We start from the raw sequence: 46,559 nt of genomic DNA on the forward strand, positions 1-46,559 counted from the left end.
GTCACTGGTGGTGAGGTCGGCGGTAGCGAGTAGGTCCAACCCTTGTGTGATCAGGGCGACTGCTTGTGACACGCGGGATTGGGGATCGGTTGTACCGATGTCGTTGGTCATCGACGCTCACCCCCTGTCGCGTGAAGATCCTTTTATGATACAGGTGTTCGATGGTGTGTGCAATGGGTTTGGGGTGGTGGGTTTTCGGAGCTTGTTGCGGGAGTTTTGCGGGTTGGTTCTGCTCGGTCGGTTACGCCCAGTGGGTGGTTGTGTTCGGATGTGGTCGCCACTCGAGGCGGCTGGCGGAATTTCGACTCAGGTCCTCGCTTCGCTCGGTCCCGGCTCAATCAGCAAAAGAGTCCGGCTCAATCGGCCAATCAGCAAGCAGAGGTGGATGGTTGAGCCGATGAGGAGCGGAGCGACGAGGCGTGTCGAAACCTCAGACGGCCGGGCTCGTCGACGTCACCACCTCGGCAGTGGGCACCACCCAGCGTGCGCTGCGGAGATTTCGACACGGGTCCTCGCTCCGCTCGGTCCCGGCTCAATCACCAACCGGGGACAAGACGTGTCGAAACCTCAGGCAGCCGACGTCGGAAACGCGACCACTACGAAGTGGTCGGCTCCGACACCTACGATGTCGTCCACGTGAGGCCGGTCCAGAGCCCGACGAGTGCGTCGATGACGCTGCGACGGAGGTATCCCATGTCGAGTTCCGCGGTTACGCCGCCCTCACGTAATGCGTACTTCGCGTCGGCGTACAGGACCACCTCCGACGAGGTCTGACGAAGGATGAAGTAATACCGTGTGTCGGGGTCGCTGTCGATCCACCGTCCGATCACCCGACCGGGCGTTCCCAACACGGACTTCGAGCTGGGGTTGCCCCGTTTGGTGGTCGTGTGGATCGGAACGATATGGACGCCCTCGGAATACAGCGGCTCCAGCCCGGAATCGACGTTCTGCCGGAAGACCTCGACAGTGAGCCCGGATCCTTCCTGGACGCCCAGTTCCAGCGCGAGAGCCTCGGCATGATCGATGGCGTCGTCAGGTATGTCCGTGTTCGCGCGGACCGCAGCCAGGTACACACGCTGCGGTCGCTGGTAGGCGATCCTGTCGGCGTCCGACGGATCGTCCACGGTCGATGAGGCCCGGACCGGGTCCACGTCGATCGCGTCATCTCCGGTCGACGCGACATCGGCCGATCCGGTGTCCGCGGAGTCGACCTCGGACGAGGCGGGGCGAGTCATGTCCGTGTCCACGGTCTCCGCGACGTCGTCGGCTTCGGAGGTCCCGTCGACCTCGGTGACGGCGGTCGACACATCGCCGTTCGTGGTGTCGGTGTTCGCAGAGTCGGCCTCCACCGGCACCGTGGTGCCGTCGTACCGAGCACAGAGCCGGGTCAGCGCCGCCGAGCCCAACTTGGTGGCTGACGTCTTCCAGCCGGCGAAGGTCGCCCGCGCCTGCTCGACGAGCTCGGTGGAATCGGTGACGAGGGCGGCCTCGTGCAGGATGCTCGCCGAGTGTTGCGTGGCATCTGCCGAACCGACGACCAGGAATGGCTCCGGCCCCGAATCGCTTTCGGCCAGAATCATCTTGGCGTGGAGGTGGGGGAGGGAGTAGATACTGACGCCTGCGCGATACCACCGCAGCAGGGTGTGCGGGTTCGTCATGTGCGCGTCGACCGCATGCTCGGACGCATCGACGATCAGCGTCGAGCCGGAAGTCAGCGGCAACTGCACATCGCCGGTGTATCCGACGTAGGCGACGGCCGCGGTCACATGACCCGGCCACTTCTGTAGGACCGGAGTCAACGACTCCCATACCGAATCGGTTACCAGACTTACCGTGCGTTCTGACGTCAGGCCGAGGGTGTCGAGCATTCTCACCGGCGAAATACTATCGGTTTCAACTATCGCCGCCCACAGGTACCACCTGTCTGTTCGGCAACCGGCGTACGAACAGTCGTGTCACACCGTCGCCCGGGCGGCATGTGCGACTGCGGTCACATCGAACGGTCCCGGTCCCAGGGCCTCCCGGCAGGCGGCACGCAGTTGTTCTCGTTCGGCCGGCGCGAGTGCTGCCACGGCCTCGCCGATCGGACCGACAGCGTGCAGGTAGGGCTCCCACCATTCATCGAAGGTGTTGTGCCGCAACCGGACCACGAGTTCGGTGTCGGTGACGTCGGTCAACCCGATGTCGTCGAGCATCGATGCGATCTCTCCAGGGGCACCGCCGGGCATGTGCGTCTCGTCCACCAGAGGCAGTCCCAGCACGTCGAACGCCGTCCACACCGGAGCCATCGGCGCTCGACCACCGGCAAGATCCCAGACCGTCGCCGCGATCCGCCCACCGGGCCGCGTCACGCGAGCCATCTCGGACAGGCCCGCCCGCGGATTGGGCATGAAGCTGACGACGAGATTGGCACCGACGACGTCGAAGGTGTCATCGGCATAGGGCAGTGCATCGGCCTTCGCCTGCCGGACGTCGACGTCGGGGAGGGTGGCACGACATGCGGCGACAAACAATGACGACGGGTCGACGGCGCTGACGTTGCGTGGGCCCAGCCGCCTGGCGAGTACTGCGGCCCACGCGCCGGGTCCACAACCGACGTCGAGGGCTCGCTGCCCAGGGCTGATCGGCAACCAGTCGGTGAAGGTCTGCGCCAACGGCTGCGAATAACGACCCATGAAGTTGTCGTAGGCGTCGCCCGCGACATCGAAGCTCACGGTTCTGACGCTACGCCGACCGGGCGCAGGTGACCACAGATCTGGCGGAGTGGATCGTCCGTCGGTGGACGAGTTCACGAGCGTGGCGAACTGCGACGTCTGATCTCGTCTGCCCGGCACCGTATCTGCTCGGGTCGATAGCCGCCGCACAGTGTCTCGCGAGGCGACCGACTCCTATGTCGTGACCCAGTGCAGGTCCGTCCACAAGCCCAAGACGGCATCTATGACCGAGTTCCGCAGGTAACCGGTGTCTAGGTCCACCGACTCTCCGAACTCACTGAACGCATCCTTCAGGTCCGAGAACAGGACGTCGTCTTCAGATCTCTGCCGAAGAAGGAAGTAGTAGCGCGTAGTAAATCCGGGGCTGGCCCATCGGCTGAGGACCAATGCCGGCGTCGACAACACGGACTTGAGGCTAGGTTTTCCCGACTTTGTCGTCGTGTAGATGGGGATCACATGGACACCTTCGGCATACAGCAGCGCATCCTCCGACTCCACGTCTTGCCGGAACACATCGATCGACAGCCCTGACGATTGCTCGCTTCGATTGGCTCCGAACTGTGCGGCGAGTTCGTCGGCGTAGTTGGCTGCGGACTCAGAGATCTCGGCATCGGTCTGGACCGGCGTGAAGTCGATACGTTTCGGACGCTGATAGGCGACATTGTCCGCATCGACATCATCCTCATCCCGCGTCGGCTCGCGAGATTCGGAACCATCTGCGTCGTCGTCCGTCGACTCCGGATCGGGCTCGCCCTCCTCGCTACCGTGAGTCTCATCCTCCGATGCTCCAGCGTCGGTCCTTCACGCGCCTGACCGATGAGCTCGATGGAGTCGGTCACCAGTGCGGCCTCCTCGAGTACGTTCGCGGAATGCTGAGACGCGTTCGCGGAACCAACAACAAGGAAAGGGGCTGCGCCGCCGAGTGATTCGGCCAAGATCATCATGGCGTGCAGGTGCGGACGCGAGTAGAGGCTGACCCCTGCTCGATGCCACCGCAACAGCGTGTGTGGATTGGTCATATGCCCGGCAACGGCGTGCTCGGAGGCGTCCACGATGAGCGAGCATCCCTGGGACAACGGCAATTGCACATCACCTGTACTGCCGACATATGCGATGGCGGCGGTGATCGAACCCTTCCACTTCTCGATCACGGGAGTCAGTGACTCCCACACCGAGTCGGTCAACAGGCTGACGGTGCGGTCCGATGTCAGCCCAAGCTCATCGAGGATCTCCACCCACAGGTCCCTTCGTCATCGAGGCGGTAGCGACTCATTCCACCACGACTTCATCCGGCAATTGATACTCGAACTGCAACGGCGCCAATGCGTTTCGTTCAGGAACCCACAGGTCCCACCGCCGCACTTTACCGCCGGTGCAGTTGTAGCCGTCCTCTGTGATGGCGACCTCGATCTGATCAACCACGACAAGGGAGGTCGTGTGGTCGTCGGCGTGAATGACCTCGTTGCGCGTGAGGACTACCGTATCGATGGCCTGCGAGGAACCCTTGACTTCGACGTGTAGCTCGTCGTGGCCGCCGCCGGTTGCGCGGAGGTCGTAGGGCTTCCCGATCCGCTCGATCTCGGTGAAACCTTCCGAATCGAGCAGAGCTATCGCCATGTCCTCTGCATGCAGTTCGATCGCGCGTCGCAGTCTGGGATCGGCAGGTCCTCGTCCTTGCGGTCCCCGAACGGCCTCACGTAACTCGGGTAGATCTTCCTGCTCTGAGGCCAGAACCGCCGACACATACTGCGCAGACAGGAGGGGCACCGCTGGGATCAGCGCCGGCGGAACCGCAGACAGGTAGGTGACCGCCGCGCCGTGCAGTGTGGGCTCGGAGGACGACGGATGATCGATCTGGAACGGGAACTGCTGGTATCGCCGGACCGATCGGGTCTGGTGGTAGACGTCGACGATGCTCGTAGTGTGATCCCGCAACAGGTCGAGAGTGACCGGCTCGGGAAACAACACGAAGTCGCGCAATTGCACCCTGACGTCGTCGCCGTCCACCTGCGGCGCACACTCGACCACCGACATCCCATGGATCGCGTGTCGCCAGTAGTGGAGTACGTGGTCGTCCGGTTGTAGTTGCTCCACCCGGGCGAAAGCCGGCCTGGCGCTGCCGTCCTCGCGGTAACGGTAGGAGTACAGCCATTCGCCGAAGTCGTCGGTGTTGTTGTCTCGTCGGACCTCCATCCACACGCGTGACACTTTCGCCGAGGAGTCGAGGTCTACGGGGGCGACCGAGGTCTCGTCGACCGGCGGCACGTCACCGCGGTTGCCCCGTGGGCCGCCGGCACGCGCCGCGTCGTACTTGGCCGCCTGACCCGGGCGGGCGACACGGATGTCGTCAAGCTGGGACTTTCTCGCGACGAATGCGATTCGCCACCCGGCGCCGTCGTCCGACCCGATCACAGGGGACCTCCCATACCCGGCAGTGTTGTCGCGCAGATGCGCCTCGACACGGTCGAGGTCGCTGCTGACTGCCACCGGCGCCGACTCGGGCACACAGAAATGCTCGAACGTCCGCCACCATCCGTACTGCGTCGCCATCGTGGCCTCTCCCTGGTTTCGCGACGAATTTAGCCGACAAGTCCGACAAACCCGGTTGCCAAGCGCACAGGAAGCCTAAATACCGTCGACCGGACTACCCGCGACCACTTCGGCGCGGCGCATTGATAGCCTCGGAAGTCGCAGATCGTGACGAGTTCAGCAGGCGGGTGACATGGTGGCAGACGACCGGTGGATCGAGGTCTCCAAGTCGGCATATGCCCATGAAGCCGACGGCTTGAAGCAGCTTCGTGACATCGTCCCGCCCGCACCGCCGTACCGAGCGTGGACCAACTTCGAGTTCATGGACAACCACGGCGGCTGGAACGAGATCGATGCGTTGATCCTGGGTCGCCGTCGACTCCACATGGTGGAACTCAAGAGTTGGAACGGCGTCCTTTCTGGCAATGAGAAGAACTGGGTTCTCACCGGCCGTAGCCGCAAGTCCCGTACACAGCGATCTGCTCTGCTCACCACCCGCCACAAGGCACAGAAGCTGGCCTCCCGCCTCAAAGACGAGGTTCGTAAGGTCGCACTCGAGAACCAACTCGACGTCGACAAGGTGATGCGGCACTTCCCCTTCATCCAGGAGGAAGTGTTCTTCCACGGTGACGAGTTCACTGTGAACCTGTCCGACCTCGCGAAGTCCAACCTGTTCGGCATCGACGGCCGCGAAGCCGAGACCGGATTGCCCGGGATCACCGGACGCCTACTGGAGCCGCCGGTCGACGGTCGCGACAACTACGGCGAAGACATGAGCGTGATCCTCGCACTTGCCTTGCGGGAACTGGGCGCATCGCGCCGCCTGGAACGTGATGCCGGCTCGTGGACGATCACCGGCAACACCCTCGACAGCGGCGACGACTGGCAGGATTTCGACGTCGTTCACAAGGTGACCGGCGTTCACGGTCGCGGCCGGATCGTCACCAGCCGCCGCGGTGCCCCGGCGCAGGCGCGGGCGGCCGCACGACGCCGGATCCAGCGCGAATACGAGCTCATCCGCTCGTTCCGGCAGGAGTCGATCGTCCCGCCGCTCGACCTGGCCCAGGACGACGACGGTAACGCCGTCCTCGTCTACGAGAAGCTGGACGACTTCCAGCCACTCGATCTGGCATTGCTCACACGCGAGGTCAGCGTGGAACAGCAGATCGAGATCCTCACCCAGGTCGCCGATGCGCTCGCCTACGCGCACCGCAACCAGGTGTCCAACCGGGGACTGTCCCCGAGCACGGTGCTGATCAACACCGCTCGCCTCGACGACGGTGGTGACGTGCAGATCCGACTGGCGGATTGGTCGTGGGCCGGTCGCATCCATCGATCCACCTCGGCGTCAGCGACCGTCGCCGGCTCCGCGATCGCCGGCTCCACTGGAGATGAGGATGTCTACCAGGCCCCGGAGGATCGGTGGTCGCCGACGGCAGACCGGATCGCCGTCGACGTCTTTTCGCTGGGTGCGTTGGCGTACTTCGTGTTCACCGGGGAAGCACCGGCACGCGATCGCACCGATCTGCGGGCACGGCTGCGCATCCAGAACGGTCTTGACCTCGCCGCATCCGGCGGCCGGTTCGTCGACGAGTCGCTACGCGCTGTGGTTCTGCAAGCAACCCGACCGTCGGTGTCCGATCGGGTGAAGCTCGACGTCAAGTTCCAGCAACCACACTTCGGCGCAGCCGAGTTCCGGACCGAGTTGCAGCAATACACCGTCGCTCGCGGTGTCCGAGTGGAGCCCGAACCAGATCCGCTCAACCCGTTGCCCGACGACGAGCTCGCCGACGGCCGGTTCACCGTGGTCAAGTTGCTCGGGGCAGGCTCGACGGCACGGGGCGTGCTGGTCCTCGACAACTCCGCCGCCGGTGAGCGTCGAGTTCTCAAGGTGGGCCTCGACGACTCCAAGACCGCACGCCTGTATGACGAGGCCGAGGTGTTGACCAAACTCGGTCAGCAGCAACCCACGATCCCCGGAGTGGTGGAACTTCTCGAGCCACCGCTGCATCTCGGCGGACGAACCGCGTTGTTGCTCAGCGACTGTGGTGAGCAGACGCTCTCCGACATCGTCCGACACATGGCTGTCAGTGAAGCGCAGTTGAAGCTGTGGGGCACGCAATTGCTCGACACCGTTGTCGCCCTCGATGCCGCCGGGATCGTCCATCGCGATATCAAGCCATCCAACCTCGGGATGGCGAAGACCCCGGGGACCGGAAAGACCAAGCGCCCCAAGACCAGCCTTGCCCTGTTCGATTTCTCGTTGTCGCGCGCAGGGGTCACCGAGACCGAAGCCGGTACCCCGACCTACCGTGACCCGTTTCTGGGCATGGGTAAGCGGACGGCGTTCGATTCCGCGGCCGAACGGTATTCGGCGGCCGTGGTGCTCTACGAGATGGCAACGGGGTCCACTCCGGTGTACGGCGACGGTCGCTCGGATCCGACGGCACTCACCGATGACGTCACCATCGATGTGGAGGCGTTCACCGACGCGGGCCTGAGTCAGGTGCGCGCGGATGCGCTCGCCGGCTTCTTCCGGACCGCGTTGGCCCGCGACGCACGCAAGCGCCATGACACTGCCACGGCGATGCTCACCGCATGGAAGTCCGTCTTCACCGCCCGTGCCGACGAAGCGGCCTCGACCGAGGCATCACGCCGAGGCGGGAACGGACCGAGTTTCCATCCAACGCCGGTGATCGTCATGGACCAGCGGCCGGACGTGTCCACGACGCTTCCGCCGTATACGTCCTTGCCCGAGTTCGTCCGCACCCTCACCGATCTCGCCGGTCGCCGGCCGACGGTGATGCGCCGCCAGGTCCTCGAGCTGCTGCTCGGTACACACGCGGAGTCCCCGGCAGACCCGTTCGTGACCTACAACGATCTCGCCGTCCGTGTGCACGTCACGCCGGGCCGGGTGGCGCAGATCTTCGGTGAGTTCTCCTCGCTGCTGCACACCGATGACCCGGTGAAGTCGTTCCCCACGCAGCGCACCAAGGCGACGATCGACGACCTCTATCAGCGTGCGCTCTCGTTGATCACCGCCTCCGGTGGTGTGTCCACACCCGAGCTGCTGGCTCGGGAGTTGGTGGGGGACATGCAGATCGGTGACCTCCCCGACGTCCAACGGGTCGCACTGGGCGTGCTGCGTGTGGTTCTGGCGTGCGCGCCGAAGCCGGCCGCCAAAGACACCACACACACCGATCATGTCGGAATCGAGATGGTGCGTCGCCACGGCGCAGGGACGGTGGCCATGCTGGCCACCTCGACCACCCATCGACGGCTTCCCACCGTGCTGGCCGACGCGGCCAACGATCTCATATCCGGGGCCATCGGTCAGGGCACCGCTCTGGTCACCTCCGACGACGCAGCGCTCACGATTCGCACCAAGACCGCGTCGGCACTGGGCCTGGCCTCGCCGACGGAGGTGGAGGTTCCGCTGCACGTGCTGCTGGCGATCGCGGTCACCTCCTCGACCGAGGTCGGCCTCACCTCCCTGAACGAACTCCACGCGTCGAACCTCCCGGTGGACACCGCTCTTCGTGTTGTGCTGCAAGGACTTTCCACCACGGATACGTTCGGGCGCGCCGAGCTCGAAACCCGACTACTGGCGCGCTTCCCGATGCTGAAGGGCACTCTGCCGCGCCGCCCTGCACTCGACGATCTGGTGGCGCGCGTAGCACCCGGCATGGCGTGGGATGACGCCCGCGCCCGCTACCGATTCCCGGTCGAGGAGGAGCCGAAGGGGTCGACCGTCCCCACCTACCGCACCCTGGTTCCCTCACGTGTGGTGTCCGGCGATACCCGGTCACAAGTGCTGCATGCGCTCGGCGCGGGGGACCGGCGGTTCCGTGCGCTCGGAATTCCGCTGGGCCACAGCGACGCGGTCGCCGACACCCTCTGCGAACATTTCGGAGCGACCCGCATCAATGCGACCGATGTGATCCTGGCGACGATGCGTGAGCGTGCCGCGGAGGTCGGTCTCGACTGGTCGATGATCCTCGCCGCGGACGCCGGCGCCGCCGCCGATCAGGAAGGGCTGAGAGGTTTCGTCGCCCAAGCTGTGCCGTCGATCGTCGACGCGGTGGCCGCAGTCGACGGACCGGTGGTGCTCACCGACCTGTCCACGCTGGCCGCCTACGGTCAGCTCGGGATCGTGCGCACGTGGACCGACCTGACCGACCCACCGCCACATTCGGTCTGGGCGACTATTCCACAGCCGCACACCAGCGGGCAGGCTGGTCCACTGGTCGACGGGGTGGCACTGCCGCTCAACAGCCCCGAGCAGTTCATCCCGCTGACCGACGACGACGTGACAGCGCTGGTCGCCGCCGCCGCCATCGTCGCACCGTAACGACCCCCAACCACCCCTCGACAGAGATCCATCCCAGGAGCCCCGCACACCATGCCTCTCGCCACAATCGCCGGATCACAGTTGACGGCGGACCTCAAACCGCAGCTCGCGCTGTTGGTGGAGGATATGCGCGCGCAGCTCGACGCCGATGCCGACCGCACCGCCCGGTGGAAGGCCGAGCATGCCCACGCGCGTGAGCAGAAGCGCACCGCCGCCGCGTGGACCGACTTTGTGGAGGACCGACTCGTCCAGGCCGCCGTCGGCTGGTTGCTCACCTCGGTCTTCGTCCGCTTCTGTGAAGACAACCTGCTGTTGGGGCCCAGCGCGGTGTGGATCAGTGGGCCCACCCCGACGCTGCGTCAGCGTGCCCTCGATGCCGAGGATCAGTTCTACCGCGATGAGCGCGGCGACGAGCAGGGCAGCCGCTCCTATCGCGAATGGCTCGAACAGTCCTTTGCCGCATTGCGCGCCAACCCGGGTACCGCATCGTTGGTCGACGACCACGCCGCCATCGAGCTCATCGCCCCCAGCTCGTTTGCCGTGGAGCAGCTGCTCGCGTACTGGCGCCGCACCGATGAGCACGGCCAACTGGTTTGGCATTTCACCGATCCCGAGCTCTCCACACGTTTCCTCGGTGACCTGTACCAAGACCTCTCCGACTACGCCAAGAAGAAGTACGCTCTTCTCCAGACACCGGAGTTCGTGGAGGAGTTCATCCTCGACCGCACCATGGAACCGGCCCTCAAGGATCGACCACTCGAGGGCTTCACGCTCATCGATCCGACCTGCGGTTCCGGGCACTTCCTCTTGGGTGCCTACGCCCGACTCGTCCGACGCTGGGAAGAAGCCGCTCCCGGTATGGAACGCAGGGCTCGCGCCAACAAGGCGCTGGCCTCGATTCACGGAGTGGACCTCAATCCCTTCGCCGTGGCCATCGCCAAGTTCCGACTCATCGTGGCGGCGATGAAGGCGTCCGGGGATACCGATCTCGTGCACGTGCCCAACTACACCCTCAATCTCGCCACCGGCGACTCGCTCCTTCACGGCCCTGAGCGCGACGGTGCGGTTGCGCTCGACCTGGGTGACCAGAAGTTCGACAAAGACGCTGTGGCCAGTGGTTTCGCCTACTCCACCGAGGACGGCGAAAAGCTGCGCGATCTGTTGACCCTCGGGCAGTACGACGTGGTGGTGGGTAATCCTCCGTACATCACGGTCAGCGACAAGGCGCTCAATGCGCGATATCGGGAGCGATTCACCTACTGCAAGGGCACCTACGCATTGACCGTGCCCTTCATGGAACGATTCTTCACCCTCGCCAAACGCGGTGACCGTCCCGGCTGGGTCGGGCAGATAACGTCCAACTCGTTCATGAAGCGCGAGTTCGGGGTTCCGCTGATCGAGAAGTTCTTGGCGACCAAGGATCTGAGACTCGTTGCCGATACGTCCGGCGCCTACATCCCGGGACACGGCACCCCGACCATTATTCTCGTCGGCCGTAACCGTGAATCCGACGACGATGTGCGCGCCGTGCTGGGTATACAGGGTGAACCGGGCGCTCCCGAGGACCCGGCCAAGGGCAAAGTGTGGACTTCGATTGTGGAACACGTCGACGAACCAGGCTTCGAGGATCAGTGGGTTTCGGTCGTCGACCTCAAGCGTCAGGTCCTCGAGGGTCATCCTTGGAGCCTTTCTGGCGGCGGAGCGGTGGAAGCGCTTTCGGCAATCAACTCAGCGGCTGTAAATGCTCTCGATGACCAGATCGATGGAAAGATCGGGTTCGCGAGTTTTCCGGGTGCCGATGACGCATTCTTTGCGCCTCGCCATGCCCTGCGCCGCGCAGGAGTTCAGGACAAGCATGTAAAGACGCTGATCCTGGGGGAAGTTGTCCGCGACTGGAGCATCCGCCCTGAGTACGCATCATTTGCGCCCTATGACGACGCACACGATCCTATCGCTATCGACCCTCAAGCTCGTTGGTATCGGCGACAGTGGCCACTCCGGAGAACACTCCGCGCAACTACCGGTTTCGGTGGTGAAACCCAACTCGACGGGGGTGACAAGTGGTGGACTTGGTACCGCTGGGTCCCTGCACGTTATCGAAGCCCATTGTCGATCACCTTTGCCGAAGTCGCCACCCACAACCACTTCGTGCTCGACCGCGGAGGCAAGGTGTTCAAGCAGACAGCGCCCGTCATCAAGTTGCCGGAGTACGCGACCGAGGACGACCACCTGCGACTACTCGGTGTGTTGAACAGTTCAACTGCATGCTTCTGGTTGCGGCAGAACTGTTATCCGAAGGGCGGTGATCCGGTCGGAACAGAAGGCGCGCGAGTAAGCCCTGAGAAGTGGTCGGATCGCTACCAGTTCAACGGCACCACTGTGCAAGATTTTCCACTCCCTTCACGGTGGCCACTTGTGCGTGCAAAGGAAGTTGACGATCTTGCACGCGAGGCAGCCGAACTAGAACCGTGTGCGGAATCGGTGGGATCCCATATCGGAGTTTCCACCTTGACCGACTTGCGCGCAATGAACTCCAAGATACATGGATCCATGCTCTCAACCCAGGAAGACCTCGACTGGGAGGTCTACCACCTCTACGGTCTGACCGACTCGAATCTGAATCTGCCAGATGGCGCATCGAGTCCCGGGATCAGCCTGGGTGAGCGCGCCTTTGAGATTGCTTTGGCGCGCAGGATCGCTTCTGGCGATGCCGAATCCGAGTGGTTCACCCGGCACGGCTCCACGCCGATCACCGAGATTCCAGCACACTGGCCGCAGGAGTACCGCGATCTGGTGCAGCGCCGGCTCGACGAGATCGAGAGCAATCCATATGTTCGCCTTCTCGAGCGTCCGGAGTACAAACGGCGCTGGGCGGGGGAGTCGTGGGATACCAAACTTCAACGCGCTCTGCGGGATTGGCTACTCGACAGAATCGAGAATCCACAGCTGTGGGTCAACCCACAGGGGTTGCCGCAGCCGCAATCGGTGGGTGAGCTCGCCGGCGTGTTGGGCCGGGACCAGGAATTCATCGATGCACTCGATCTGTGGGCCGGACACAAGGACGCCCCAGTCACCGAGACGCTCGTCAAGCTGCTTTCCGATCAAGCCGTGCCCTACCTTGCTGCCCACCGCTACAAGGATTCGGGCCTGCGGAAGCGAGCCGAGTGGGAGCGGGTGTGGGATATGCAGCGCGATGAGGACGCGGGACTGATCGCCGCAACCGACATCCCGGTGCCGCCCAAATACACCACCGCCGACTTCCGCAAGACCTCCTACTGGTCGCATCGCGGAAAGCTCGACGTGCCCAAGGAACGGTTCATCCTGTACCCCGATGCCGGTCGGGAGACCGACCCCACACCGCTGTTGGGTTGGGCCGGATGGGATCACGCACAGCAGGGGCTGGCGCTCGCAACCATCTATGCGATGCGTGAATCCGAAGGTGTGGAGAGCGCGACGCTCGTGCCGGTCGTCGCCGGCATCGCCGAGGTGCTGCCCTGGGTCAAACAGTGGCACAGCGGAGCAGACCCGAATCTCGGTGTCGACCTGTACGAATACCTCAACGGTCAGTTGCAGGAGAAGTCGCAGCAGGTGGGCGTGCCGGTGAGTGAACTCGCACAGTGGCGGCCTGCAGCACCCACGCGCGGACGGAAGAAGAAGGCGGGTAACTGATGTTTCCGGGAATGGCCTCTGGCCCCGCGCACACACTGCGCGAGGTCTTCGACATCACCGAGTCGGCGGGACGCAATGACTATGTCCTCAAACTGTCCGACTCGGTCGGTGACGCGCAGCTGACCCAGACCATCGACTCCTACGTCGTGACACCTGCATTGGCCGAGGCATTCGACGTCGCTCTCGGCGTCGTCGACGAGGGGTTGCGCACCGGTGAGAACAAGGCCGCCTTTCTCGACGGCTCCTTCGGTTCCGGTAAATCGCACTTCATGGCGGTGCTGTACGCGATCCTCGGCCACGCACCGCAGGCACTCGCGGTTCCCGAGTTGCAGCCCATCATCGCCAAGCACACGGCCATCGAACAGAAGAAACTGCTGCGGCTGACCTTCCACTTCCTGGGCGCAGATTCCGTCGAGGCCTCACTGTTCGACCAGTACCTGCACCAGATCAGGGAGTTGCATCCCGACTCGGCACCACCGGTGCTCCATTCGGCCGGCAACCTGTTCACCGACGCCGCCAACCGTCGGGCCGCCGACGGAGACGAAAAGTTCTTCGCCACCCTCAACGGATCGGCCGGCTCCTCCGGGACCACCGTCGACTGGGGCAAGGCCGATGTGGCGGTGGGCGATTGGAACGCCACCAGCTATGCCGAGGCCACCGCCGCAGACGCCGACCCCGCCCTGCGTTCACGCCTGCAGCAGGCCCTGATCGCCACCTACTTCACCAGCTACTCCCGCAACACCGATTGGCTGCCACTCGAAGACGGCCTCGCGGTGATCGCATCACACGCCAAGTCGTTGGGCTATGCGGGTGTGGTGCTGCTCCTCGACGAGCTGATGCTCTGGTTGTCGTTCATCATCTCCGAGCGCGAACGCTTCAACGCCGAGGTGCAGAAGCTCACCAAGCTCGTCGAGACCAGTCGTGGACGACTCGCGCTCCCCGTGATCTCCTTTGTGGCACGGCAGTTCGATCTGACCAGGTGGGTGGCGACGGGCTCCGACTCGGGAGCCACCCAGCAGGCGGCCGAACAAGCCATCCGACATCAGGCCGGGCGGTTCGCGAATGTGGTTCTGGGCGACGAGAATCTGCCGTACATCGCACACAAGCGCCTGCTCCGGGTGCGCGATCCCGAGGCCCAGCAGTGGCTCGAGAGTGCCTTCGCCGCGATCGACCGCAACCCCAAGGTGTGGGACGTTCTGCTCGACGGCATCAACACCGACGATCAGCATCGCGGATCCGACTCGGATGCCTTCACACTCACCTACCCGTTCTCGCCGGCGCTCATCGCGACGCTGCGCAGTCTGTCGGGGGTGATGCAGCGTGAACGCACCGCGCTCAAGGTGATGAAGCAGATGCTCGAGGACAACGCCGACCGTCTCACCGTGGAGAACGTGATCCCGGTGGGGGAGGCGTTCGACTACATCATCGACAGCGCAGGTAACACCCCCATCAACGATGCCGTGGCCCAGACCTTCAAGACCGCACGCACCCTGTGGTTCGACAAGCTCCGCCCGCTGCTCTTCCACCAGGTCAACGTCGATCCGGACACCTCCGATGCCGACGTGCCGGCCGGGTTGCGCGCCGACATCCGGATCGCCAAGACCCTGCTGATGTCGGCGTTGGCACCGAATGTGCCCGCGCTCAAGCAGATCGACGCGTCACGTCTGGCATCGCTCAACCATGGCAGCGTGGTCAGCCTGATCCCGGGTGACCAGGTCGGCCAGATCGTCGCCAAGGTGCGCCGCTGGGCCGCCGACGTCCCCGAGATCACCGTCTCCGGTGACGCCAACCCGATCTTCTCGGTGACCCTGGAATCGGTGGACTACGAGCGGATCATCGAACGCGGCCGTGAGAACGACACCGATGGCGAACGCCGAAAACTCATGCGCGAGTTGCTCAGCGAGTTCTTCGGTGTCGGCAACGCGCAGCAGGCCGTCGACGGGGCATACTTGCGGACCGCCATCTGGCGCGCCACCGAACGTGACGTCGAAGTGGTCTTCGGCAACATCCGTGATCATGGCTACCTGTCCGATGATGCGTTCCGACCCTCTCGTGATGGTGTCTTCCGCATGATCGTCGACCTGCCGTTCGACGAGGCAGGACACACCACCGCCGAGGATCATGATCGCCTGGATGCGCTGATGCGCACCGCCACCGACCGGTTCACCGTCTGTTGGACCCCGGCGTTCTTCCCGGAGAAGATCACCAGGCAGCTCGGTCGCCTGGTGATCCTCAACTATGTCCTCGCCGGCGACCGGTGGGCCGGCTTCGCCAACGAACTCGCCGAGTCCGATCGGGCCGCGGCGAGATCGATTCTGCAGCAGCAGCAATCACAGCTGCGCGGTCAGATCGGGTCGGCGATCCAGGTGTACTACGGGGTGGCATCCACCGCCGGCGCCGACGCCGCACTGTTCGCCGATCAACCGCCGCTCCGGTCCCTGCATGCCGGTTTCACCGCGCAGCCGCCGATCGGGACCACACTCGGCGAGGCCGTGGAACGATTGATCGCCGACGCATTCACCGCGCTCTACCCCGACCATCCGGACTTCACCCCCTCCGACAAGGTCATCACGCGCCGTGAACTGGCGATGACCCTTGAACGGTTGCGCGAGGCCCAATCCGACCCCGAGGGCCGGCTCGCCTTGGATCGCGGTGACATTCAGACGGTACGTCGGATCGTCACTCCCCTCGGACTGGCCAAGACCAGTGAGACACATCTGATCTTCTCCGCCGATCAGTTCGCCGGCTGGCGGTCACGGATCACCCAGGAGCTGGGGCGGTCCGGGGTATCCACCGACGATTCCGGTGACACATCGCACTCCGAGGTCCCGGTCGAGGCAGTACGGACCGCGATCATCGAGTCCGGGCCTCGCCGCGGACTCACCGACGACGTGGTCGACCTGATCACCGCGGCATGGGCTGCGCAGACCAGACGGTCGTGGTTCCTGCACGGATCGGCGGTCGCCGAGCCGGGGCTGGGTGAGTTCCGGCGCCGCGGGCTCACACTCAGGGTCGAACCGTTGCCCGAACGGCAGGCATGGGTCGATGCCAACGCCCGGTGGACCAAGCTGACCGGACAGCGACCCAACGACTTCCTGACGCCCAGCAATGTGGCTGCATTCGCCGACGCCGTCCGCACCTTTGCCGCCGATCGACAGGTACACCGCAACCGGTTGGCCTCGGCACTGGACAAGGCCTACTCGCAGCGAGGGATCGACGGCGGGGCACGCCTGACGACCGCCCTCGCGCTCGACAAGGTGTTCGCCCCGGACCTCTCGACTCTGGACAACCTCGCCGTGGTCACACGGATCGCCGACGCCGACCTCGGGGGCGCCACCGATACCGAGGCCAGTCGATCACTCGCCACCGCCCCCGCAGTGGCCGATGCCGTGGAGGGATTCGCTTTCCAACGCCTCGAACCGCTGTTGCACCGTGCCGCGGCCGATGGGTCGTCGGAAGCGGGATTGGATGCGGCAAGCATCGTCGCCGAACTCGATGCCGCCCTGGTCGCCCAGGAATTCGCGACGCCGCTCGTCGCCGCACTCGCCCGGGTCAAGGAACGCCGCGAATCGTGGACCGACGCGCAGCTCGCCACACCGCCCCCCACACCACAACCGCGGACCGAACCTCAACCGGCAGATTCCCGACCGGGACCGCACGCGCCGGTGGTGGAGGTGCAGGTGTCGGCGAGGACCGGATTCAGTGCCGTGGAGCAGAAGCTCGCCGACCTCCTCGACAAGCACCCCAAGCGCACCTACACGGTCACGATCACCGACACGACGATCACCGACACCGACCGATGACCGACACAGCGGTACTGCCGGACGCCGACCTGCAGTCGATCAAGGGTGTGATCACCGAACTCCGCGACAAGAAGTATCGTCCGGGAGTGGTTGCGGTGTCGGCGGTCCCGATATGGTCGGGACCGGACGAGGTCACCCACGCCGGTGATCGGATCCTGATCACCACGGCACCCAGCGTGCTCGGGATCCGCGACGCTCTCCGCCGCCGTGCCGAGACCGACTGGCTGGTGATCCTCACCGACCGGCCCGCGGTGGAGATCCCCAGTGGCGTAGCCGAACACCTGGTGACCGGGCGGCTGCGCAATCTCGATCCGTTCCCGTTGCTGCGCAACGCCTTCGCCGCGTCCAAGCAGGAGTTCGGCCTGCTGGGCGACCGGACCGACATCGCCCGGGCCATGCTGCGTGAGGTGGGGGACAAGCCGTCACCGGCACCGGGTGGTGTCCTGACCAACGATCATGTCTTCACCGAGGTCGGCAACAAGCGTTTCGGGCTCGTGCGCGGTGACATCACCCCACACCATGTCGCGGTGTGGTCGATGGATCCGGTGAAGGCCCGGAGCTATGAGGCGTGGGCAACCCATGCCCCGCCTGTGCTCGTCGAGCAGTATCTCGAGTGGCTCACCCGACGACTCGGAGAACTGGGACCGGTCGTCGTATCCGCGTGGCGGCATCAGGGACCGTCGTCGATCGTTCCGCTCGGACTGGTCGCCGGACTCCTGACGGGTACACCGCAGCCGGGCGAGGATGTCGGAGACTCCATCCCACGCGTCCGCACCCGCCTCGAGATGAAGGTCGACGACGTCGTGGTGACGGAGGCACAACTCGCGACCTGGGGGGCGTTGGCCACGCTCGCCGTCGCAGCTGCCCCTGATCCGGGACCGACGCTGACCGCTGCCGAGGCTTTGGCGTCCGAGCTCCATGCCGAGTCGCTCGTCGCGCGCTCCGACACGTTGCCCTCCGCACTGATCCTGCGCCTGAACACCTTTGCCGCTCGGCTGGCACAGGCGGCCCAACAAGTGGTGAGGCGTGGTGGCGCGGAGACGGCCGATCTCGGGGCCGTCGAGAACGCGTGGGCCGCGGTGTGCGCGCACCGTGATCACGATTCGTCCGCCGCACCGCGTGACGTCGGAGTCGGTGCCGCGGGTCTCCGGCTGCTGCGGCGACTGGTGACGTCCTGGCCGCAGCCCACCACCCTGGCGGAGTGGTTGGCCACCTACCGCACCGATCTGTCCTGGGTGGACAGCGCGGTCAACCGCGCCCACGTCGGCGCCGACAACCCCACTCTGGCCACGGCCAATCACGCCCTCCTGCAAACGATCCGGGTGCACCGCGCCCGACTGGATCGCGAGTTCGCCGCGCGACTCGCGGCGGCGGGGGTGCATCGCGAAACCGGAGCGGGTGCACCGCTGTACGTCGAGGATGTCCTGACCTCGATCGTTCTTCCGCTCACCGCCCTCCACCACGGTGGAACCGGCGCAGGCCTCGGGACCGCCGCACCCCAACGGTCACCGGTCTTGGTGATCGTTGCCGACGGGATGGACGTGGCCTCGGCCAACGACATCGTGGCCGATGCTCTCCGCCATCGTCGACCGCAGTGGCAGAACTGCATCGGAACCGATCACGACGGTCCGCTGACGGCGTTGTCGGCGTTGCCGAGCGTCACCCACTTCTCTCGGTGTTCGCTGCTCACCGGGGCGTTGGCGGCCGGTGGGCAAGACCGTGAGCGGTCCGGATTCGCCGACTGGTTGCAGCAGCAAGGGTTACGCGGGCAGGGACAGGTGCTGTTCCACAAGGCCGATCTCGATGCCGTGTCGAAGGGACACTCGCTGGCGCTCGATGTGCGTCACGCCGTGCAGGACACCGAAGGCCGGACGGTCGTGGCCTGCGTACTCAACGACATCGACGACGCCCTCGACCGATCCGATCCGATCGGTACCTCGTGGACGATCGCGTCGTTCAAACATCTGGATGCGTTGCTCACCGAGGCCGCCGCGGTCGGCCGGACCGTGGTCCTCGTCAGCGATCACGGGCATGTGGTGGAACGGCGTGAACAGCCGAGTGTGCAGCGCGGCGAACAGGTTTCTGCCCGGTATCGGCACGCAACCGGCATACCCGCGGCCGACGACGAGGTGCTCGTGGCCGGTGACCGTGTCCTCACCGACGATCATCGGGCGGTCCTGGCCGTCGACGAACAGCTCCGCTACACCGGCCTCAAGGCCGGATATCACGGCGGCGGGGCACTCGCCGAGGTGTGTATCTCGGTGTCGATTCTGGTCAACGGTGCGATCGGCTCGCACTTGCCCTTGGCGCCGGCAGACTTCGGACCGCCCTCGTGGTGGGACCTCGACGATCCCAGCTCCACGGCGGGCACCCCGGTGGTGACCTCGATCGAGGTTCGGGCGCCGAAGAAGCGTCCGGCCAAGCCGACGAAGGCGGCCACACGGGCGGCATCGAATGGTCAGGAGTCCCTGTTCGATCTCGGGGCTGCGCCGGCCTCCGACTCGTCGTCGGCCGATCGTGGTGACACGGCAGTCTTCGATCTGGTGGGGCAGGTGCTCACCACCGATCTGTTCTCCAGTCAGTTCGCGCGGTTCGGGCGCAACCTCACCAAGGTGTCGATCGGGGCACTACTGCGCGAGGCCGAGGCGGCCAACGGCGTGATCCCGATGGTCAAGGTCGCCGAGATCCTGGATCTGCGACCGGCCAAGGCCCGTGGGGCGGTCGCCCATCTCAGCCAGATCTTCAACATCGATGGCGTGTCGGTGATCGGCCAGCGAGGAGACGACGTGATCATCGCGACCCCGTTGTTGTTCGAGCAGTTCGGATTGTCGCAGTGAGCGACCTCTCACCGGTCCGCCGACGCGAGATCCTGACCGCCCTTCGGCAGGGAAGTGTGCCCTCGGGCAACCTCGACGTACTCGCAGTGGGGATCGACAAGTTCGCTGCCACCGTCGACGACGAGCTCGCCGCTGTCGCCGCCGGTGGGTCGGTCTTCAAGGCCGTGCGCGGTGAATACGGTTCGGGTAAGACGTTCTTCGCGCGTTGGGCGCAGCAACGGGCGATGCGTCAGGGGTTCGCCGTCGCCGAGGTCCAGATCAGCGAGCTCGAGACCCCGTTGCACAAACTCGAGACGGTGTACCGCAGGACCACCGAATCACTACGTACGTCGGCCTTTCCGCCGTCGGCGTTCCGCTCGGTGATCGACGCCTGGCTGTTCGAGATCGAGGAGGACGCCTCGGCCACCGCTGCGGGTGCGGAACCGACCGGGGCCGAGGTCGGTGCGCTGCTCGAGCAGCGACTCGCCGCGGTCGCGACCGCGACACCGGTGTATCCCATGGTGTTACGCGCCTATCGGACGGCGGTGGAGGACGGTGACGCGGTCACCGCCGATGCGCTCATCGCATGGCTGGGTGGGCAGCCGCATGTGGCGGCATCGGCCAAGCGTGCGGCCGGTGTGCGTCACGACGTCGACCACTTCCTCGCCATGGGTTTCTTGCAGGGATTGCTTGCGGTCTTGAAGGGTGCGCGACACCCAGGGCTGCTGTTGGTGATCGACGAGGTGGAGACCTTGCAGCGGATGCGTTCGGACAGCCGCGCCAAGGCGTTGAATGCGTTGCGGCAATGGATCGATGAACTCGACTCGGGACGGTATCCGGGCTTGTACCTGCTGATCACCGGGACACCGGCGTTCTTCGACGGCCGGATGGGTGTGCAGTCGCTGCCGCCGCTGGCCCAACGACTCGCCACCGACTTCACCACCGATGCACGTTTCGACAATCCGCGTGCCCCGCAGATCCGACTCCAGAACTTCGACGCCGACCGCCTCGTGGAGGTCGGCATTCGGGTACGCGACGTGTACGCCGATGGTGCCGACGATCCGGCGCGCATCCGTACCGTGGTCGACGATGCCTACATCGCCGATCTCGCCACCGCGGTGGCCGGCAAACTCGGCGGACAGGTCGGCGTTGCACCTCGGCTGTTCCTGAAGAAGCTTGTGGTCGACGTACTCGACCGTGTGGACCTGCACGCCGGCTTCGATCCTCGGCGCGACTACGCGTTGACGGTGTCGGGCAACGAACTCACCGACACCGAACGGGCCGCGGTCTCGCCCGACGACATCGAGCTGTAGCTCATGAGCGGATTCGAACTCCTCGACCCGGCAATTCAGCACCACATCGTCAACTCGCTCGGCTGGCCGGGACTACGCCCGCTGCAGGAGGATTCGATCCCCACGATCGTCGACGGTGACGATGCGCTGTTGCTCGCTCCGACCGCGGGCGGCAAGACCGAGGCGGCGATGTTCCCGGTGCTCACCCGGATGCAGGCGCAGCGGTGGACCGGGACCTCAGTGCTGTATGTGTGCCCGCTGAAAGCCCTGCTGAACAATCTGGGGCCCCGACTCGGTGACTACGCGGCGTGGGTCGGCCGCAGCGTCGCCGTCTGGCATGGCGACGTGGGACAGTCGGCGCGCAGACGGATCACACGCGAGCGGCCCGACATCCTGCTGACCACACCGGAATCAGTCGAGTCGATACTGGTGTCGGAAAGTGTTGATGCACTGCAGTTTCTGGGCAGTGTTCAGGCCGTCGTCGTCGACGAGGTGCATGCATTCGCCGGTGACGACCGCGGCTGGCATCTCCTCGCGGTGATCGCCCGGCTCGAGTCGTTGATCGGTCGACGACTACAGCGGATCGGGATGTCGGCGACGGTCGGCAATCCCGACGAGCTGCTCGAATGGTTACGTGGGGGAGCCCCCACGAAGGGACGTGTGGTGGCACCGCCGGTCCCCACAGCGTCGAATCCGGAGATCGTCGTCGATGCCGTCGGCAGTGCCGAGAACGCAGCCAAGGTGATCGCCGGGCTGCACCACGGCGAGAAGCGCCTGGTGTTTGTCGACTCACGGCGCCTGGCCGAGGAGCTCGGGACGTCGTTGCGTGATCGAGGGGTCACCACCTTCCTCTCGCACTCGTCGTTGTCGGCGGAGCAACGCCGCGAATCCGAGGCTGCGTTCGCCGACGCCCGCGACTGTGTGATCGTCGCGACCAGCACACTGGAACTCGGCATCGATGTCGGCGATCTCGATCGTGTCATCCAGATCAACTCACCGCGTACCGTTTCATCGTTCTTGCAGCGGCTCGGTCGGACCGGCCGACGCCCCGGCACAACTCGTCACTGCCTGTTTCTCGCCCTCGACGACGCCTCGCTCGCCCAGACATTGGGGATGCTGCACTGCTGGGCTTCTGGATGGGTCGAGCCGGTGGTCGCCACACCCGAACCGCGGCACATCGCCGCCCAGCAGTTGCTCGCCGCAGCGCTGCAGACCCGACGAGTCCCACTCAACGGCTGGCAACAGCAGTGGGGAACGCTGCCGCTCTTCGGCGACGAGGGCCAAGAGATTCTCGACCACCTGCTCGACACCGGCTTCCTCGATCACGATGCCGGTAGCGCATTCATCGGGGTCGAGGCCGAGAAGCACTTCGGGCGACGACATTTCATGGAGCTACTCGCGGTGTTCACGGCGGCACCAGAGTTCCGGGTATTCCAGGGCCGCAACGAGATCGGGATGGTCGACATCGGTTTACTGACCGAGGACGTCGAGGATGTGCGTGTGTTGCTGCTCGGTGGCCGTTCGTGGCTGGTCACCCATATCGACTGGAAGCGACGGCAGGTGTATGTCGAGGCCACCGATATTCACGGAATGGCTCGCTGGCAGTCGATTCCCGATGGCCTGTCCTACGAGATCACCCGCGGCGTACGCAGCGTGCTGCTCGGCGACACACCTGCCGGTGTCACGCTGTCACGTCGTGCCGTCGCAGCGCTCGACGGTTACCGTGCACAGCGCGCCGACGACGTGCGCGCAGACTCGCTGGTGATCGAGCGCGACAGCCGCGGTGACTGGCGGTGGTGGACGTGGGCAGGTGTCAAGGCCAACCGCACACTGGCTGCCTGGGCACGTGATCTCGTGCCCGGCCGGCAGCGAATCGGGGCCGAATCGATTCGGCTGCACTCAGATCTGACCGTTGACGCCATCAAGCAGGGGTTGGGCGACGTCCAGCACAGCTCGGAGCGACCCGCCCCCGCCGTCGACCGCAGAGCGATCAAGGGGCTCAAGTTCTCGGTCGCGCTGCCTGAGGACCTCGCCCGCCGGACGCTCGCAGTTCGGATGATGGAGGCGAAGCGGGCAGAAGGATTGCTGAACGAACGTATTTCGTTCCGGTTCGGAAGCGAGTGACGTCGAATTGCCTCGCCGGACGGGCATGGTCAACGCGATCGTGTCCAACTTGTCGGTCTCGATCGTTACTATCGCGATGTGATGGATGAGCTCCCCGAATCCCGCTCTTACTGATTCGGAATGGCGGTCGATCGCGATGGCGCGGAGACAGTCGGCGTCATATATACCCGAGAAACGGGCAAGTGCGACAAGGCTTTTACATCACCGAAAACCCGTTGCTCGCGTCGACGGATGATCCGTACAGTCCGGATTCATGAATAGTTGTGCGCTGGTTCTCGGTGGCGGCGGATCGGGCGGGAACGCCTGGGAGATCGGTGTCCTCGCGGGACTCGAGAATGCCGGAGTAGATGTGACCGACGCCGACCTGATCATCGGGACGTCGGCGGGGTCCACCACCGCCGCCCAGATCACCGGCGCGAGACCGGCGCAGCTGCTCGCCGACATCCGCGACACCCCGCAGCCCACGGTCAGTCGTGGCGGTTCCGGGGCCGGCCGAACCCACGTCGCCGACCAGATGGCGCGAACCGCCGCCATCATCGCCGACGCCCACGACCCCGCCGACATGCGCCGACGGATAGGTGCGGCCGCACTGGCCCTCACCCCGGATGCCCCGCCGGCCGGTCGTCCGTCCTGGCGAGACATCGTCGCGTCCAGGCTGCCGAGCCTCGAGTGGCCCGATCGCGACGTCCAGATCGTGGCCGTCGACGCCGAGACGGGCGAGCCGGTCGTCTTCGACCGACGCAGTGGTGTCGACCTCGCCGATGCCGTGGCCGCGAGCTGCGCCAGCGGGGTGCCGCACCGCATAGGGCAACGGCATTTCATCGACGGCGGCTACCGCTCGAACGAGAATGCCGATCTGGCAACCGGATTCGAGCATGTCCTGGTGCTCTCACCGTTCGGTGGCCGGTTCCGGACTCCAGCGGAGTGGAGGATGAACCTCGCAGCGCAGGTGGACACGCTCCGCTCCGCCGGTGGCGAGGTCGAGACGATCTTCCCGGATGCCGACTCGGTGACCGCCTTCGGCGCCAACATGATGGATCTGCGAATCAGGCCACGAGCGGCACAGGCGGGCTACCATCAGGGCGCCGCACTGGCCGTGCAGACCAAGGACTTCTGGCACTGACACCGGATGGCCCGGGTCGCACCGCCGATGGCAGCGTCCTTCACGATCTCCCATCCCTGGCCGAACCTGTTTAACGCCTGTAAGGTACGCATGTCGGTTTTGCGTACTGAAAGGGATTCACGGTGCACACAGGCCCTGCCCCCGCACGGCGCACGCCGTCCTCCATCGCCCGCCGCGCCGGCGGCGGAGAATCCGTCGAGGCCCTGGTCATCATCGCGATCGTCACCATCCTGGTGACCCGTGCCTATCTCCAGGCCACCGGATATCCGCAGATCGGTGGCGGCACCCTGCACATCGCCCACGCCCTGTGGGGCGGAGCCGGCATGGTGATCGCACTGGTGGTCTCACTGTCGTTGCTGGGCACCGGACCACGCACCTTCTCGGTGGTCCTCGGCGGAATCGGATTCGGCCTGTTCCTCGACGAGGTCGGCAAGTTCGTCACCAAGACCAACGACTACTTCTACAGCCCGGCGGTGTCGATCATGTACGTCGTCGTGGTGGTGATCCTGGTGCTCAACCGCCTCCTGCTCGACGTCGCCGGGCAATCGGGTTCGGCCGCGCTTGCGGGCGCAGCGGGGATCGCCGCCGACGGCATGCTGAGCGGTCTCACCCCCACCCAACGCACCCGTGCCCAGAAGCTCCTGACCGCATCCCGGGACGGTGCACCGGCCGCCGATGTCGCCGGCATCGAGGCCATCATCGCCTCGTGCCCGGTCCGGCCACCGAGCCGTCGGGACCGGATCGCGCTGTGGCTGAAGGCCCATCCCTGGGTCGATCTCGGTGGGTCGCGCGCAACAGTGATCGCCACAGTCGTCCTGACACTGTTCTCGTTCGCCGGGGTGGTCAGCGCGCTCGTCACCATCTCCGACGATCTCGACGCCGGATCGCAGACCGGCATCACTCCCGTCGGGCAGCTACTCGGGTCCGCGGTCGCCGCAATCCTGTGCCTCGTCGCCTTGCTGCGCCTGCGGGACGGCACCGTCGCGCCCGTGCGACTGCTGCGAGCCGCGGCGTTGGTGACCATGCTCCTGACAGAGGTGTTCGACTTCGTCGAGGAAGAGTTCGGGGCGCTGATCAATGTGGGGATCGGCCTGCTGGCCCTCGCAGTGTTCACGTATCGGATTCGGCGCCTGCAGAATCCCGTCGTCACCGAGGATTCCGCGGCTTCGGAAGACCGGCCGGACACCCTTGCACCGCCGGTCGGCGAGGTGCGTGCATGACCGTCCTCGCGATAGCGTTGTCGCTGGTCGCCGCTTTCCTCTTCGCGATCGCATCGGTCCTCCAGGCCAAGGGCACACAGGGGATCTCCGACGACGAGTCCCTCGGCGCCGGGTTCTTCGTCACCCTGGCCAGACGCAAGACGTGGGTGGCCGGGCTCGTCGCCGACATCCTCGCCTTCATCGTGCAGGCCGCCGCGCTCGCCGTCGGCAGCCTCATGCTGGTCCAACCGCTGCTGGTGACCACCCTCTTGTTCGCCCTGCCCCTCGCCGCGATGACCGCCCGCCGCAGGCTGACCGGGCGTGAATGGTTCTGGGCCGGGGCCCTGTCGATCTCGCTCGTCGTGTTCATCGCGCTCGGCCAGCCGTCCGAGGGGATCGAGCATCCGCCGTTCAGTGCCTGGGGCGTCCCGCTGGCTGTCGTCATCCCGGTCGTCGCGGTATGCGTGATCGTCGGTTCCCGGCTGCCGCACGGCACCTGGCGCTCACTGACCCTCGCTGTTGCCGCCGGTGTGCTCCTCGGCATCTCGGCACCGCTCACCAAGACCGGGATCGCCGCATTCGACGACGGACTCCTCGCCGGTGCCCGCAGCTGGGAGTTCTGGGCGATGGCGGTCACCGCCACCCTCGGCACCCTGTGGCAGCAGTCGAGCTATCAGGCCGGTGACGTGCAGACCAGCCTGCCCACGGTCACCGTCCTCAAGCCGATCATCGCCATGGCCCTGGGATTGACGATCTATCAGGAGACGCTCGGTATCGACAGCACCGGCGAGATCCTCGTGATCATCGCGCTGTCGGTGATGATCCTCGCCACGATCATGCTCGGTCGGCTGTCGGCGCCCGAACCCGAAGCCACCGCACCGCAGCTCTCAACCGCTGTGGAGGCCACGCGATGACCACATCCATACCGAAGGAACCGGTGCCCGACACCTCGAAGAAGCCCGCTCCGGCACCGGCTCATGATGGTGGACCGGCCCTGTTCATCCTGACCCTGGTGGTCATGGTGGTCTCCCTCGGAGTGGGCTACTCCGTCGGCCTCGGCAAGGCTTCGGTACTCGGTGCCATGGTCGGATTGTTCTGTGTGATGGCGACATTCGGCGGCTCCCTGGGGTCGGACCTGCGCCGCCTGGCATGGCTCGCGCCGCTGACCGTCTTCGCGGCATGCGTTCCCCGCGCCCTGGGGAACTGGAACAGCTTCGCCGGCGTCCTCGTCCTGATCCTCGTCATCTTCGGGCTGTCGCTGTTCCCCGCGGTCATCCCCAAGTTCCGGCTCCTCGGACTCGGGGTCGGCTATGCGGCCGTCGCCGGCTATGGAATCGCGCTGCCCGCAGGAACATCCGAGCTCCACATCGTCATGGCCGTCCTGCTCGGACTCGCCATCGCAGTGGCCGTGCGCGTGCTCGCCGGCATCTCCGATCCCACCAAGCCGACCCGCGTGGCCGTGGCGACACCGTTGCGCACCAGCGATTTCACGACCGCCGACATCATCCGGAGCTGGATGGTCGACCGCCCGTCCACCTGGACGACGACGGTGCTCACCGAGTCGCTTCGGTTCCGCCGCGCGGTGGATCTGCTTCGCGCACAGGCCGCCCGGCCGACCACACAGACCCCCGAGAAGCTGGGGATCGCGGCGGCTCTGACCGCAGTGAACGCCGACGCCGCCGCTGTCGCCGATCTCGTCGAGACGCGCCACCCCGACGGTCATCCCCACACGAAACAGGATTCCGCCGACGATTCGTCCTCCCGGCCGGTTCTGACCGACAACCCGACGATTCCCGACGGCCCCCGGCTGACCGCTGCATCGCGAGCACTCGTCGCCACGGCCGAGGGGCATCTGGACACGATCCGGCAGGCGGCCACCAACCGGGATTCGACGCCGCTACCCCAGGTGAAGGAGCTCCGCTCGGCGTTCCTGCGTGCACGGGTCACCGCCGCCATCCGACCGGATTCACCTGAGCTGCACCAGGGTCTGGCCAAGGCGGTCGGCATTCTCGCGGCCTGGGGGACCGGCCTGCAGGTGGCACAGCCGTTCTTCGCCAACACCTTCTTCAACGCCGTGGTGTCCATGCTGCAGCCGACGTGGACCGAGACGTTGCGGCGCATCGGGTACCGGCTTCTCGGATGTGCGATCGCCATCGTGCTGGTGGTACTCGCCGCGGTGTGGCTACCCGAAGCGATGATGGCGCTGATCGCCGTCGTCGGGCTGTTCGCCCTGACCTGGTTCATGTTCTCGCACCCCATCGTGTCCAATGCGGGCGGTGTGGCGATGACCGTCGCCCTGACCGCAACCACGCGCCATCTGGATCCGCTCTCGACCCTGGCGCACGTCATCCTGATGCTGCTCGTCGCCGGGGTGATCGTGTTCCTCGTCAGCCTCCCGTCGGTCCTGCGATCACGACGCACCACCGTCCAGGACGCGCTCTCGAGCGCCAACGACAGGTTGCTGGAGCTGCTGTCGGAGATCGAGACCGACGACGAACCCGATGACTCGACGCGGTTCGGCATCTTCGTCCGGGCGACGGAGATCAGCGATCAGCTGCGGGGCAGCGGTGCGGCGATGGTGCCGGAGCAGCGGGCTCGCGTGGAATCGGCCGCCGACATCATTGACATGCTGACCCTGGTGACCGTGATCTACCGCGACCGCACGCCCACGGGCACCGCATTCCGCGACACCATCACCCGCACCCGCGAGATCCTCGGCGGGCCCACATCGCAGTCACGCGCGCTCGCCTACGACGATTCGACCGCCGACGGCGTGGACATCCGAATCGTCCGGTGTGCACGCGAATTGGTGCGGCTCCGGGCGACCGCCTACGAGTGATGCGGTGAGGCGGGGGAGTCGGATCGCACCGCCGAGAGGGAACCGCAAGGCAGAGCGGTTACCGCCGGAACAACACACGCGCAGGAGGAGAGCTCCCCGGGAGACCGCGGAGTGAGCCGGTCCGCCAGTCACCGGTGGTGGTGCTGTGCGACATGGTCGGTGGCCGGATCGGAATCCCCGGTTCCCGACTTGTCGAAGGTCACGTCGATCTCCTCGAATCCCTTGCTGCGCTGGGCTCGTGCCTGCGCGGTGTAGGCGGCCTCGTCGCCCGGGGTGAGTACCACGTTGTCGGTGAACGGGGTGAGCAGTGATCGTGGGTAGAGCTTGTCGACCCGCACCACATTGCACTCGAGACACACCACGACGAGCACCGCAGCGAGGTAGAGGAAGGCGAGGAGTCCGAGCACCATCGCGAACACCCCGTACGCGTCACTCGCCCTGGCGATGACGCGTAGCACGTAGACACTGCCGAAGGTCTGTAGCGCCTGCCACCCGAGTGCAGCCCCGAAGGCGCCGGGAAGGACATCCCGTGTGCTCACCGGACGGCTCGTGCCGATCCGGAAGGCGACGATGAAGATCCCGGTGTTGAGAACGACCGATCCCACGATGGTCAGTGCCGTGCTGGCCGATCCCAGATCCGACGCCGCGACGACACCGTTGAGCACGGTGAGACCGATGACCGCGACACCGACCGTCGACAGCAGTCCGGCTCCCCGGATGCGTACGCGAATCGGATTGGGCCTGTTGTTCCGCGGCACGGCCCACACGATGTTCATGGCGTTCTGCATGGCCACCGCCACACCGAGCGCACCGTAGACCGCACTCACCACACCGATGGTCACCGCCATCACGCTGCCGGTGATCTCGCCGGGTACCTCGAGTTGAGAACCGATGACCGGGATCTGCGCGAGCGCCGAGTCGACGATCCGCTGCTGGAGTTCGGGATCGTCGTGCAGCACGAAGCCCAGTATCGAGGCGAAGACCAGCAGCAGCGGGAACAGCGAGATGAACGCGTAGTAGGTGATGAGCGCCGCGAGGTAGCCGCCCTGATCGTCGAAGAACTTGTAGGCCACGGCCAACGGATACCCGGTCGCCGGATGGCGTCGCTGGAAGTCGTTGACGCGTTCGGAGAACGACACCCGCGCTCCTTCCCGTGAACCGCTCCACGCCACCTGCCGAGCTGACGATCGGTCGCTCGGTCCCTGAGTCTATCCGGAGCGGTTGTCCGTTTCCCGGCGGGCGGCGGTGGTGTGGCCTCGGCACCGACCAGGTGTGCGCCCTGGTCACCAGGGGCCGTGCCGGGAAACACCCTCACACCCACCGGGTTCTCGGGCCGCGGCGAGTAGGCTGGCTCGCGGCCGATCGATGTCGAGGAACCGGGGTCGCGATGATGCAGGACCGTCCATGGCTGGCTTCGTACGGACCGGGGGTTCCCGCCGACGTCAGCGTGCCAGACAAGCGGATCACCGATCTGCTGATCGAGGCAGTGGCGCGGGACGGCGATGTGATCGCCGTCGACTTCTTCGGCGCCACAACCAGTTACACCGAGCTGGCCGCCCTCGCCGGACGCGGCGCACATGCGTTGGGGAAGCTGGGCGTGCAACCGGGCGACGCCGTGTCACTGGTGCTGCCCAACAGCACCTCACATGTTGCGGCCTTCCACGCGGTGCTGGCGTGCGGTGCGACCGTCGTCGAACACAATCCGACCTACACCGTCGCCGAACTCCACGACCAGCTGGTGACGACCGGGTCGGTTGTCGTGCTGTGCTGGCGCAACCGGGTCCTCGACCTGCGCGAGGCCGCGATCGGAACCGCGGTGCGCGAGGTCATCTCGGTGGACGTCGCCGACGACCTGCCGTGGACCGCACGGCTGGCCTTGCGCCTTCCTGTGGCCGCGGCACGCACGAAGCGCCGGGCGTTGACCGGCGCCGACACCGGCGATGCCCACGACTGGCGACGCCTGGTTGCCGCGGCGCCGCCGCAACCGCTGTCGGCGGTCGGACAGTCGTCGGACACCGCACTGATCATGTTCACCGGCGGCACCACCGGATTCCCCAAGGCCGCCACCCTGACGCATCGCAATCTGGTCGCCAACGCAACCCAGGGGAGAGCGTGGGCGGGCTTCGGCACCGGCTCCGATGTGGTCTACGGGATGCTCCCGTTCTTCCACGCCTTCGGCATGATGTTCTGCCTCGTCCTGCCCCCACTGATCGGTGCCACCCTGGTGGCCTTCCCCAATTTCGATCCCGCCGCGGTCATCGCGGCGCAGCGCCGGCGCCCGGCGTCGTTCGTCCCGGGGGTGGCGCCCATGTTCGACCGGCTGCTCGACGCGGCCGGGGACACCGCACTCACCTCCATCCGAGTGGCCTTCAGCGGTGCCATGCCCCTGTCACCGGCTGTCGCCGAACGGTGGGAGCGCGCCACCGGGGGCCTGCTGATCGAGGGCTACGGCATGACCGAGTGTTCGCCGATCGCGCTGGGCAATCCCTGCTCGGAGCGACGCCGGCGTGGTGCCCTCGGGATCCCGTTCCCCAACACCGAGATCAAGGTGGTCGACGCCGAGGACCGCACCGTCGAGGTCACACCTGACGCCGACGGTGTGCGCCACGGTGAGCTGTGTGTGCGGGGTCCGCAGGTGTTCGCCGGCTACCTCGGTCAGCCCGAGGCGACGGCGGAGACCGTGGACGCCGAGGGCTGGTTGTACACCGGGGATGTCGTCGACGTCGATCGCGACGGGTTCGCGGTGCTCGTGGACCGGGTCAAGGAGCTGATCCTGGTCGGCGGATTCAATGTGTTCCCATCCGTGGTCGAAAGCCACCTCCGGCAGATGCCCGGGGTCGCCGACATCGCCGTCGTGGGCATTCCACGTGGCGACGGAACCGATGAGGAAGTCCTCGCGGCCATCGTGGTCGAGGAGAACACGCCGGCCCCGACGCTGGCGGAGATCCGGGAGTTCGGTTCGCAACGCCTTCCCGGTTACGCCATCCCGCGGCGCCTGGAGGTGCTCGACGACCTTCCGGTCAACATGATCGGCAAAACCCTGCGACGAAGCGTGCGGGCGACCTACCTCGAGCGCCACCGGGCATGACCGGCCGGCCGGCCGGCCGAGATCGCCCCTGCCGCATCCCTTGTCGCCGACAGGGCACCCACACCCGGCGTCTGGTAGCCGCTGATCGAATGGGCATCCGTCCCGGCCGGGGCTGCCGTCGAGCCCTCGGTCGAGACCATGCCCGCGTGGTGGGCGACCGCCTACGAGTAGGCGGGCCCACCGGCGGGGTCACCGTCAGCGCGGTGACATGGTGGAGATAGATTGCACCGCTGAGAGGGGGCCGCATGGCAGAGCGGTTGACGCCGGAAGAACGCAAGCGCAGGATCGTCGCCGCCACCCGATCGATGATCGAGGAGTCCGGTCCCGCCGATGTCACCTTGCGGTCGGTGGCCCGACGCTGCGGGATGTCCGCGCCGGGCGTCAAACACCACTTCCCGTCGATGACCGATCTGTTCACCGCCGTCCTCGAGCAGTGGAACAACGACGAGGTGGCCGCGGTGGAACGCATCGTCGCCGAGTACGGCGACGATCTCACGTTGCCCGATCTGGCCGATTCGCTGGTTCGGCACTTCGCCGGGATGAAGGAGGTGACGAGCAACTTCGACCTGCTCGAGGCCTACGCGATGGCGCCGGACCATCCCGCCCACGAGGCCTATCAACAGTTCAGCATCCGTCCGCTGCCGATCACCTGGCACCTGGTGGTCCGCGACTACGAGAACCCCGAGGCGGTCCTACGGATGCTGAGTCTCGTCGTCGACGGACTGCGTTTCCGGTGGCTGCACGATCCGAAGAACGTGGACCACTGGGGCGACTGGATGGCCGTCCGGGACACCCTGTTCTCCAGCTTCACACCCAAGTCCGGGGATCCCCGGAACCGAGACCGGCCGGATCAGTAGGACGCACGTCCACCCGAGGCGTCGTACACCGCGCCGGTCGAGAAGCTGACCGCCGGGGAGGTCAGCCAGCAGATCAGTTCGGCGATCTCCTCCGGCCGGCCGATCCGGGCCATCGGGGTCAAGGACCGTGACCGCTCCAGGATCGCGGGATCGGTGTCGGAGTTCATCGGGCTCGCCACTGCGGCCGGGGCGACCGCGTTCACCAGCACCCCGGTGGTGGCCAGTTCCTTCCCGAGCGACTTGGTCAGTGCGATCACCGCCGCCTTCGACGCCGAATAGGAACTCTGGCAGGGATTTCCGTCTTTTGCGGCAATGCTCGCAAGATTGACGATCCGCCCCCACCCGTCATCACACATGGCCGGGGCGAAGGCGCGGCACATCAGGAAGGTGCCGTCGGCGTTCACCGCGAAGGTCCGCCGCCACGCGGCGAGGTCGGTGTCCACCAGCGCCGTCGACGGACCGACGATCCCGGCACTGTTCACCAGGATGTTCACCGCACCGACCCGTTCACGCAGTGCGGCAACGGATTCCGGATCACTGACATCCACCTGGACGTCGGCATCGGCGCTGATGTCCGCGGTGATCACCTCGATCCCGTCGGATCGCAATCGTGCTGCGGTCGCCGCCCCGATCCCGCTGATGCCGCCCGTCACGAGTGCCCGTCGAGTCATGTTCATGTGCCTTCCGTACCTGGTTCAAGATCAGATCGGATATAATCCGAGAAATCTAAGTGGCATTGCGACTATATGCGCACGCTCGGCGTCATCGAAAGGCGGACATGGAGATCCGATGGTTGCAGGCGTTCATCGCCGTTGCCGAAGAGCTGCATTTCGGGCGTGCGGCGACCAGGCTGCAGATGGCGCAATCACCCCTGAGTCAGACCATTCGCAAACTCGAACGCGACCTCGGCGTGGAACTGTTCGAACGCAACACCAGATCGGTGGCACTGACGGCGGCCGGGCGCGCATTCCTACCGCATGCCCGCGCGGTTCTCAGCGAGGTCGAGCGGGCCCGGCAGGCGACCAAGGAATCCGTCGGAGCCATCTACGGCCGGATCACCTTGGGGTTCACCGGCGTGCTGAACCATCTCTCCTTGCCGCCGCTGACCCGCGCGGTGCGCGACACCTACCCCGACATCGAACTGGACCTGGTCGGTCGGGTGATGACCCGGGACGCCGTGGAACAGCTCGACAGCGGTTCCCTCGACATCGCCTTCGTCGGCCTCCCGGTGGACGCCGCACACATCCGCACCCGCCTGATCGCATCGGAACCGTTCGGGATCGTCGTCCCCTCCGACCATCGCCTGGCCGACGCGGGGGTGGTCGACCTGGCGGACCTGGCCGACGAGGAGTTCGTCAGCACCCCCCGCACCTCCGGATCGGCGCTGCGGGAGAGCGCCGATCGCGCATGTCTCGACGCCGGGTTCCGCCCTCGGATCACACAGGAGATCACCGATCCCTACATGATCCTCATGCTGGTGGCGGCCGGCGTCGGCGTCGCGCTGATGACCGAGGGGATCGCCGACGTGATCCCGCCGGGGGCGACCTACATCCGCCTTCCCGGCGGGTCGGTGCGGATGGACCACGGGATCGCATGGTCGGCGAAGCCGGTACGGTCATCGGTGGCCCGCGACGCCGTGCTGGACCTGGCCGAGCAGATACTGCCCACCCCGCACGACGATGACGTCACCACCCGGTCGGCACCAACTGAGTAGGATTTCTACACAGTCCAAGACCAATTCAGTGTTGGACAGTCTTAGGTGGGCCGCCGCACACTGTCTTCACCGATGGGATTGCAGTCACATCCCCGGTGGAGGGAGATCCAATGGCGACCACATCGACGCCACCTCGAGCCACGGCGCCGCAGACCAAGCCCCAGGCCGGACGCGCCGCGCTGTCCGGATTCGTCGGCAGCACGCTCGAATACTATGACTTTTTCATCTACGGCTCGGCAGCGGCACTGGTCTTCGGCCACGTGTTCTTCCCGGGCGGAGCCACCTCGACGCTGCTGTCCATCGGCACGCTCGGCGTCGCCTACGTGGCCCGCCCGATGGGCGCCGTCCTGTTCGGACATCTCGGCGACAAACTCGGCCGACGCAACACCCTGATCATGTGCCTGGCGCTCATGGGCGCGTCCACATTCCTGATCGGCTGCCTGCCGACCTACGGTCAGATCGGCGCGTTTGCCCCGGTACTGCTGGTGATACTGCGTCTGCTGCAAGGCCTTTCGGCCGGCGGCGAGTCGCCCGGATCGGCATCACTGTCGGTGGAGCACGCACCGGACAACCGCCGGTCGTTCTTCGCCAGCTTCACCATGAGCGGCATCATGTTCGGCATCGTGCTCTCGAGCCTGGTGTTCATCCCGGTGGCGTCGCTGCCCGACGAGCATCTGTACACCTGGGGATGGCGAATCCCGTTCTGGGTCAGCATCGTGATGACCGGCGTCGCGTTCTGGGTTCGCCGACGCCTCGACGAGCCCGAGGTGTTCACCGAGAGCAAGCTGGCCAACGAGACCGACGGGGTACCGATCGTCGTACTGATGCGCGAACACTGGGCCGCCGTCGTCCGGATCATGTTCAGTTCCACGTTCGCCATGATGAACACGATCATCAACGTCTTCGCCCTGGCCTACGCCACCGAACACAACGGTTTCGATCGCACCACGATGCTGCTGTCGATCGCCGCCGCCAACATGGGCGCGGTGATCACCCAGCCCCTCTACGGCCTCCTGGCCGACCGCATCGGCCGTAAACCGGTGTTCATCACCGGCGTACTCGGTTGTGGCGTCATGGTTTTCGTGTACTTCTCGGCCATCGGGTCCGGCAGCGCACCGCTGGTCTTCCTCAGCGGCACCATTCTGCTCGGTATCTTCTATGCCGCACCCAACGGCACGTACATGGCGGCGTTCCCCGAACAGTTCCCCGCGTCGGTGCGCTTCAGCGGCATGGCGATCGGCCTGATGCTGGGCCTGCTCGTCGCGGGTTTCACCCCGGCCGTCGCCCAGGCGATGACCTCCGGCGACACCAGCAACTGGATGCCCGTGGCATGGATGTGCATGGGATTCGCGGTCTTGGCCGCCGTCGCGTTCGCCACCGGTCCCGAGACCTACCGGACACCGACCGCAGAACTCGGTCAGCGCAAGCGGTGACCGGTCCCGCGTTCAGCTCGCTGCCGGTTCACACCCCGCCCACATACACCCGGCCTGCACCCACAGCCTGCACCCACCCAGCCCATACACCGCCAGCCCCGAGCCCGCCCGCCAAAGCCCGCAACCCCGAGCCTGCCCGTTCCCAGGTACACCGAACACCCGCACCAGCCCACGGAGGACACCATGAGCGGTCCGCAGCACCGCATCGGACTGATCGGTTCCGACATCTCCGGTTCTCTCTCGCCACTGCTCCACGAGACCGAGGCGCGAGAACTGGGGATGCGCGACCACAGCTACGAGACGATCGACATCGCCGCACGCCATCTCGCCGCGGATGCAGCCGCCGTTCTGGTGAGAACCGCTGTCGCCGAGGGCTTCACCGGTTTCAACGTGACCCATCCGTGTAAGCAGACGGTGATGTCGGGCCTCGACGAGGTCGACGAGCATGCCGCCACCATCGGTGCGGTCAACACGGTCACCGTCCGCGACGGGCGACTGACCGGACACAACACCGACGAATCCGGGTTCCGCGCAGCACTGGACATGGTTCTGTCCGGTGACGAGCTGGGCAGGGTGGTGATGTTCGGTGCCGGCGGGGCCGGGTCGGCCGTCGCCCACGCCCTGATCAACGCCGGTGTTCGCGGGCTGACCATCGTCGACGTCGACTCGGCTCGGGCCGCCTCGCTGGCCGGCCGGATCAACGCCTCGGGAACCGTCGCCGTCGGAGCCACGATGGGGGAGGCCGCCGGCCACGTCCGCCACGCCGACGGGGTGGTCAACGCCACGCCGATCGGGATGGACGGGCATCCCGGAACGCCGTTCGACGTCACGCTGCTCACCGGCCGCCAGTGGGTCGCCGACATCGTCTACCGGCCGGCCGTCACCGAATTGCTCTCGGCAGCCCGGGATCTGGGGTGTCGCACGGTCGACGGGGCACAGATGCTGGTGGAGCAGGCCGCCGACAGCTTCGCCCTGCTCACCGGCGTCCAACCCGACCGATCCCGCATGCGCCGACATCTCGCACAGACGCTTGCCGGCCGCACTCGCGCCCAGCCCGCCGGCATGCACTCGTGACCAGGAGGCACGATGACCATCACTGACACCCAGTCCAACCCGCACACCCGGTCCGACCCGAGCATCCCGACCTTCGCCACACCCCTGACCATCGGTGCCGCCGTCCTGCGCAACAGGTTCGTCTCGGCACCCATGGAGCGCAACTACGGCACCGCCGACGGCCTGCTGACGCGCGAGTACATCGACTACATCGTGCGTCGCGCACGAGGCGGAGCGGCACTGATCTTCACCGAGGCCTCGTATGTGCGGGCCGACGGCAAGGGCCGGATCCGGCAGCTCGGCGTCGACACCGACGAGTGCATCCCCGGGCTGACCACCCTCGCGCACGAGGTGCACGAGCACGGTGCGCTGCTCGGCGTCGAGCTCAACCACGGTGGCCGTACCGCACAGGGTTCGGTCAGCGGGTTCGTCCCGGTCGCGCCGTCGCCGATTCCCTGCGAGGTGGTCGGCGGCCAGATGCCCGAGCAACTCGACGCCGACGACATCGAGCACATCATCGAGTGTTTCGCCGACGCCGCCGAACGGTGCCACACGGCCGGTGTGGACGTCATCTCGTTGCACGGCGGGCACGGCTACCTCATCCACCAGTTCCTGTCACCGGCCTACAACCATCGCAGCGACGAGTGGGCCGAACCCACACTGTTCGTCAACCGGGTGATCGGCGCGGTCCGCGACCGTCTCCCGGATATGACTCTGGGCCTGCGGTTCTCGGCCTTCGAGGGCAGCGCCGGAGGCCTCACCGCCGAGCAGACGCGCGAGCGGATGGCCGACGTGGCGACCGACAAGCTCGACTTCCTCGACGTCTCGGCGGGCAACTACGAAGCGGGCCAGTGGATCATCCAGCCCGGAGAGTGGGAGCGCGGCCTGCTGCGCGGCCACGCCGATCCGTACGCCCGCGAATTCGACATCCCGGTCGGAGTCGCCGGACGGATCAGCTCACCGGAGACGGCCGAGGCGATCCTCACGTCCGGAAAGGCCGACTTCCTCAGTATGGCCCGCACCCTGCACGCCGATCCCGACTTCCCCAACCGGGCCATCGCCGGCGAGCGGTACCGCCCGTGCATCGCCTGCAACTTCTGCATCGACTCGTTGGCCGCGGGGCCGATCCCGTGCACGGTGAACCCGTGGGTGGGACGAGAGGCGGCCGAACCCGAACCGTCGGTCCGGCCGATCCGTGTGGCCGTGGTCGGCGGTGGGATGGCCGGCCTCGGTGCGGCACGCGAGCTGGCCCGACTCGGCCACCACGTCGACATGTACGAGCAGCGCGAGTACCTCGGTGGCGACTTCGCGCTCGCCGCACGGCTGCGCGAGTACCCGGAGTACCGCCGGATCATCGACTGGTACCTGGCCGAGATCGGGGTGCTCGACATCTCGTGTCACACCGGTGTTCGGGTCGATGCCACCACCTTCGGGGTCTCGCGTCCGGACGCGATCGTGCTGGCCACCGGCGCCGACGGCCACGCCCCGGATCTCGACGTCGCCGACCGCACGGTGCGCGATGTGCGCGACTTCCTGCGCAGTGGCGATCGGGCTCCCGCGGCGGTCACGATCTATGGCGCAGACCGTGAGGCCGCGGCGGTCGCCGACGACCTCCTCGCCCACGGCACCCGCGTGGTGATGATCGGTCCGCAGGAGACCATCGCCCACGACGTCGGCCGCCGGGCCAAGATCGTGCTGCTTCCCCGTCTCGCCGCCGATCCGAATCTCACCGCACACCTCGGCGCCCGGGTCACCTCGGTGCGCGAGGGCAAGGTCCAGATCACCGACGCCGACGGGCAACGGTGGGTCGACGCACCGGGTGAACTGCTGGTGTCGCAGGGGATCGAACCCTCGAGTGAACTCCTCGTCCAGCTCCGTTCGGTGTCGCCACCGCTCGGAGTGCACGCGATCGGCGACGCCGGGCGGGACGGCGGATCGGTGCAGGCCGCACTGGTCACCGCCGTCGACATCGCCCGTGAGATCGACTTCCGAGCCGGAGAGGCGGCCAGCGCATGACCACAGAAACAGAATCAGCGGATCCGACATCCCGGCCCGGACGATCGCCGGGCACCGACCTGCGCGCATCCATTCCGTCCATCGGGCTGGGGACGTGGCCACTGGTGGGTGACGACGCCGAGAACGCCGTGCGACGCGCGATCGACATCGGCTACCGCCACATCGACACCGCCACGGTCTACGGCAACGAGGACGCCGTCGGCCGGGCCGTGGTGGGCACCGACGTACCGCGTGACGAGTTGTTCGTCACCTCGAAACTCCATGGTCCCGAACATATCTCGGGTGACATCCACGGTGCGGTGGAACGCAGCCTGGACCGGATGGGACTCGACTACCTGGACATGTACCTCATCCACTGGCCATTGCCGCGGTTCGATCGGTACGTCGAGGCCTTCGACGGCCTGCTGCAGTGCCGCGAGGCCGGACTGATCCGGCACGCCGGGGTGTCGAACTTCCTCGGCAAGCATCTGCGCCGGGTGGCCGAATCGGTGGGCGAGGCACCGGAACTCGATCAGATCCAGATGGATCCGACGCTGTGCCGCATCCCGGTCCGTCAGGTCGCCGACGAACTCGGCGTCGCGGTCTCGGCGTGGAGTCCACTGGGCCGCGGCGATGCCCTCGATCATCCGGTGGTCGTCGAGATCGCCGCCGAGCGCGGATACACACCGGCGCAGATCATCCTGGCGTGGCACCTGGGTCAGGGCGTCATCCCGGTGGCGCGATCGGCCAGCCCTACCCGCCAGGCGGAGAACCTGGCGGCCGGCCAGATCGAGTTGAGTGCCGCCGAGATCGCCCGCCTCGACCGACTGGACCGTGGCGAGAGCGCGGCCCGCGACGTCGAGACCGAGGAGCACATCTGATGACGCTGCGTATCGCCATCATCGGTTGCGGCAAGGTCGCCGGAAGCCACGCCCGTGCCTTGCGTCAGGTGGATGGGGTCGAGCTGATCGCCTGCTGCGACACCCAGATCGATCGCGCGCAGCGGTTCGCCGCCGACCACGGCATCCCCGAGGCCAGGGACAGCATCGACGCGGTGCTGGCGCTGCGGCCCGATGCCATCACGGTGTGTACGCCGCACCCGGCGCACGAGTCCGCGGTGGTCGCCGCCGCCGAGGCCGGTGTCCACGTGCTGTGCGAGAAGCCCATCGCCGTCGACCTCGCCGCGGCCGACCGGATGATCGCCGCCACCGAACGGGCCGGGGTGATCTTCGGCGTCGTCTTCCAGCGTCGGTTGTGGCCTGCCGCACAACGGATTCGGGCCGCCATCGACGACGGCAGGATCGGCACCCCCATCCTCGGTGAGGTGTCGGTGCTGTTGCACCGTCCCACCGGGTACTACGCATCCGACCCGTGGCGGGGCCGCTGGGACACCGATGGCGGGGGAGTGCTGATGACCCAGGCCATCCATCAGATCGATCTTCTCCAATGGTTCTGTGGCACTCCCGTTTCGGTGACCGGGTTCATCCGGACCCACACGCACGGAGAACACATCGAGACCGAGGACAGCGCCTCGGCGGTCGTCGCCTTCGAGTCCGGTGCCACCGCCACCATCACCGCGACCACCGCGTTGTCGCACAACCTCGGCAACCGGGTCACCGTCGTCGGCGCCGGCGGGGCGACCGGAAGTGTCCTGGAGTTCCCCGAGGGACACGAGGGCGTCACCGAACTGTGGACGGTCGAGGGAGAGGTGGAGTTCACCCCGGTGTTCCGCCCCGATGTCCCGGCCCACCAGGACATCGCCGACATCAACAGTCGGCTCACGCCATTTCACATATTGCAGATCCAGGACTTCGTCGACGCGGTCCGCGAGGGCCGCAGGCCGATGGTGACCGGAGCCGATGCCCGCACCTCGCTGGCCATCGTCACCGCGATCTACGAGTCCGCACGAACGGGCCGGCCAGTGGAGCCGGCCCGACAGGAAAGGGGAGTGCTCTCGTGACCGAGGAGCTCACCGGCAGAGAAGAATTCGACGTCGTCGTGATCGGCTCAGGGGCCGGCGGACTGTCGGCGGCGGTGGCCGCGGCACACGAGGGTGCACGCGTCCTCGTCGTCGAGAAGTCGCCCGTGTGCGGCGGTGCCACCGCCTGGTCGGGCGGCTGGATGTGGACCCCGCGTCATCGGTTCGCCCGGGCCGCCGGTGTGCACGAGGACGTCGAGGCACCCAAGTCCTACCTGCGCGCCCGGCTGGGCGACAACTTCGACGAGCCGAAGGTCGACGCCTACCTGGCCGGGGCACCGCAGATGGTGGACTTCTTCGAGGAGAAGACCGCCCTGCAGTTCACCCCGGGGGCCGGGGTCGCCGACATCCACGGAAGCAGCCCCGGTGCCGCCGACGGCCATCGTCAGGTCGGCCCCACGCCGGTGCGCCTGACCGAACTCGGGCCGGAGGTGGCCGAGGTCCTGCGCCGTCAGATGTTCGAGACGTCGTTCCTCGGCATGGGCATCATGGCCGGCCCCGACCTGCAGGCATTCCTGCACTCCACGCGGTCGGTGCGGGCCTTCACCCACTGCGCCCGCCGGGTGACCCGGCACATGCTCGACCTCGCGGTGTACCGCCGAGGCCAGAGTCTGGTCAACGGCACCGCGCTGGTGGGTCGCCTCCTGCGGTCGGCATTCGACGCCGGGGTGCAGATCAGGGTCGGCACGGCCGCGACCTCCTTGCTCACCGAGGACGGGCGGGTCACCGGCGTGCGTCTGGCCGGTCCGGGCGACAGCTACACCGTGGCGGCGCGACGCGGCGTCGTCCTGGCCACCGGCGGCTTCAGCCACGACGTCGACCTGCGCCGCGAGACCTTCGCCCGCACGCCGACCGGGCGTGAGCACTGGACGCTCCCACCTGCCGGGACCACGACCGGCGACGGTCTGCGTCTGGCCACCACGGTCGGCGGCCGGCTGGACGACTCGACCGCCTCGGCAGCGGCCTACTGCCCGGTGTCGCGGGTCCGTTATGTCACCGGACGGACCGGGGTGTTCCCGCACATCCTCGACCGCGGCAAGCCCGGCGTCATCGGCGTGGTCCGCAACGGTAGCCGATTTGTCAACGAGGCCAACGGTTATCACGACTACACGCTCGGCATGCTCGATGCGGTCGCCGAGGGCGACGAGGTGTGCTCGTGGCTGATCGCCGACGCCGCATACCTGCGCCGCTATCCGCTGGGCATCGCCAAACCGTTCCCGGTACCGCGGTTGAACCACCGGCTGTCGGGGTATCTCGTGAAGGGACGCACGCTCGCCGATCTCGCACGGCGCTGCGGGATCGATCCCCACGGCCTGGAGAAGACGGTGTCGATGTTCAACGAGGGTGCACGCCGGGGCGAGGACCCCGACTTCGGTCGAGGCACGTCGGTGTTCAACCGGGCATCCGGCGACCCCGATAATCCGTGGCCCAATCCCACCCTGGCGCCGATCGAGAAGGGACCGTTCTACGCGGTCAAGGTGGTGCCGGGAAGCTTCGGCACGTTCGCCGGTGTGGCCACCGACGAGCGTTCGCGGGTGCTCGATGCCGACGACGCACCCATCGACGGCCTGTACGCGGTCGGCGTCGACCAGGCCAGCGTCATGGGCGGCCACTATCCATCCGGTGGCATCAACATCGGGCCCGCCATGACCTTCGGCTACCTCACCGGAATCGAACTGGGACGGGCGGTGACCCGATGAGCGTCTCGTGGGGTCTGGCCGCGCTGACGGTTCTCGACGTCGAACCCTGTGACCACATCGGTCTGGCCGAGCGACACGGGTTCGACACACTCGGTCTGCGGCTGCTGCCCGCGGCGCCCGGCACCACCGCATATCCACTGCACACCGAGCCGGCTGCGCTGCGAAAGGTACTGGCCCGTCTGACGGACTCGCCCGTGGAGGTCTTCGATGTGGAGATCGTCCGTCTTGCAGAGGATTTCGCTGTCGAGAACTTCCGTCCGATGCTCGACACCGCAGCCCAGCTGGGCGCCCGGGCGGTCCTGGTGGCCGGCGACGACCCCGACCTGACCCGGCTTGCGGACTCGTATGCCGCACTGGCCGATCTGTGCGGCGGATACGGCATCGCGGCGAGCCTCGAGTTCATGCCGTGGACCGCGGTTCCCGACGCCGCCACCGCGCTGTCCATCGTGCGTCAGGCGGACGGGCCGGCACGATCGGTCCTGGTCGACACGTTGCACGCGGGTCGTTCGGCGACCACCCTCGACGATCTGAGGGGCATTCCGCACGAGTGGATTCACTACGCCCAACTGTGCGATGGGTCGGTGCCGACACCGTCCACCGACGCCGAGCTGATCCGCCAGGCACGAGAGGAGCGACTCGTACCGGGCGACGGCGGCCTCGACCTCTCCGGCATGCTGGGCGCCCTCCCGCCGGACACACCGATCAGCGTCGAATTGCCCAACGAACTGCAGCGGCAGGCGATGGGCACCGGGGCATGGCTCGATCGTCTGCTCGCGGCGTCGAAGTCGGTGGTGCAGAGCCGGGTGAACCCCGCGGTCTGAGATCGTCCTGCGCCCGCCCTGGCCAACCGCCACGGCGGGCGCAGTGCTGTGCTCGGGCAGTGCGCTCAACAACGATCCCAACTTTCACTGAGTGGAAGTCCGACATCGACTCCCCGATGTGACGCCGCTTACGATCGACCCACCGCAGAACATCGTGGGACACCGGCAGCGCAGAACGATCCGCCGGCATCACGCCCACACAACGGCACGGACCCAGCCCACTTCCCGGTCCGCGCCGGTCCCCAGACCGCATCACTTTCACAGAAGGGTTTCCCAGGATGGCCACACCACTGATCTCCGACGCCGCCGGGCAGTCGGCATCCGTCGCGGACGAGACCCCGGTGTCGTCGGACGCCGCGGCAGGCAGTCAACGCCAGATCTCCGAGGAGATCGCCCGGATCGGGCACGACTACGCCTCCGCACAGTCCGCCGGAGCAGCACCGGAAACCGCTCCGCGCCTGAACTTCCCGCCGTATCGGTCGAGTCTCCTCCGGCATCCGACCAAGAACTTCCATCATTCCGACCCCGAGGGCATCGAACTCTGGTCTCCGGCATTCGGCCACCGTGACGTCGACCCGCTCGAGGCCGATCTCACCATCCAGCACGGTGGCGATCCCGTCGGCGAGCGCCTCGTCGTGACCGGACGGGTCCTCGACGGTTCCGGCCGCCCGGTCCGCAACCAGCTCGTCGAGGTGTGGCAGGCCAACGCGGCCGGCCGCTACATCCACAAGCGTGACCAGCATCCGGCGCCGATCGATCCCAACTTCACCGGTGTCGGCCGCTGCCTCACCGACGACGACGGCTGGTACCGGTTCACCACCATCAAGCCGGGTCCGTACCCGTGGAAGAACCATCACAACGCGTGGCGACCCGCCCACATCCACTTCTCGGTGTTCGGAACCGCGTTCACACAGCGCCTGGTCACCCAGATGTACTTCCCCGGCGATCCGCTGTTCGCCTTCGATCCGATCTATCAGGCCATCGTCGACCAGCAGGCACGTGACCGTCTCGTCGCGTCCTACGATCATGACCTGACCCAGCACGAATGGTGCACCGGCTACCGCTGGGACATCGTGCTCACCGGCGATGCCTCGACCCCCATGGAGGAGGACCAGTGACCCTCGCACCCACCCCCGGCCAGACCGTCGGCCCGTTCTTCCACTACGCACTACCGTTCTCGAGTGGCGCCGAACTCGTCCCGTCCGGACACCCTGACCGAATCCGTCTGCACGGCACCATCTTCGACGGTGCGGGCAACCCGGTCCCGGATGCTCTCGTCGAGATCTGGCAGCCGGACGGCGACGGCATCGTGTCCCGTGACCCCGGATCCCTGCGGCGAGACGGCTTCACCTTCACCGGATTCGGTCGCGTACAGACCGATCGGGTCGGTCACTACAGCTTCTCGACGGTGGCACCCGGCCCGATGTCCGATGGTGCCGCACCATTCTTCTCGGTCTGCGTCTTCGCCCGCGGTCTCCTCGATCGCCTCTTCACCCGCGCCTATCTGCCCGACGGCGTCCGTGCCCTCGCATCCGACACGGTGCTCGGCTCGGTCCCCGACGACCGGCGTGCCACCCTGATCGCGACCAAGGACCGCGACGGCTACCGGTTCGACATCCACCTGCAGGGCGAGGCCGAGACGGTCTTCCTCGACCACAGTGGCCGATGATGCCGGCACTGCGATGACCGATCTGCTGTGGCCGGGCGACCATCATGCCGGTGATGTCTTCACCGACGCCGCCGTCGCCGATGCGATGATCCGGGTGGAGGCGGCCTGGTCGACGGCGTTGACCGAGGCCGGGGTTGCACCGGCGGATGCGCTGGTGGATCCGGCCGCACTTCGTGCACTGATCGGCGACGGGGATCTCGACCGGATCGCGATCGAGGCCGAATCGGGCGGCAACCCGGTCATCCCGCTGGTCAAGCTCCTGCGATCCGGACTGGGGGAGTCGGCGACGGCACAATGGCTGCATCGCGGTCTGACGAGTCAGGACGTGGTGGACACCGCATTGATGTGCTGTTCGGCCACCGCATTCGCGGAGATCGGTGGAGAGCTCACCGCCCAGATCCGGATCCTGGGTCGCTACGCCGACCGGTTTCGTGCCACGCCGATGGTGGCGCGGACGCTGACCCAGTACGCGGTCCCGATGACTTTCGGACTCAAGGCCGCCCAGTGGCTCAGCGGCGTGCTCGACGCATCCGAGCTGCTCGCCGGCGTCCGGTTCCCGCTGCAGATCGGCGGTGCCGCGGGCACGTCGGCAGCCCTGCTCGAGCTCGCCGGACCCGGCCGCGACCCGGCCCGTCTCTATCGGGCGGCGACGGAGGTCGCCGCCCGCGAACTCGGCCTGGAGGCGGTGCCGCCGTGGCATTCGGTACGGACGGCGATCTGCCGTGTCGGCGACGCGTCGGTCGCATGTACCGACGCGTGGGGACACATCGCCAACGACGTCCTCACCCTGTCGCGCCCGGAGATCGCCGAGGTCGGCGAGGGTGCCGGAGGGTCGTCGTCGACGATGCCACACAAGTCCAATCCCGTGCTGTCGGTGTTGATCCGTCGTGCGGCGCTCACCGGTCCGCCGCTCGCGTCCACCCTGCACCTCGCCGCCGCCGACGCCGTCGACGAGCGCACACCCGGAGCCTGGCATGCGGAGTGGGACACGCTTAGGCAGCTGGTGCGCCGCACGCTGGTCGCGGCTCGGCAGACCACCCGGTTGCTGGACAAACTGCAGATCCACGAGGATCGCATGGCGAGCCGTCTACAGGCGGCCGGACAGGCGGTGACCTCCGAGCAGAAGAGCATGGCCGGGATCGCCGGGCTTCCACCGGCTGCCGACTATCTCGGTGCCACACAACACTTGATCGACGCCCAGCTGGAGCGGGCACGGAAGGTCATAGGAGACCGATCATGAGCCGATACGACGACGGAATGGTGGTTCGACGCGAGGTCCTCGGTGACGCGCACGTCGACCGCGCGACGGCGGCGATCACCGACCACACCCGCGAGTTCCAGGAACTCATCACCGAGTACGCCTGGGGCAGTATCTGGACGCGGCCGGGTCTGGATCGTCGGAGCCGGTCCATGATCACCCTCACCGCGCTCATCGCGCGCGGTCACCACGAGGAACTCGGGATGCACGTCCGTGCCGCCCTGCGCAACGGGTTGACCCGCGAGGAGATCACCGAGGTGCTGTTGCAGTCGGCGATCTACTGCGGTGTGCCCGACGCCAACTCCGCGTTCCGTGTCGCGTCGCGCGTGTTCGCCGAGATCGACGCCGGCGACTGATCGGAGTGGTCACCGCCGAATGCGGGTGACGGAGATTTCGACACGGGTCCTCGCCTTTCCGGCTCGGTCCCGGCTCAATCAACCACTGGCCGTTGATGGTTGAGAAACGAGAAACCGAACGCCCGAGGTGGTCACCACCCCACGCGGCTCAAACAGCCACTGGCCGTTGATGGTTGAG

General features: G+C 66.5%; 30 protein-coding genes. 24 read left to right on the forward strand and 6 right to left on the reverse strand.

Annotated elements, in window-relative coordinates; genetic code table 11:
- Positions 1-620: 620 nt before the first annotated feature.
- The 4 genes from GD1_RS13490 to GD1_RS13510 all read right to left on the reverse strand — a co-directional run bounded on the left by GD1_RS13490 (position 621) and on the right by GD1_RS13510 (position 5,264).
- Positions 621-1,868, reverse strand: a complete 1,248-nt coding sequence (locus tag GD1_RS13490) for a phospholipase D family protein (protein ID WP_338018371.1) — start codon at positions 1,866-1,868, stop codon at positions 621-623.
- An 87-nt stretch (positions 1,869-1,955) separates the two neighbouring features.
- Positions 1,956-2,714: a class I SAM-dependent methyltransferase gene (locus GD1_RS13495; protein WP_059037514.1), complete on the reverse strand. Its 759-nt coding sequence runs from the start codon at positions 2,712-2,714 to the stop codon at positions 1,956-1,958.
- Between the two features lie 452 nt (positions 2,715-3,166).
- Positions 3,167-3,949: a hypothetical protein gene (locus GD1_RS24740; protein WP_157079475.1), complete on the reverse strand. Its 783-nt coding sequence runs from the start codon at positions 3,947-3,949 to the stop codon at positions 3,167-3,169.
- A 34-nt stretch (positions 3,950-3,983) separates the two neighbouring features.
- The gene (locus GD1_RS13510; protein ID WP_059037518.1) at positions 3,984-5,264 is read right to left on the reverse strand and encodes a protein NO VEIN domain-containing protein; all 1,281 of its coding nucleotides are present in this window, start codon (positions 5,262-5,264) and stop codon (positions 3,984-3,986) included.
- 172 nt (positions 5,265-5,436) lie between these two features.
- Here GD1_RS13510 and GD1_RS13515 point away from each other — a divergent pair, with 172 nt between their 5' ends.
- The 10 genes from GD1_RS13515 to GD1_RS13560 all read left to right on the forward strand — a co-directional run bounded on the left by GD1_RS13515 (position 5,437) and on the right by GD1_RS13560 (position 28,459).
- Entirely contained in the window at positions 5,437-9,594 is a 4,158-nt protein-coding gene (locus GD1_RS13515) for a protein kinase domain-containing protein (protein WP_202927006.1), read from the forward strand.
- A 51-nt stretch (positions 9,595-9,645) separates the two neighbouring features.
- A complete protein-coding gene (pglX, locus tag GD1_RS13520; protein ID WP_059037520.1) occupies positions 9,646-13,263 on the forward strand; it encodes a BREX-2 system adenine-specific DNA-methyltransferase PglX in 3,618 nt (1,205 codons plus the stop codon).
- 11 nt (positions 13,264-13,274) lie between these two features.
- Complete coding sequence (locus GD1_RS13525; protein WP_238403739.1) at positions 13,275-17,066, forward strand: DUF6079 family protein; 3,792 nt, start codon at positions 13,275-13,277, stop codon at positions 17,064-17,066.
- A complete protein-coding gene (pglZ, locus tag GD1_RS13530; protein WP_059037524.1) occupies positions 17,063-19,903 on the forward strand; it encodes a BREX-2 system phosphatase PglZ in 2,841 nt (946 codons plus the stop codon). The genes GD1_RS13525 and pglZ overlap by 4 nt, the downstream gene beginning before the upstream one ends.
- Positions 19,900-21,195: a BREX system ATP-binding protein BrxD gene (gene brxD, locus GD1_RS13535; RefSeq protein WP_083534185.1), complete on the forward strand. Its 1,296-nt coding sequence runs from the start codon at positions 19,900-19,902 to the stop codon at positions 21,193-21,195. The genes pglZ and brxD overlap by 4 nt, the downstream gene beginning before the upstream one ends.
- A 3-nt stretch (positions 21,196-21,198) precedes the next feature.
- Positions 21,199-23,298, forward strand: coding sequence for a DEAD/DEAH box helicase (locus tag GD1_RS13540; protein WP_059037528.1), 2,100 nt, complete (start codon positions 21,199-21,201; stop codon positions 23,296-23,298).
- Between the two features lie 253 nt (positions 23,299-23,551).
- Complete coding sequence (locus GD1_RS13545) at positions 23,552-24,421, forward strand: patatin-like phospholipase family protein (RefSeq protein ID WP_059037530.1); 870 nt, start codon at positions 23,552-23,554, stop codon at positions 24,419-24,421.
- Between the two features lie 122 nt (positions 24,422-24,543).
- Positions 24,544-25,641 carry a hypothetical protein gene (locus GD1_RS13550; protein ID WP_174519056.1) on the forward strand — a complete coding sequence of 366 codons (1,098 nt, stop codon included), beginning with the start codon at positions 24,544-24,546 and terminating at the stop codon, positions 25,639-25,641.
- On the forward strand, positions 25,638-26,534 hold the full coding sequence (locus GD1_RS13555) for a DMT family transporter (protein ID WP_059037532.1): 897 nt from the start codon (positions 25,638-25,640) through the stop codon (positions 26,532-26,534). Before GD1_RS13550 ends, GD1_RS13555 begins: the two co-directional genes overlap by 4 nt.
- Entirely contained in the window at positions 26,531-28,459 is a 1,929-nt protein-coding gene (locus GD1_RS13560; RefSeq protein ID WP_059037533.1) for an aromatic acid exporter family protein, read from the forward strand. Before GD1_RS13555 ends, GD1_RS13560 begins: the two co-directional genes overlap by 4 nt.
- Before the next feature lie 128 nt (positions 28,460-28,587).
- Here the strand turns inward: GD1_RS13560 and GD1_RS13565 are convergent, their stop codons facing one another.
- Positions 28,588-29,598 carry a YihY/virulence factor BrkB family protein gene (locus tag GD1_RS13565; RefSeq protein ID WP_059037535.1) on the reverse strand — a complete coding sequence of 337 codons (1,011 nt, stop codon included), beginning with the start codon at positions 29,596-29,598 and terminating at the stop codon, positions 28,588-28,590.
- 248 nt (positions 29,599-29,846) lie between these two features.
- Between GD1_RS13565 and GD1_RS13570 the strand changes: the two genes are divergently transcribed.
- Positions 29,847-31,547: an AMP-binding protein gene (locus tag GD1_RS13570; RefSeq protein WP_157079476.1), complete on the forward strand. Its 1,701-nt coding sequence runs from the start codon at positions 29,847-29,849 to the stop codon at positions 31,545-31,547.
- 245 nt (positions 31,548-31,792) lie between these two features.
- Positions 31,793-32,404 carry a TetR/AcrR family transcriptional regulator gene (locus tag GD1_RS13575; protein ID WP_059037537.1) on the forward strand — a complete coding sequence of 204 codons (612 nt, stop codon included), beginning with the start codon at positions 31,793-31,795 and terminating at the stop codon, positions 32,402-32,404.
- Here the strand turns inward: GD1_RS13575 and GD1_RS13580 are convergent.
- Positions 32,398-33,081 (reverse strand): SDR family NAD(P)-dependent oxidoreductase, encoded by a 684-nt coding sequence (locus GD1_RS13580; protein WP_059037539.1) that lies wholly within the window; start codon positions 33,079-33,081, stop codon positions 32,398-32,400. The two genes, GD1_RS13575 and GD1_RS13580, sit on opposite strands and share 7 nt — an antisense overlap.
- A gap of 101 nt (positions 33,082-33,182) precedes the next feature.
- Here GD1_RS13580 and GD1_RS13585 point away from each other — a divergent pair, with 101 nt between their 5' ends.
- The 12 genes from GD1_RS13585 to pcaC all read left to right on the forward strand — a co-directional run bounded on the left by GD1_RS13585 (position 33,183) and on the right by pcaC (position 46,381).
- Positions 33,183-34,118, forward strand: a complete 936-nt coding sequence (locus tag GD1_RS13585) for a LysR family transcriptional regulator (protein ID WP_059037541.1) — start codon at positions 33,183-33,185, stop codon at positions 34,116-34,118.
- A 110-nt stretch (positions 34,119-34,228) separates the two neighbouring features.
- The gene (locus tag GD1_RS13590) at positions 34,229-35,551 is read left to right on the forward strand and encodes an MFS transporter (RefSeq protein WP_059037544.1); all 1,323 of its coding nucleotides are present in this window, start codon (positions 34,229-34,231) and stop codon (positions 35,549-35,551) included.
- Positions 35,552-35,734: 183 nt separating this feature from the next.
- Positions 35,735-36,625, forward strand: coding sequence for a shikimate dehydrogenase (locus tag GD1_RS13595; RefSeq protein WP_059037546.1), 891 nt, complete (start codon positions 35,735-35,737; stop codon positions 36,623-36,625).
- Positions 36,626-36,637: 12 nt separating this feature from the next.
- Positions 36,638-38,620 (forward strand): oxidoreductase, encoded by a 1,983-nt coding sequence (locus tag GD1_RS13600; RefSeq protein WP_059037548.1) that lies wholly within the window; start codon positions 36,638-36,640, stop codon positions 38,618-38,620.
- A complete protein-coding gene (locus GD1_RS13605; protein ID WP_083534186.1) occupies positions 38,617-39,480 on the forward strand; it encodes an aldo/keto reductase in 864 nt (287 codons plus the stop codon). The genes GD1_RS13600 and GD1_RS13605 overlap by 4 nt, the downstream gene beginning before the upstream one ends.
- Positions 39,480-40,559: a Gfo/Idh/MocA family protein gene (locus tag GD1_RS13610; protein ID WP_059037550.1), complete on the forward strand. Its 1,080-nt coding sequence runs from the start codon at positions 39,480-39,482 to the stop codon at positions 40,557-40,559. Before GD1_RS13605 ends, GD1_RS13610 begins: the two co-directional genes overlap by 1 nt.
- Positions 40,556-42,277 (forward strand): FAD-dependent oxidoreductase, encoded by a 1,722-nt coding sequence (locus GD1_RS13615; protein WP_059037552.1) that lies wholly within the window; start codon positions 40,556-40,558, stop codon positions 42,275-42,277. The genes GD1_RS13610 and GD1_RS13615 overlap by 4 nt, the downstream gene beginning before the upstream one ends.
- Complete coding sequence (locus GD1_RS13620) at positions 42,274-43,098, forward strand: sugar phosphate isomerase/epimerase family protein (RefSeq protein WP_059037554.1); 825 nt, start codon at positions 42,274-42,276, stop codon at positions 43,096-43,098. Before GD1_RS13615 ends, GD1_RS13620 begins: the two co-directional genes overlap by 4 nt.
- Before the next feature lie 278 nt (positions 43,099-43,376).
- Entirely contained in the window at positions 43,377-44,216 is an 840-nt protein-coding gene (gene pcaH / locus GD1_RS13625) for a protocatechuate 3,4-dioxygenase subunit beta (RefSeq protein WP_020789953.1), read from the forward strand.
- Positions 44,213-44,767 carry a protocatechuate 3,4-dioxygenase subunit alpha gene (pcaG, locus tag GD1_RS13630; protein WP_020789952.1) on the forward strand — a complete coding sequence of 185 codons (555 nt, stop codon included), beginning with the start codon at positions 44,213-44,215 and terminating at the stop codon, positions 44,765-44,767. The genes pcaH and pcaG overlap by 4 nt, the downstream gene beginning before the upstream one ends.
- Before the next feature lie 13 nt (positions 44,768-44,780).
- A complete protein-coding gene (locus tag GD1_RS13635; protein WP_059037562.1) occupies positions 44,781-46,007 on the forward strand; it encodes a lyase family protein in 1,227 nt (408 codons plus the stop codon).
- Entirely contained in the window at positions 46,004-46,381 is a 378-nt protein-coding gene (gene pcaC / locus GD1_RS13640; protein WP_020793244.1) for a 4-carboxymuconolactone decarboxylase, read from the forward strand. The genes GD1_RS13635 and pcaC overlap by 4 nt, the downstream gene beginning before the upstream one ends.
- Positions 46,382-46,559 lie beyond the last annotated feature (178 nt).

It is taken from the genome of Gordonia desulfuricans NBRC 100010, assembly GCF_001485495.1.
Lineage (GTDB): Bacteria > Actinomycetota > Actinomycetes > Mycobacteriales > Mycobacteriaceae > Gordonia > Gordonia desulfuricans.

Bases quoted from the DNA above. Each gene is read 5' to 3' on its own strand.
- GD1_RS13590 (WP_059037544.1), top strand. From the start codon at position 34,229: ATGGCGACCACATCGACGCCACCTCGAGCCACGGCGCCGCAGACCAAG.
- GD1_RS13545 (WP_059037530.1), top strand. From the start codon at position 23,552: ATGAATAGTTGTGCGCTGGTTCTCGGTGGCGGCGGATCGGGCGGGAAC.
- GD1_RS13585 (WP_059037541.1), top strand. From the start codon at position 33,183: ATGGAGATCCGATGGTTGCAGGCGTTCATCGCCGTTGCCGAAGAGCTG.
- GD1_RS13540 (WP_059037528.1), top strand. From the start codon at position 21,199: ATGAGCGGATTCGAACTCCTCGACCCGGCAATTCAGCACCACATCGTC.
- GD1_RS13490 (WP_338018371.1), bottom strand. From the start codon at position 1,868: ATGCTCGACACCCTCGGCCTGACGTCAGAACGCACGGTAAGTCTGGTA.
- GD1_RS13620 (WP_059037554.1), top strand. From the start codon at position 42,274: ATGAGCGTCTCGTGGGGTCTGGCCGCGCTGACGGTTCTCGACGTCGAA.
- GD1_RS13510 (WP_059037518.1), bottom strand. From the start codon at position 5,264: ATGGCGACGCAGTACGGATGGTGGCGGACGTTCGAGCATTTCTGTGTG.
- pcaH (WP_020789953.1), top strand. From the start codon at position 43,377: ATGGCCACACCACTGATCTCCGACGCCGCCGGGCAGTCGGCATCCGTC.
- pglZ (WP_059037524.1), top strand. From the start codon at position 17,063: ATGACCGACACAGCGGTACTGCCGGACGCCGACCTGCAGTCGATCAAG.
- GD1_RS13515 (WP_202927006.1), top strand. From the start codon at position 5,437: ATGGTGGCAGACGACCGGTGGATCGAGGTCTCCAAGTCGGCATATGCC.
- GD1_RS13600 (WP_059037548.1), top strand. From the start codon at position 36,638: ATGACCATCACTGACACCCAGTCCAACCCGCACACCCGGTCCGACCCG.
- GD1_RS13570 (WP_157079476.1), top strand. From the start codon at position 29,847: ATGATGCAGGACCGTCCATGGCTGGCTTCGTACGGACCGGGGGTTCCC.
- GD1_RS13610 (WP_059037550.1), top strand. From the start codon at position 39,480: ATGACGCTGCGTATCGCCATCATCGGTTGCGGCAAGGTCGCCGGAAGC.
- GD1_RS13580 (WP_059037539.1), bottom strand. From the start codon at position 33,081: ATGAACATGACTCGACGGGCACTCGTGACGGGCGGCATCAGCGGGATC.
- GD1_RS13560 (WP_059037533.1), top strand. From the start codon at position 26,531: ATGACCACATCCATACCGAAGGAACCGGTGCCCGACACCTCGAAGAAG.
- GD1_RS13555 (WP_059037532.1), top strand. From the start codon at position 25,638: ATGACCGTCCTCGCGATAGCGTTGTCGCTGGTCGCCGCTTTCCTCTTC.
- pcaC (WP_020793244.1), top strand. From the start codon at position 46,004: ATGAGCCGATACGACGACGGAATGGTGGTTCGACGCGAGGTCCTCGGT.
- pglX (WP_059037520.1), top strand. From the start codon at position 9,646: ATGCCTCTCGCCACAATCGCCGGATCACAGTTGACGGCGGACCTCAAA.
- GD1_RS13595 (WP_059037546.1), top strand. From the start codon at position 35,735: ATGAGCGGTCCGCAGCACCGCATCGGACTGATCGGTTCCGACATCTCC.
- GD1_RS13635 (WP_059037562.1), top strand. From the start codon at position 44,781: ATGACCGATCTGCTGTGGCCGGGCGACCATCATGCCGGTGATGTCTTC.
- GD1_RS13525 (WP_238403739.1), top strand. From the start codon at position 13,275: ATGGCCTCTGGCCCCGCGCACACACTGCGCGAGGTCTTCGACATCACC.
- GD1_RS13605 (WP_083534186.1), top strand. From the start codon at position 38,617: ATGACCACAGAAACAGAATCAGCGGATCCGACATCCCGGCCCGGACGA.
- GD1_RS13575 (WP_059037537.1), top strand. From the start codon at position 31,793: ATGGCAGAGCGGTTGACGCCGGAAGAACGCAAGCGCAGGATCGTCGCC.